At 36.6% G+C, this 49,596-nt stretch carries 52 protein-coding genes; 3 read left to right on the top strand and 49 right to left on the bottom strand.

Annotation, left to right across the window (positions count from 1 at the left end; translation table 11 throughout):
- Positions 1-27: 27 nt before the first annotated feature.
- The 21 genes from ACESM9_RS02630 to ACESM9_RS02730 form a co-directional block, all read right to left on the bottom strand.
- Positions 28-501 carry a (2Fe-2S)-binding protein gene (locus ACESM9_RS02630; RefSeq protein ID WP_372995004.1) on the bottom strand — a complete coding sequence of 158 codons (474 nt, stop codon included), beginning with the start codon at positions 499-501 and terminating at the stop codon, positions 28-30.
- A gap of 1 nt (position 502) precedes the next feature.
- A complete protein-coding gene (locus ACESM9_RS02635) occupies positions 503-1,390 on the bottom strand; it encodes an FAD binding domain-containing protein (protein ID WP_372995006.1) in 888 nt (295 codons plus the stop codon).
- On the bottom strand, positions 1,387-3,672 hold the full coding sequence (locus tag ACESM9_RS02640; protein WP_372995008.1) for a xanthine dehydrogenase family protein molybdopterin-binding subunit: 2,286 nt from the start codon (positions 3,670-3,672) through the stop codon (positions 1,387-1,389). Before ACESM9_RS02640 ends, ACESM9_RS02635 begins: the two co-directional genes overlap by 4 nt.
- 28 nt (positions 3,673-3,700) lie before the next feature.
- Positions 3,701-4,570: a UPF0280 family protein gene (locus ACESM9_RS02645; protein ID WP_372995010.1), complete on the bottom strand. Its 870-nt coding sequence runs from the start codon at positions 4,568-4,570 to the stop codon at positions 3,701-3,703.
- An 89-nt stretch (positions 4,571-4,659) separates the two neighbouring features.
- Complete coding sequence (locus ACESM9_RS02650) at positions 4,660-5,703, bottom strand: TAXI family TRAP transporter solute-binding subunit (RefSeq protein WP_372995012.1); 1,044 nt, start codon at positions 5,701-5,703, stop codon at positions 4,660-4,662.
- Positions 5,704-5,810: 107 nt separating this feature from the next.
- Positions 5,811-7,733, bottom strand: coding sequence for a TRAP transporter permease (locus tag ACESM9_RS02655; protein WP_372995014.1), 1,923 nt, complete (start codon positions 7,731-7,733; stop codon positions 5,811-5,813).
- Positions 7,734-7,764: 31 nt separating this feature from the next.
- Entirely contained in the window at positions 7,765-9,282 is a 1,518-nt protein-coding gene (locus ACESM9_RS02660) for a 4Fe-4S binding protein (protein ID WP_372995016.1), read from the bottom strand.
- Positions 9,283-9,300: 18 nt separating this feature from the next.
- Positions 9,301-10,551 (bottom strand): methylaspartate ammonia-lyase, encoded by a 1,251-nt coding sequence (locus ACESM9_RS02665; RefSeq protein WP_372995018.1) that lies wholly within the window; start codon positions 10,549-10,551, stop codon positions 9,301-9,303.
- A 61-nt stretch (positions 10,552-10,612) separates the two neighbouring features.
- The gene (locus ACESM9_RS02670) at positions 10,613-11,959 is read right to left on the bottom strand and encodes an amidohydrolase (RefSeq protein ID WP_372995020.1); all 1,347 of its coding nucleotides are present in this window, start codon (positions 11,957-11,959) and stop codon (positions 10,613-10,615) included.
- Between the two features lie 40 nt (positions 11,960-11,999).
- Entirely contained in the window at positions 12,000-12,860 is an 861-nt protein-coding gene (locus ACESM9_RS02675; RefSeq protein WP_372995022.1) for a fumarate hydratase, read from the bottom strand.
- A 13-nt stretch (positions 12,861-12,873) separates the two neighbouring features.
- A complete protein-coding gene (locus ACESM9_RS02680; RefSeq protein WP_372995024.1) occupies positions 12,874-13,380 on the bottom strand; it encodes a fumarate hydratase C-terminal domain-containing protein in 507 nt (168 codons plus the stop codon).
- Positions 13,381-13,716: 336 nt separating this feature from the next.
- Positions 13,717-15,657, bottom strand: a complete 1,941-nt coding sequence (locus tag ACESM9_RS02685) for a sigma 54-interacting transcriptional regulator (RefSeq protein ID WP_372995026.1) — start codon at positions 15,655-15,657, stop codon at positions 13,717-13,719.
- 160 nt (positions 15,658-15,817) lie between these two features.
- Positions 15,818-16,441 carry a bifunctional phosphoribosyl-AMP cyclohydrolase/phosphoribosyl-ATP diphosphatase HisIE gene (gene hisIE / locus ACESM9_RS02690; protein ID WP_372995028.1) on the bottom strand — a complete coding sequence of 208 codons (624 nt, stop codon included), beginning with the start codon at positions 16,439-16,441 and terminating at the stop codon, positions 15,818-15,820.
- Positions 16,442-16,516: 75 nt separating this feature from the next.
- Positions 16,517-17,275 carry an imidazole glycerol phosphate synthase subunit HisF gene (gene hisF, locus ACESM9_RS02695; RefSeq protein ID WP_372995030.1) on the bottom strand — a complete coding sequence of 253 codons (759 nt, stop codon included), beginning with the start codon at positions 17,273-17,275 and terminating at the stop codon, positions 16,517-16,519.
- On the bottom strand, positions 17,263-17,976 hold the full coding sequence (hisA, locus tag ACESM9_RS02700) for a 1-(5-phosphoribosyl)-5-[(5-phosphoribosylamino)methylideneamino]imidazole-4-carboxamide isomerase (RefSeq protein WP_372995032.1): 714 nt from the start codon (positions 17,974-17,976) through the stop codon (positions 17,263-17,265). Before hisA ends, hisF begins: the two co-directional genes overlap by 13 nt.
- Positions 17,977-18,555 (bottom strand): imidazoleglycerol-phosphate dehydratase HisB, encoded by a 579-nt coding sequence (gene hisB / locus ACESM9_RS02705; protein WP_372995034.1) that lies wholly within the window; start codon positions 18,553-18,555, stop codon positions 17,977-17,979.
- Positions 18,542-19,594: a histidinol-phosphate transaminase gene (gene hisC / locus ACESM9_RS02710; protein ID WP_372995036.1), complete on the bottom strand. Its 1,053-nt coding sequence runs from the start codon at positions 19,592-19,594 to the stop codon at positions 18,542-18,544. The genes hisB and hisC overlap by 14 nt, the downstream gene beginning before the upstream one ends.
- Entirely contained in the window at positions 19,594-20,886 is a 1,293-nt protein-coding gene (gene hisD, locus ACESM9_RS02715; protein WP_372995104.1) for a histidinol dehydrogenase, read from the bottom strand. The genes hisC and hisD overlap by 1 nt, the downstream gene beginning before the upstream one ends.
- On the bottom strand, positions 20,870-21,514 hold the full coding sequence (gene hisG / locus ACESM9_RS02720; protein ID WP_372995038.1) for an ATP phosphoribosyltransferase: 645 nt from the start codon (positions 21,512-21,514) through the stop codon (positions 20,870-20,872). Before hisG ends, hisD begins: the two co-directional genes overlap by 17 nt.
- The gene (locus ACESM9_RS02725; RefSeq protein ID WP_372995040.1) at positions 21,502-22,476 is read right to left on the bottom strand and encodes an ATP phosphoribosyltransferase regulatory subunit; all 975 of its coding nucleotides are present in this window, start codon (positions 22,474-22,476) and stop codon (positions 21,502-21,504) included. The genes hisG and ACESM9_RS02725 overlap by 13 nt, the downstream gene beginning before the upstream one ends.
- 356 nt (positions 22,477-22,832) lie before the next feature.
- Positions 22,833-23,258 carry a hypothetical protein gene (locus ACESM9_RS02730; protein WP_372995042.1) on the bottom strand — a complete coding sequence of 142 codons (426 nt, stop codon included), beginning with the start codon at positions 23,256-23,258 and terminating at the stop codon, positions 22,833-22,835.
- Positions 23,259-23,433: 175 nt separating this feature from the next.
- On the opposite strand from ACESM9_RS02730, the gene ACESM9_RS02735 reads away from it, so the two are divergent.
- Positions 23,434-24,021, top strand: coding sequence for an HDIG domain-containing metalloprotein (locus ACESM9_RS02735; protein ID WP_372995044.1), 588 nt, complete (start codon positions 23,434-23,436; stop codon positions 24,019-24,021).
- Between the two features lie 47 nt (positions 24,022-24,068).
- Here ACESM9_RS02735 and ACESM9_RS02740 read toward each other — a convergent pair whose 3' ends face one another.
- The 8 genes from ACESM9_RS02740 to ACESM9_RS02775 form a co-directional block, all read right to left on the bottom strand.
- The gene (locus ACESM9_RS02740; RefSeq protein ID WP_372995046.1) at positions 24,069-24,776 is read right to left on the bottom strand and encodes an ABC transporter ATP-binding protein; all 708 of its coding nucleotides are present in this window, start codon (positions 24,774-24,776) and stop codon (positions 24,069-24,071) included.
- Between the two features lie 3 nt (positions 24,777-24,779).
- Positions 24,780-25,544, bottom strand: coding sequence for an ABC transporter ATP-binding protein (locus ACESM9_RS02745; protein ID WP_372995048.1), 765 nt, complete (start codon positions 25,542-25,544; stop codon positions 24,780-24,782).
- Positions 25,541-26,443, bottom strand: coding sequence for a branched-chain amino acid ABC transporter permease (locus tag ACESM9_RS02750; protein ID WP_372995050.1), 903 nt, complete (start codon positions 26,441-26,443; stop codon positions 25,541-25,543). The genes ACESM9_RS02745 and ACESM9_RS02750 overlap by 4 nt, the downstream gene beginning before the upstream one ends.
- Positions 26,444-26,458: 15 nt before the next feature.
- Positions 26,459-27,337, bottom strand: coding sequence for a branched-chain amino acid ABC transporter permease (locus ACESM9_RS02755; RefSeq protein ID WP_372995052.1), 879 nt, complete (start codon positions 27,335-27,337; stop codon positions 26,459-26,461).
- 74 nt (positions 27,338-27,411) lie between these two features.
- Entirely contained in the window at positions 27,412-28,617 is a 1,206-nt protein-coding gene (locus tag ACESM9_RS02760; RefSeq protein ID WP_372995054.1) for an ABC transporter substrate-binding protein, read from the bottom strand.
- 101 nt (positions 28,618-28,718) lie between these two features.
- On the bottom strand, positions 28,719-29,558 hold the full coding sequence (locus tag ACESM9_RS02765; RefSeq protein ID WP_372995056.1) for a response regulator: 840 nt from the start codon (positions 29,556-29,558) through the stop codon (positions 28,719-28,721).
- Entirely contained in the window at positions 29,536-30,822 is a 1,287-nt protein-coding gene (locus tag ACESM9_RS02770; RefSeq protein ID WP_372995058.1) for a sensor histidine kinase, read from the bottom strand. The genes ACESM9_RS02765 and ACESM9_RS02770 overlap by 23 nt, the downstream gene beginning before the upstream one ends.
- 277 nt (positions 30,823-31,099) lie before the next feature.
- Complete coding sequence (locus ACESM9_RS02775; protein ID WP_372995060.1) at positions 31,100-32,056, bottom strand: threonine/serine dehydratase; 957 nt, start codon at positions 32,054-32,056, stop codon at positions 31,100-31,102.
- Between the two features lie 188 nt (positions 32,057-32,244).
- Between ACESM9_RS02775 and ACESM9_RS02780 the strand changes: the two genes are divergently transcribed.
- Positions 32,245-33,285 (top strand): AbrB family transcriptional regulator, encoded by a 1,041-nt coding sequence (locus tag ACESM9_RS02780; RefSeq protein ID WP_372995062.1) that lies wholly within the window; start codon positions 32,245-32,247, stop codon positions 33,283-33,285.
- Between the two features lie 33 nt (positions 33,286-33,318).
- On the opposite strand, the gene ACESM9_RS02785 is transcribed toward ACESM9_RS02780, so the two are convergent.
- The 18 genes from ACESM9_RS02785 to ACESM9_RS02870 all read right to left on the bottom strand — a co-directional run bounded on the left by ACESM9_RS02785 (position 33,319) and on the right by ACESM9_RS02870 (position 45,742).
- Positions 33,319-34,338 (bottom strand): hypothetical protein, encoded by a 1,020-nt coding sequence (locus ACESM9_RS02785; protein WP_372995064.1) that lies wholly within the window; start codon positions 34,336-34,338, stop codon positions 33,319-33,321.
- Positions 34,322-34,690, bottom strand: a complete 369-nt coding sequence (locus ACESM9_RS02790) for a PadR family transcriptional regulator (protein WP_372995066.1) — start codon at positions 34,688-34,690, stop codon at positions 34,322-34,324. Before ACESM9_RS02790 ends, ACESM9_RS02785 begins: the two co-directional genes overlap by 17 nt.
- Before the next feature lie 244 nt (positions 34,691-34,934).
- A complete protein-coding gene (locus ACESM9_RS02795; RefSeq protein WP_372995068.1) occupies positions 34,935-35,810 on the bottom strand; it encodes a hypothetical protein in 876 nt (291 codons plus the stop codon).
- 115 nt (positions 35,811-35,925) lie between these two features.
- A complete protein-coding gene (locus ACESM9_RS02800) occupies positions 35,926-37,098 on the bottom strand; it encodes an NADP-dependent malic enzyme (protein WP_372995070.1) in 1,173 nt (390 codons plus the stop codon).
- 11 nt (positions 37,099-37,109) lie between these two features.
- Positions 37,110-37,661: a Fe-S-containing hydro-lyase gene (locus ACESM9_RS02805; protein WP_372995072.1), complete on the bottom strand. Its 552-nt coding sequence runs from the start codon at positions 37,659-37,661 to the stop codon at positions 37,110-37,112.
- Positions 37,662-37,684: 23 nt separating this feature from the next.
- Positions 37,685-38,530 carry a fumarate hydratase gene (locus ACESM9_RS02810; protein ID WP_372995074.1) on the bottom strand — a complete coding sequence of 282 codons (846 nt, stop codon included), beginning with the start codon at positions 38,528-38,530 and terminating at the stop codon, positions 37,685-37,687.
- A gap of 149 nt (positions 38,531-38,679) precedes the next feature.
- Positions 38,680-39,189 carry a nitroreductase family protein gene (locus tag ACESM9_RS02815; protein ID WP_372995076.1) on the bottom strand — a complete coding sequence of 170 codons (510 nt, stop codon included), beginning with the start codon at positions 39,187-39,189 and terminating at the stop codon, positions 38,680-38,682.
- 122 nt (positions 39,190-39,311) lie between these two features.
- Positions 39,312-39,971 carry an ABC-2 transporter permease gene (locus ACESM9_RS02820; RefSeq protein ID WP_372995078.1) on the bottom strand — a complete coding sequence of 220 codons (660 nt, stop codon included), beginning with the start codon at positions 39,969-39,971 and terminating at the stop codon, positions 39,312-39,314.
- Positions 39,964-40,830 (bottom strand): ABC transporter ATP-binding protein, encoded by an 867-nt coding sequence (locus ACESM9_RS02825; protein ID WP_372995080.1) that lies wholly within the window; start codon positions 40,828-40,830, stop codon positions 39,964-39,966. The genes ACESM9_RS02820 and ACESM9_RS02825 overlap by 8 nt, the downstream gene beginning before the upstream one ends.
- 3 nt (positions 40,831-40,833) lie before the next feature.
- Entirely contained in the window at positions 40,834-41,208 is a 375-nt protein-coding gene (locus tag ACESM9_RS02830; protein ID WP_372995082.1) for a GntR family transcriptional regulator, read from the bottom strand.
- A gap of 168 nt (positions 41,209-41,376) precedes the next feature.
- On the bottom strand, positions 41,377-41,607 hold the full coding sequence (locus ACESM9_RS02835) for a glutaredoxin domain-containing protein (RefSeq protein ID WP_372995084.1): 231 nt from the start codon (positions 41,605-41,607) through the stop codon (positions 41,377-41,379).
- Positions 41,608-41,812: 205 nt separating this feature from the next.
- Positions 41,813-42,832, bottom strand: coding sequence for an NADPH dehydrogenase NamA (gene namA / locus ACESM9_RS02840; RefSeq protein WP_372995086.1), 1,020 nt, complete (start codon positions 42,830-42,832; stop codon positions 41,813-41,815).
- Positions 42,833-42,853: 21 nt separating this feature from the next.
- Positions 42,854-43,678: a carbon-nitrogen hydrolase family protein gene (locus tag ACESM9_RS02845; RefSeq protein WP_372995088.1), complete on the bottom strand. Its 825-nt coding sequence runs from the start codon at positions 43,676-43,678 to the stop codon at positions 42,854-42,856.
- Between the two features lie 145 nt (positions 43,679-43,823).
- Positions 43,824-44,063, bottom strand: a complete 240-nt coding sequence (locus ACESM9_RS02850) for a hypothetical protein (RefSeq protein ID WP_372995090.1) — start codon at positions 44,061-44,063, stop codon at positions 43,824-43,826.
- A gap of 20 nt (positions 44,064-44,083) precedes the next feature.
- The gene (locus ACESM9_RS02855) at positions 44,084-44,893 is read right to left on the bottom strand and encodes a hypothetical protein (protein ID WP_372995106.1); all 810 of its coding nucleotides are present in this window, start codon (positions 44,891-44,893) and stop codon (positions 44,084-44,086) included.
- Positions 44,890-45,090 carry a hypothetical protein gene (locus tag ACESM9_RS02860; RefSeq protein ID WP_372995092.1) on the bottom strand — a complete coding sequence of 67 codons (201 nt, stop codon included), beginning with the start codon at positions 45,088-45,090 and terminating at the stop codon, positions 44,890-44,892. Before ACESM9_RS02860 ends, ACESM9_RS02855 begins: the two co-directional genes overlap by 4 nt.
- Before the next feature lie 86 nt (positions 45,091-45,176).
- On the bottom strand, positions 45,177-45,464 hold the full coding sequence (locus ACESM9_RS02865) for a hypothetical protein (protein ID WP_372995094.1): 288 nt from the start codon (positions 45,462-45,464) through the stop codon (positions 45,177-45,179).
- A gap of 47 nt (positions 45,465-45,511) precedes the next feature.
- Positions 45,512-45,742 carry a DUF2164 domain-containing protein gene (locus tag ACESM9_RS02870; RefSeq protein WP_372995096.1) on the bottom strand — a complete coding sequence of 77 codons (231 nt, stop codon included), beginning with the start codon at positions 45,740-45,742 and terminating at the stop codon, positions 45,512-45,514.
- Positions 45,743-45,879: 137 nt separating this feature from the next.
- On the opposite strand from ACESM9_RS02870, the gene ACESM9_RS02875 reads away from it, so the two are divergent.
- Entirely contained in the window at positions 45,880-46,323 is a 444-nt protein-coding gene (locus ACESM9_RS02875) for a BON domain-containing protein (RefSeq protein ID WP_372995098.1), read from the top strand.
- A gap of 227 nt (positions 46,324-46,550) precedes the next feature.
- Here ACESM9_RS02875 and ACESM9_RS02880 read toward each other — a convergent pair whose 3' ends face one another.
- Both ACESM9_RS02880 and ACESM9_RS02885 read right to left on the bottom strand, forming a co-directional pair.
- Complete coding sequence (locus ACESM9_RS02880) at positions 46,551-47,819, bottom strand: TIGR02679 domain-containing protein (protein ID WP_372995100.1); 1,269 nt, start codon at positions 47,817-47,819, stop codon at positions 46,551-46,553.
- Between the two features lie 6 nt (positions 47,820-47,825).
- On the bottom strand, positions 47,826-49,596 hold a 1,771-nt coding region (locus ACESM9_RS02885), incomplete at its 5' end, for an SbcC/MukB-like Walker B domain-containing protein (protein ID WP_372995102.1).

Below are 49,596 nucleotides of genomic sequence, written 5' to 3' on the forward strand. Positions count from 1 at the left end.
ATGAAAGAATTCATTATATTTAGTTCGTTAGTTTTTCTTCTGTAGTTTAGCTGATGCTAATTTAACAGCTTCAATGAATTGTACATAACCAGTACATCTGCATAAATGTCCAGAAAGTTCTTGCTTAATCTCTTCTTCACTTGGCATTATATCCATATCCAATAGGGCTTTTGCTGACAGAACTACACCAGGAGTGCAAAAACCGCATTGAATTGCGCCAGCTTCTATAAAAGCTTCCTGTATTGGATGAAGTTCTCCATTATCTGATAATCCCTCTATGGTAACAACTTTTTTGCCCTGTACCTTAGCAGCAGGTACTATGCAGGAGTTTACCGGCTTCCCTTCAAGCAAAACTGTGCAAGCTCCGCATTCACCTTCTTCGCAACCTTTTTTTGTACCTGTAAGCATCAAATTTCTTCTCAGTACATTGGCTAATGTATCCCATGGGTTTATTTCAACTTTAGTCTCTTTACCATTTAAGTTAAAGCTTAAAGTCATCATATTATTGCACCTCCACATCCTGCAGTATATTTGTTACTGCAATATCAAGTGCTTTATTCACCAGGTCTTCTACTAATGCCTTTCTGTATTTGCTGGAACCTCTCAGTAAACTATCCCTTGGATTTGCTTCCTGTGATGCAAGTTTTGCAGCAGCTTTTGCTATATCTGATTCATTTATATCTTTACCTACCAGGTATTCTTCAGCGCTCTTAGGTCTGAAAGGAGTCTTCGCCACAGGCGCTATAGCAATTCTGGCATCTTTGATTTTACCATTTTCCACTTCCAACTTTACTGCTGCATTAGCCATAGGTAAAGCCAATGCTTCTCTAGCAGCAAATCTAGTCAATGCAGTACCATATTTTCTTTCAGGTTTTGTTACTATAATCCTTAAAAGAATCTCTTTTGTGCTATCTATCTTACTCTTGCCTACACCTTCATGAAGTTCTTCCAGCAATACTTCTTTTATACCATCCTGTGTCAATATTTCACATCTGGCTCCTAAAGCTATAAGAGGAATTACTGAGTCAGCAGCAGGCTGAGCGCTTACAATATTTCCTCCTACAGTTCCAATATTTCTTATCTGGGGAGAACCCACATATCTGCAACCATCTGATAAAGAAGAAAAGTTTTCCTGTATGTCTTTATTAGCGGCAATTTCTGCATGGGTTACGGCGGCTCCTATGATCAGCTTATCTCCTGTAAATGTAATATGTCTCAAATCATCTATCTCTGTTACATCTATGAGAGCCTTAGCTTGAACTTTTCCTTCCTTTAGCCAAAGCATCAGGTCTGTGCCCCCAGCAATTATTTTTGCTTCCCCGGAATATTGGCGGAGATAACCAATTGCTTCCTGTGTGGTCTTTGGTATTAAATAGTTCTCAACCTTCATTGCTTATCCCCCTTTTCATTGATAGCCCAGAATACATTTTCAGGCATTATAGGTAGATCCTTTATTCTTACTCCTACTGCATCTTCAATGGCATTTGCTATTGCAGGACCAGTTGGTATGAGTGTTGGCTCACCGATACCTTTGGCACCAAAAGGTCCTATTGGATCATTAGTTTCTACTATTACGCTTTCAATTTTAGGCATATCCTTTATTGTCATTAATATATAGTTCTTAAGACCATTTGTAAGAGGTTTGCCATTGTCGAACACCATATTCTCATATAATGTCCAACCTATACCTTGTGCAACACCGCCATTAATTTGGCCTTCTACGCCATTCTTATTTATAACTTTTCCCACATCATGGGCTGCAACTACTCTAAGAACCTTTACTTGTCCTGTTACTGTATCTACTTCTACTTCTACACCGTGTGCTCCATATGTGTAAGCGCTGGAATAATCTCCGTAGAAGTTGGCGTCTGTACCCTCAGTCGGTGGATCATATGTTATATAGGCAGTAAAGGGTATGGCTTCTCTTGTTCTTATTCCTAAGTTACATAACTCTTTCAGAGTTATACTAATGGTTTCATCTTCTGTAAATACTATGTTGCCATTCTTTATAATCAACTTGTCTTCTGGTTTATCTAACTTCTTGGAAGCAAACTCAATTACCTGTTTTCTTACTTTTTGTGCAGCTAGATATACTGCTTTTCCTCCGACAGTTGTTACTCTGCTTGAGTAAGTACCTAGTCCAAATGGACTTACATCGGTATCGAGAGGCATAACAGTTATATCTGATATATTTACTCCCAAAACTTCTGCAGCTATTTGAGCAAATACTGTTCTTGAACCCTGCCCCAGATCTGCTTCACCAGAAAAGACAAATACTTTTCCATCCTCATGTATACGTATCATTGCAGAAGAGCCGTCAAATTTGTCTCCTCCTCTGTTTCCCGAAACGTGAGTCATGCAGGCTACACCAATACCACGCTTTATTCGTCCATTTTGATCTTCTTTTGGCAATCTGTTTTCCTGAATATATTTATGTGCTTTATCAATACATTCTTTAAGACCACAGCTTTTTATTTTCCATCCATGTAGAGTCAAATCTCCCTGCTGTACTGCATTCTTCAGCTTAACTTCTACAGGATCAAGACCTACTTTTCTGCAGCAAGTATCTATAAAGGATTCCAAAGCGAAGTGCATTTGACTATTTCCATAACCTCTAAAACCACTTGTGGGTATAAGATTTGTATATACCAAGTAAGAATCTGTTTTTGTAGATTTAAATCTATACAAGCAATCTGTTCTCATTGACAGATTGAGCAATATTTTGGGAGCAGCCCAACTGTAGGCGCCATTATCAGCAATTACTGTAGCTTGCTTTGCTACAAGAGTACCATCCTTCATCATACCTAATTTTAACTTTATTCTAGGTGCTACTCTTGGTCTGGTAGTAAGCATTTCTTCTTCTCTTGTCAATACATACTTAACGGGTGCATTAGCCTTTTTAGCTAGTACTGCTACTATTGGGTGAAAATTTCTAATCCATATTTTTGCTCCAAAACCACCACCAACAAAGGGTGATTTCACTGTAATCATTGTTGGATCAATTCCTAGTGCTTTGGCTATCTCATTTCTTCCTTGGAATACAGATTGAAGACCAGTCCAAATTGTAAGCCTTCCATTTTCTTCCCATTTAGCTATAGCACCAAAAGGTTCCATATAACATCCAGATGCTCTGTGAGTACTAAACTCATCCTCAAACACATAATCACATTTAGCAAAGTCTTCCTCTACATTACCTCTTGAAAGGTGATATTCTTTTGCAATGTTATTTTTTACATTTTCATGAACCAAAGGTGCTCCAGGCTGCATTGCTTTTTCCGGGTCATCCACAACTGGCAATAGTTCATATTCAACTTTTATCAATTTTATAGCTTCTTCTGCGATTTCTTCAGTATCTGCTGCTACAGCTGCAACTTCATCTCCTACATATCTGACTTTATCTGTGGCTAGCATAGTTACATCAGTAATTTCCAAACCAAATCTGTTATTGGGACAATCCTTGGCGGTTAATACTGCTTTAACTCCCGGAAGTGCCTCAGCTGCTGATACATCTATGCTCAATATCCTGGCATGGGGATGTGGAGAACGTAAAATCTTAGCGTAGAGCATACCAGGCAAAGTCATATCGTCCAAATATTTAGCTTTTCCTGTTACTTTTTCCTTAGCATCTATAAATTCTTGTTTACATCCTATATATGAACAATCATTTTTCATGCATATACCTCCGTATATATAGTTTTGTTTAGTATATTGCACTGATAGTGAAATCTGTTGGTTCCTCGGGATAAACAGCCATATAATTTTTGAGAAATATTACAGCACCTAGTATCATTTTTTTATCATACAGTGCTTTTGCTCTCTTCAAACCATTCCTGACTGCAGTTTCCATATTACACTTTTCCATATCTCCTATGTGCTTGGTGACCAATTGACCTCTTATGTCTGTTGAATAATCCAATTCTTCTGCTAAACATCTTATTATGGAAGGGTCCTGGCAGTCTGTAGCATTTGCTATTGATGTAGCTGCAGCGTCTGCATAGCTCCCTGAAGCCGCCAACACTGTCACCGAGGAAGCAACTCCTTTTGTTAAACTCCTGCCTCCAAAACCACTGGTGCAGGCTCCTTTTATTCCACTATTTGCGTTAATTTTGATGACATGCGTTGGTCTGCTATTGGATAGATCACTTATTACCCCAATCCTCATGTGCTCTTCTGTATCTGGTATCTGATATGATATGTCCCCTCCATTATTGACTAACGCGTAATCTGCTCCTGCTTCAAATACCTTTGCTTTAACCATATCTGCAAAAGTCCCAGCTACCGAAGCCATTGGTGTAAAGTCTGGTTCTTCTAAAAGCTCTACAGATTCAATCATTTTTTTTAGAACTAATGGATATTCATGTCTATTGTCAAATGCTATGTCTTTAATATATTTCTTTGCTACATATAATTGGCTTGAAAGCTTATCTAGTAATTCTATTGCTTCATATGCTCCTGCTATAGCAGCATGAGTATATGGCTGGCCTTTAAGTCTTGCCTCAATAACCATGGTTATGGGTCCATGATCTACCAATACTTTTCCTTCTTTTATTACATTAAACTTGTTTTCCAAGACAAATCCAGATCCCTTCCAAATAGATTGAAATTAAGGGGCCTAAACCATCAGGTCAGGTAATAGAGCCCCAAATTTTATTATTCTTATTATAAAACTCCTTTTTCTTTGTAGTACTTCTCTGCACCTGGATGTAATGGCACAGGAGCAACTTCTGTCATCTTCTCAAGAGTAAGATCTCCCAATGATGCATGTATACCCTTGAAGTAGTCCATGTTTTCATCAATAGCTTTTACAATAGCATAAGCTTCTCCATCTGTAAGGTCAGTGCTTGCAAACAAAACAACTGTTGCAGCTACTGTTGGTACATCTTCATTAAGGAAGCTGTATTTCTCTTTAGAAATAGTTGTTTTATAAGTACCAAGCTCCGCATTTACCTTCTCAATAGCTTCATCTGTCATTGGAAGAAGATTGAGCTTTAAGTTTGTTGAAGCGTCAACTATGTGGCTGGAAGGAACCTGAATTACATTACTGTATGCTTCAAGTTTTCCATCTCTCATCAAGTCAATTGAATTACCCATTGACATGAAATCAACTGCTCCGCCCCATGATTTTAAATCTTCGTAGGTTATACCATTAGCTTCAAGACATTTCTTACCTACTATTTCCATGAAAGAATCTGCTGTATTAAAGTTTACTTTTAAGGGATATTTTTTGTTCTTCAAATCTTCAAAGCTTGTTATTCCAGTATCAGCTTTTATCAGGAAGTGTTCTGCTGCTTCTCCGTATAATACTGTAAGAGCTCTCAGATTTTCCATCTTTCTGTTAAAAGGAGCCTGTCCTTCTGAAGCCATCTTTATAAGACCAGTATGAGCTATACCTAATTGAACTTTTCCAGCTGAAACCAATGCAAGATTGGCAGCTTCTTGTCCAACTTCATAGGCAGTGTTGGAACCAGCATAGCTTCTTCTTATAACTTCTCCTACGCCTTCGCCGATAGCAGCCCAAGCTCCACCGATAGAGCCACCAACAATAGTAACATTTAGCTTGTCAGGTTCCTTAAACTCACCGCTTTGCTGTGAACCTTCGTTTGGTGCTTTCTCTTGACCTCCTCCTGAGCATGCAGTGATCAGGCTCATTACCATGATAATGGCAATAATCAAACTTGTGACTTTTGTGAATCTGTTTTTCATAAGATACCCCTTTCATAAATTGATTTTAATGCATAGTAAACATGCATTTCATTAAAGGCTTCAATGATTTTAAATGTTTTTTATTGAAGCCTTTATATAATAACAGCTTAACTAGCTAAACTGCTATTTTTTGATTTGGCTTTTACAGTTTGCATAACGAATATTACAGCAAATACACCTAGACCAATATAGTCAGTAATGGATTCTGGGTACATCATCATCAAACCAGCTATGAATAAAAGTACCCTTCCAACCATGCCCACCTTATTCTTAAGCCAACCTTCCATTCCTGCGCTTATAGATATAACTCCAAGAATGCTTGTAGCCATTACCCATACTGTGTCAAGTCCGAAGTTATTTACATCAAGCAATAGCGCTGGCTGGAATACAAACATGAATGGTACTATGAAGGATACTATACCCATCCAACAGGCATACCAGCCTATCTTAGATGCATTGGCTTCCGCTATACCAGCTGCTGCATATGCTGCAACTGCAACTGGTGGTGTGATAGCTGATAATGTTGAGAAGTAAACTACAAACAAATGTGCAGCCATTGGAGTTATTCCAAGTTCATATAATGAAGGTACTGCCAATGATACTGTAAGGGCATATGCTGCTGCAACAGGCATACCCATTCCCAGTATTGTGCATAATATTGCAGTTATCAACAATGCACCAAGTATGCTTCCTCCACCTATGCTTAGAACAAGGCTGGCAATCTTACCACCTAAGCCAGTTATCATCAATCCATTGATTACTATACCGGCAATAGCACAGGATAAAGATACTATAACTGCTTGAAGAGCTCCATCTTCCAAAGATTTTAGTATACTTTGCAAGGACATTCTTGTTTCTTTTCTGAAATAGCTGGCAGCAACTACTGTTATTATTCCAGCAACAGCTGCCAATGATGGAGTATAACCTTTCATAAGCATTGCTACTAAAACTACTAGAGGAAGGATAAATGGAAATCCTTCTTTTAATGTTTTTCCTACTGGGGGTAGTTCCTTTGGATCAACTCCTGTTAATCCCAATTTCTTTGCTCTGAAATGTACCATCATACCAAGTGCCAGATAATACAGTATACCAGGCAGCGCAGCGGCAACCGCTATTTCAAGATAAGGAATTCCTGCCATTTCAACCATTAAGAATGCCGCTGTTCCCATTATTGGAGGCAGTATTCCACCACCTGTTGAAGCAACAGCTGATACAGCACCAGCAAATAATGGATCATATCCAATCTTTTTCATCATTGGTATAGTGAAGGAACCAGTAGTAACAACATTAGCTGTGGGGCTTCCATTGATTGTTCCAAATAATGCACTGGCTACTACAGCAACTTTACCAGCACCACCTGTATATCTTCCAGCTACTGCCATTGAGAACTTATAGAAAAAGTCTCCAGCACCTGAGTTTGCAAAGAAAGATCCAAACAATACAAACAGAAATACATAAGTAGATGCAACTACAATAGGTGAAGTAAATATACCATTTGTAGTGAATACCAATTGATCCAGAACATCTATAGGCAATATCTGTCTATGTCCCAAATTTCCAGGAATTAAATGTCCAAACAACGCATATAGAAGAAATATTATACCTATAGATGGTAAAACCATGCCCATTGTTCTTTTTGTGGATTCTATAACAAACAGAACAAGGATTATACCTGCTATAACATCTAGCGTAGTTAATGGATCAACTTGAGGCCATCTAAGCAAATATCTAGGCACCTGAGTTGCGTAATATATGCCGGATAATGCTGCCAATATTGCCAGCACATAATCAAACTTAGGAACCTTGGTCCTGTCGCAGCCTTCATAGGGTGTATAAAGCATATATCCTAGCACTAGAATAAATGTTAAATGTATACAGTAATGAAGCAGTGGCTGAATGCTAGAGAATGTGCTCTGCCAAAGCTGATACAGCGACATTGCTATCGCTATGACACTGATTATTTTTTTATCCCTTCCTGTAAGTTTTCGCTTCTGTCCTTCTTTTTTGATGTTAGCTAAATATTTTAGCATTTACACATACACCTGCCTTCTTATATAGTTGTTATAGCCTAACCATCTGATAACGGTTTTCCTTTAGGACATCTTCCATTTTTCTAACAGCTTTAATGTGACCTCCAATTGCTGCATATTTTTCTTTTATTATGGTGTATTCAATTGGAGCCAACACTGCAGGTGATGCTGTATAATTAAACGGCTTTTCTACCATTTTCTCTACATCTGCCAAGAAGGTTATTCCTCCACCCGGCATAACATATGCTGGAGCGCCTGCTATTGTCAGAACAGCATCTCCTTTATGAACTGCTTGAGTCAATTTTATTGGGTCAACGGTTACTCCTGCTCTTGCACTGCCACCTACTCCTGCATAGTACATTGCAGACACACGACTGTCTTCACAATTGTTAGCTGCCATAGCTACAAACTCTTCTAATTCCTTTGTGAGAGGGATCTGCACCGGCTTACCTTCTTCACTCACTTCAAATAATGCTACTTTTCTCCATGTGGTTTCCGCTACCAATATTTTCATTCCAGGCTTTGCATAATTCATGTCAATGGATTTGATAGCTTCAATTGGTTCTTTGATATTTGTTCCGCCCCATCCATCACCATGTTCGAAGAAGTATCTACCCGGGGTTGCTAACCTTCCAACAGGTGTTACACCGCTATAAGGAAGTTGTTCTGCTCCTGCAGGATGTCTTGTAAACAAACCTGTAATATGATGGTCTAATATAATGGCTTCATCAACCAACTTGCCCAGATGTTTTGCAAATAGTCCGCAGCACGCACCGCCGCATCCCACTCTCATCTTGTCATCTTTTTCTCCATTGATTATGGGTGCCTCTCCCACTTGAATTTCCAAGGAAACACCATTATCAATTTTTAAATCTACTTTTTCCTTATTTCCTAATTGGGTCATCGTCTTAACAACTAACATTCCATCAGGACCTTTAACCCTGTTTACTCCACCGATGATGAGAATGTGTGATCCATATTGTTCAGTTGTTAGTATACCAACAACCTTTCCATCTCTTCTTACAAGAGCTCCTTCATCGCCTATATGGCAGTTTGTATCAATCTTCACCATCATGGAGCTATAGGATACGGGAGCTTCAGTAACTACAGTAACAACATCATAATCATTGATGTTTTCCTGAACAATGTAGGGAGCCGGATGGTAATCCGGATAGCTGGCTCCGGCTCCCACTGCTGTTACAAGAGGTTTGCTGATAGCTATTTTTTCCGTATCTACAGGTGTCTTTTCAGGTATTTGCAAGGGTCTGCTTCTAACCAATTCCCCATTGTCATTTATGAATCTTTTGCAAGCACCAAATAAACCATTGGGGATTTCACATTTAACACCACATTTTGTGCAAAGAAGCACTTCTTTTTGTGGCTTAGTTTCTGTTAGAGCATCGAATTTGCATAGCTTTATGCATGTTTTACAGTTTACGCATTCATCGCTGACCTGAGCTTTTTTGTCAATGACCTTGATTGCCTCAATAGGACAGTTTTTCTCGCATATTTTACAACCTTTGCATTTATCTAAATCTACCTGTATCATTTACCAATCTCCTCTTAGTTAAATTAAGCCTTCTTTCTTCGCTTTAAGAAGTGCAAGCAATCTTTGCTGTTCGTTGTTTACTATCATAACGCCTTCGTCAACACCCATTCCTGGCTTACCTGCCATTGCGAAAGGCTGAGTTGCAACTGCCAAGTTAACACAAACTAGTGCAGATTTGTCTGTCTCGTTGCAAGTACCACCTTGGTATGCCAATACTCCATTCTTTTTGCAATATAAAACTGCGTCAACTATGTTGTTAATTCCGCCAAGGTCGATAGTCTTTACCTGTATCATATCCGCACCCTTTGCGTCTACCCATTGTACGATTTCTTCATAGGTATTTGCGTACTCGTCTATTATCAATTTCAACTTTGAACCAGCTTCGTCCAATTTTCTTCGGAGATACTTCATTCCTTTTAACTGCTCATCATTGGATTTTAAGTCTATAGGCATTTCTATAAATACTTCATATGGTGCGCATGCTTTTTCTACTTCTATCAAATAATCTACAACCTTGTCCAAATCATTGTTAAATGCCTTGCCTATACATCCATATACATCGTATCTCATTACAGGCTTGTAGTTTGGATCGCCAATGTCTTGAATTCTGTTTTTAACCCATTTTACCCATTCTAAGAATATCTCACCGTTTTTGCCTAGCTTTTCTTCTACATTATTTATTAATCCGTGAGGCATCATGCCAACCTGCTTTAAGATCATCTTGTCAACATTTGTGTATCTCTCGTCACCTGATTGTGCATTGATTCTTACAGGTTTTAATTCCAACTCAAGTCCGTATTCGTTAGCTATAACTTCAGCCATTGTTAAATGCTGTTCTTTAGCTACTGTTTCCAATATTGCCTGAGTTACACCATATCTGATTGGTGCAGGTAATCTAACGCCGTTGAACAGTTTTCTGTCAAATTCTTCAGCAGTTTTTTTGAATTCTTTAATGTCTTTTCCTTCAAAATATGGAACTACTTCTTTATTGATGATATCTATTAATTTTTGAGCTGTGTTTGGCACTTCTCTTCCGCCACTTGCAGCATATTGAGCAACAGCACAATCTCCATATGCTATGTCACCATTTTCTAATACAAACATAACTGATACTGCTTGTCCAGGCTGTCTTACTGTTTTGAAACCAGGGGTCTTAGGTTCGCCTCTGTAAATAAAACCGTCTGATTTGGCTCCTTCTTTGATAGCTTCTTTGTCATCCATGTAGAAGCCGGTTAAACCTTCTGAGCATATTACTTTTTTTACTAACATGTTGTCTTCCTCCTCTTATTTTGGTTAGTTTATTAGTTGGATATATTTTTTATTATTTTAATTAGTTAATCCTCTTGCCATCTTTGGCAACCAATTTGCCATCTATATAGATTCTTTCAACCTTCGATACTTGTGGATAAGCAGTTACTAATATGTCAGCTGTATATCCTTTAGCCAGTAAACCTAAGTTCGGAGCGATTCTCGGCAATGCCTTTGTTACATTCGTTGTTCCCTGAGCTACTGCCTTAGGCAAGCTTACAAGATTTCTTTCAACACCATGCTCTATAGCTTCAAGCATTGAGTTAAAGCTTCCAGCTGCAAAGTCAGTTGAAATAATATCTATCAGGTCTTCTTCATAGAATGCAAATAGATTTTCTGGTGTTGCAACCAATCTCTTAGCTCCAAATGGATCATGTACTGCTGCGTCAATGATTACACCTGGGAACTGTTTTAGGAACTTGGTGTTTTCAATAGCTTCCTCTTTAGTGAATAAATAGTTTGAGTGACATGCTATGAAGTTCTTAACTCCCATCTTTGCTACTTCATGAACTATCTTCATTGATGTAGGAGCATTATGGCACATTAATGGTACATCCAAGTCTTTAGCTAGTTTTGCTGCTTCCATATATCCATCTAAAGCAACTTTTACTGAAGCAAGTGTAGTACGGTAAACTATATCTCTAGTCTGTTCAGGGGTCAGGAAGCTGTCCAGGTTGTGTTCTTTCAATGCTTTAGCTACTCTATCCCTGTCATAATATGATTCTTCTATATATCTTCCCAATACAGAAAGCTTCATAGCTCTTGCCTGGAGGTAATCTATATCTCTTCCTGTCTCATTTTTAACTGCTCTTGGTATATAAAGATAGTCCTGTCCTCCACCGCCTAATGTATGGCCTCCGCCAACTTCACCTATACATACAGCACCATCTTCCAGCATTTTTTCAACTGTCATTTTCTTGTGCTTTTCAGTCAATCCCTTACCATCGCAAAGCATTCCAGCTTGAAGATTTATTGGAGCATGAGTAGTAGCTGTTTTGATTCTGATTGGATGATGCTTCTGTGTTTCTTCCACTTCATCCATAGTTACAAATCCATCAACATTCATAACTGTTGTATGTCCCTGAAGCAGGTTTCTATCTAACAGCTCAAGAATTCTTTCCTTCCCGTAGTTTTCTGCTCCACTTGCAAATATAGGTCCAAATGTAACTCCATGTTGATGGTGGTTTATCATGCCTGGAAGTATTGCCTTCCCTGTACAGTCAATTACTTCTTCAGCATTCTGTTCTGCAGAAGGATCAAGTTTTTCTGTAACTTCCAATATTTTGTTGCCTTCTACTATTACATGACCTTTTTCTAATAATGTTTTGCCATCACCGGTAACAACTGTACCATTTTTGAATACTATCATTTGTATTGCCTCCTGTTATGATTTGTTATATTTAATATAATTAGCCCTCAAATACTACTGTTGCTCTTCTTGGGTCAAAGCAGCAACCTACTCTCAAAGAAACTACCCTAACACCGCTGGCTCTCTGAGGACCAACTTTTATAAATGTAGCTAATACTGAAGTTCTGCCGCCAAGTCCTAAAGCTCCATAACCTTCTTTATTTACAGCTTCAGTAATTTTCTTCTCCATGTCTGATTGAACCAGGAAGTTTCCGTTTTTCATAGCTTCTAGAGCAAGAGATGAGGCTTCAACATTGGTACGACCTATACCAAAGCCAAGAATACAAGGCTGGCAACCTAATTTCTCCACTCCATCCTTTGCCCATGCTATCATTTCTTCTAGTACAGTATCTACAGAGTGCTTGTGGAATACCCTCTGTGTCTTTCCTCTTATCTCTGGTCCACCGCCCAACATAAGAACGGTTAATTGTATCTTTTTCCCTGGAATATGTCTTATCTGAATAGGAGCCATGGCCAAATCTCCAGGGTCACTAGATAAGCCAGCAGACTGACTAATTCGTTGTTTATCATCACCTAATACAGCCATTGGTCTTCCAGGCAGTTGTCTTAGGCCTTTGGCTACTCCTTCTTCCACAGCTGCAAAGAAGCCTGCAGGCAATTCGCATTCGTCACCGATTTCCAAGAATACATGGGGTATTCCTGTATCGTCGCATAGTGGAAACAATTTGTTTTCAGCTATGTTTGCATTTTCCAATATATTATTTAGAACCCATTTTGCATGGGGATTATCTTCATTTTTAACTGCTCTTTCATAAGCTTCTATTTGATCTGGTCTAAACGTGGTGCTAGCCTTAACCAAGGTTTCCGCTGTTTTATTTACAACTTCATCGTATTTAATCATCTACTATCCCCCCCTACTTATCAAAAATTGATTTGCCATGTGCTATTGCTATTATTATGGGGAATTTTACTACACGAAGCATATGAAAAGCTTCCATCCCTTCTTCCGGAAAAGCTGCAATCTTTTTTTCCACTACAGTGGAGGTTAGCAAAGCAGTAACCGGTGGTGTAACAGCAAATACTGAATTATATTCTTTCAAAGCTTCTACTGTTTCTTTTGTCAATCTGCCCTTACCAATGTGAATCTTTACACCAGCTTTTGATAGAGCAGGTATGGAACTCTCGATATCCAGCTTGTTGCTTGAAGTAGGTCCTATTCCTGCTACACTTACAGCGGTGTGTAATATAGCAGTACCATTTAAATCAATACCTAGTTCATCTAATTTGTTGCTTTCAATTAGCTTTACAACTCTAGGTAAAGCAGCGTCTCTGCCCGTATATATAACTCCTGTAATTTCAAGAGTGTCATATGGCTTTAGCTCTTTGATTAGTGCATTGGAAATTGGTGTTGAAACTTGCACTATCTTTTACCCCTTTCATTGGCAGTTTACTCCTTGTTCATTTTTTTAACGTTCACTTTCATTTTTTGAACATCTGCCATTTGTTATTTAAATCAGTCTAGTTTAACAAAGCTGCTGTATATGCCGGCTTTTATTTATGTTGTCTTTATTAATGAAGTACTTCTGGCTATATATATTGCATAATCCGTGCCAAAGTAATAAAATTTAAAATGAAATACAATAATTCATTCTACATTATTCTACAATTTACATCATTATTCGACATTCAAAGTGTAAAATAAAACCGTGGAAAGGTTACCGCTTCCTATCCCACGGTTTCTTATCAACATAAATCAATTAAAAGCTATTGATTTTATCTATTTCCTTTAGTTTTGTCCATAGGCTCGTTCTACTTATACCTAGTTTTCTTGCCAATGTAACCTTATCATCAGAATATTTTTTGGCTAAGACATCTATAATTTCCAACTCCATATCCTTTAGGGTTCCTATATTAATACTGATTTTATCTTCAGTATCATTAACAGTCTGCATATCAGAATTAATCAAATCAAAATAGAGTTCTTCCAACAGTTTAAAATAGTCCTTAGTATCCTGAGAAAGTATAATAAATTTCTCTACAAAGTTTTCCAATTCTCTCACATTTCCATGCCATTGGTAGTTTTGAAGCTTTCTCATGAATATACTTGGTAGTTCTATACTTCTGTTGCCCAAATGTCTTTTGATAAAATGATTTATCAAAACAGGTATATCTTCCTTTCTATTTCTTAAAGAAGGAATCTGGAGATTTAATACATTGAGTCTGTGATACAAATCTTCTCTAAACTGGCCTTGTCTAATCCTATCAGGGAGATTTGCGTTGGTGGCAGCAATAATTCTAACATCTACAGGTATAGGCTTGTTCCCGCCGACTCGTATAATAACTCTTTCCTGAATAACTCTGAGAAGCTGGGCCTGAGCAGCTAATGTTATTTCAGATATTTCATCCAAAAATACAGTACCTCCTTGTGCCAATTCAAAGATACCGACTTTTCCACCCTTTTTGGCTCCTGTAAAGGCTCCTTCCTCATATCCGAACAGTTCGCTTTCTAAGAGGCTCTGAGGTAAAGCGGCACAATTTACAGCTACGAAGGGCCCATCTCTCCTTGGACTCTCATTATGTATTCCGTTAGCGATAACCTCTTTACCTGTACCGCTTTCTCCCGAAATCAGAATATTAGCATCAGTTTTACTATAACTTTTGGCCTTATTTATCAGATTAACAACTACTTCCGAGTTTCCAATATAGTCATCAAAAGTGTATCTAGCCTTTAATCCGGATTTATTTGCATAACTCCTTGCATTATTTGCTTCTAGTTCTTTGGTGCTCAATACATCATCGCCATAGGTAGCATATTGTATTTTAATAGCATAGCCTAGTATTTCTCCCCCACTCTGTAATGCAATCTCTTTTACAGACAAATCACTACCTTTACAATATGAAATATAATTTTTCTTTTCAGTTAGTAAAGGTTTGAAAAGTGGTATATCCTTGAAAGCTTCATCAACTTTCCTTCCAATAAAAAGGCTTGGATTTATTTTTAGATAAGTACATATATTATCACTCATATATTTAATTTCCCTGTTGTCATCTAAAAAAATCAACCCTAGAATTTCTTCTTGTGTTAGCACATCAAAAAATCTATTTACTTTTCTTAATTTATATACTACATCAATCATATTTTCCGCCTGAATAAAGGCATTGTAAATAGCTTCGCTTTGAGAGTTTACCATTATAGTCTTCATATCATAACTTTTACCTATCTCTATTGTATAAGCACCTATGCCAACAACAACTTCCATTCCATTATAATAGGCTTTTGATACCTTTTCCCTTAATTCAGATACATTTTCAAAATAATATATTTCAAAATCCTCTTTGCTGATATTAAGCACTTCTCTTATGAAATCAAGATCATTATATCTTAAGTCTCTGTCAAAAAGATACAAGGCTATCTTCCTGCCCAGCTTCTTTGCCTCATTAAGAGCTTTTATAATATCAAAGTTTGTGATTTCAATGTTTACCACTGGCGTCTTTACAGCTTTGTCTATCATTGCACCGGTTGCTCCACGGCTTATTATTATGTCAAATCCTCTTGCCTCGTACTCCTTAGCAACTTCAACGGCCCTATCCAAGACACAATTTGCTACTTCTACATGGTAGCCTTTCTTAATAGTAAATTCACGAGCAATTTTCTCAAGTTCAGGATAGGTAGAATATATAACTGCAATCTTATACATAGTATTAACTCCCTACATCCGTATTTGATAGTGTTTTACATATTCTTTATAACCTCCCAAAAATCCTTCTTTATTGTTAATGTTTTATCATAAACACTAGTTACCAAGTTATTTTTTGTTAATATTATATAAATTATGTTGTATTAGTTATATTATCCAATTATTTTCTTCTTTGGCTTAGCTCATCTTTTATGTCTTTTATAGAAATATTCTCATTGACCATCAGCACCAATAGATGATATACAAGATCGCTTATTTCGTATACTAATTCTTCCTTGTTCTTATTTTTCGCTCCTATTATAACTTCGCTGGTTTCTTCCCCAACCTTTTTTAGTATCTTGTCCAAACCTTTATCAAATAAGTAATTGGTATAAGAGCCTTCCTTGGGATTCCTCTTCCTTTCTCTCAAAAGACTATACAGTTCTTTCAGTACATCTGTTTCTTCATTTTCTGCAGGTATTACTTCATTAAAAAAACAAGAAATTTCACCTGTGTGGCAAGCAGCTCCAGTTTGCTCTACCACCAAAAGAATGCTGTCTTTATCACAGTCATAGTAGAAGCCTTGAAGTTTTTGTGTGTTACCTGACGTTGCTCCTTTTATCCACAGTTCTTTCCTACTCCTGCTATAGTAGCATACTTGCTTCTCCTCTAATGTTTTTCGAATGGATTCTTTGTTCATATATGCAAGCATCAGCACCTTTTTAGTGTTTACATCCTGCACTATTGCAGGCACCAGACCTCTATCATCAAATTTTATCTCTTCTATTATTTTATCTATATTCATTTTATCCTCCTGAAATTTTGGTTTGTATTGCCTTTGGTATCCCTCTATAGTCTGTAATGAGTCTCGAGTTGCGAGTTACGGAAGCATGGGTATTCCTCTATCCTTCAGATACTTTTTCAGTTCTTGTATCTTGATCTCTCCGAAGTGAAATACAGAAGCTGCCAGTACTGCATTTGCACCGCCATATTTTATGGCATCATAAAAGTCTTCTAATTTCCCTGCTCCTCCTGAGGCTACAACAGGTACATTTACTGCTTCCGTTATCCTCTTCAATAGCTCTATGTCATATCCTTTCTTCATGCCATCTTCGTCAATGCTGTTTAATACTATTTCTCCGGCACCCAGTTTTACAGCCTTTATTGCCCATTCAACAGGATTGAGATTCATTTTTTCTCTCCCACCCTTTACATAGACGCTCCAAGAGTTTTCAGATTCTCTCTTAGCATCTATTGCAAGAACTACTCGCTGACTTCCGAATTTTAAAGCAGCCTCCTTTATCAAGTCTGGATTTTTCAATGCTGCAGAGTTAACAGCCACTTTACTTGCACCACTATTTAATATATCTGAAAAATCGCTTAATTTAGCCACTCCACCACCTACGCAAAGAGGTATGTCTATATTGTTTGCTACTTTTCTTACACATTCCAATGTGGTTTGTCTTCCTTCATAGGAAGCATTGATATCGAATAAAGCAAGTTCATCTGCTCCGCGGTCACAATAATATTTGCCTAAGACTTCAGGGCTGTCTACATCCACTAAATTCTTAAACATTTTACCTTTTACCACTCTGCCGTTTTGCACATCCAAGCATGGTATTATTCTTATTTTATACATTTAATGACCTCCCCAAAATCCAATTTATTATCATAGAATGCCTTTCCGATTATTCCTCCATATATGTTCATGGAGTAAAGCTGTTTTATGTCATCCATGGAGCTTATACCTCCAGATGCAATTATATTTAAGCCCGTCTCTTTTATCAGAGTTTGATAGATTTGAAAATTCGGTCCCTCCAACATTCCATCCTTGGCTATATCGGTATAAACTATAGTTTTTATTCCTATGGCTTCAAGCTCCTTACATAATTCTAACGAATCAACATTGCTTATTACCTTCCACCCCCTGGTTGCTACTTTTCCATCCTTTGCATCTATGGATACCAGGATTCTTTCCTTATATTTAGATACCAATTTTTTCAACAGTTCCTTATTCTCTATTGCCATGGTACCTACTATCACCCTGTTTACTCCGAGGCTTAGCAATTCTTCAACTCTTTCTTCGCTTCTTATACCTCCACCTACCTGAACAGGAATATTAACTGTATCTACAATTTCTTCTATGGTCTTTTTATTTATAAATACTTCGCTCTTTGCGCCGTCCAGGTCCACCAGATGTAAAAATTCTGCTCCTTTTTTCTCCCATTCAACAGCCATATCAACAGGATTATCTGAATATACTTTAACTTTTTCAAAATCCCCCTGGGTCAGCCTCACACATTTATTATCCTTCATATCAATAGCCGGAAATATTATCAACTATAAAACCCCCTTTGATGACGAAACACTGTCATTTATTATCTGCACTGCTTCCCTCAATGCCCTACCGAAGGCCTTGAATACCGCTTCTATCTTGTGATGATCATTTTCCCCGTACAATACACTCAAATGCAGAGTAACCCTTGCCTCATTTACAAAAGCTCTAAAAAATTCTTTAAAGTCCTGACAATTAATATCTCCAAGTCTTTCAGACTTAAAATCCACATCGAAAACCAGGTAGGGACGATTGCTTATATCCAACACTACTCTGGATAAAGCTTCATCCATGGGTATATAGCAGGCACCATATCTCTTTATGCCCTTTTTATCGCCTAAAGCTTTAATAAAAGCCTGCCCTAAAGTTATACCTATATCCTCTGAGGTGTGATGTCCGTCTACATTAAGATCTCCATTGCACTTTATATTCAAATCCAAGGAACCATGGAAGGCTAACAGATTGAGCATGTGATCCAAAAAACCTATGCCTGTATCTACGCAGCTTTCTCCGCTTCCATCCAGATTTATATCTATCATTACATTTGTTTCGAGAGTATTTCTTTCTACCTTAAACTTTCTCATTTTTTAATATCTCCTTCAGTGTTTTTAGGAGCTCTTCGTTTTCACTTCTGTCTCCTACAGTGATTCTATAGTACTGTTTCATATCCCCGTAAAAACTTCTAATAAGTATCCCCTGTGCTGCCAGCCTTTCTCCCAGATCTTTTATATCAGATTTAATAAGCACGAAATTAGTATGGGATTTATACACTTTAAAAGGCAGCTTTTTCAATTCATCGCATAAAAATGTCCTTTCCCTTTTGACTTCTTCCACATAACCACGAATTTTATCTTTGTTTCTCAGTGCCAAAGCACCCACATATTGAGTTATAGCATTGAGGTTATAAGGAGCCCTTACACAGTTTATCACTTCAATGATATCATCACAGGCTATCATATATCCAAGCCTTATGGCTGCCAGACCCAATGCTTTGGAGAGGGTCCTTAGAACTATCAGATTTTTATATTTCGATACTTCCTGAACCATGGAGCCTTCTGCAAACTCCATATAGGCTTCATCCACCACTACTATAGAATCAGTCTGCTCCAGCAGCTTCTTAACATCTTTTTGTTCTATCAAATTTCCAGTAGGGTTGTTGGGGTTGCATAATAATATCAGCTTAGGTTTTATTTCTTTTGCTCTTTTTATCAAAAGGTCTATATCAACAGTAAAATCCTCATTGCTATCCACCCCTATGAATCTGGCAGAATGTATCTGACTGAATATTGAATACATGCTGAAGCTGGGTACAAAACTCATTATTGCCTCGCCCTTATCCACAAAGGTCTTTATAACCAGCTCTATGAGCTCGCTGGAGCCATTGCCAACCATTATATTTGCAGGATTCACATCAACATAAAACCCTAATTCTTCTCTGAGCTTCATTGCATCATTATCAGGATAAAAATTGATATAGAAATCCTCTCCGAATCTCAGACCTTCCGAAGTTATATCTTTAAATAAAATGTTCTTGCCTTCATTGGCATCCAACTTTATTCTGAATGGTACCTGATTTGTACTATAAGCCTTTAATCCTTTTATGCTGTCTTTCACTGATTGCATTACAACTCTGCCTCCTCAAATCTCACTCTTATAGAATTTGCATGGCCTGTTAAACCTTCTTCCTCGGCTATCCTCATAATTGAGTCCTTTGATCTTTCTAAAGCGTTTTTGCTATAGTAAATCAAAGATGTCTTCTTTATGAAATCATCTACACACAATGGTGAAGAAAATCTTGATGTGGAACTGGTAGGTAGGGTATGGTTGGGCCCTGCAAAGTAATCTCCTACAGGTTCAGGAGAAAATTCACCTAAAAATATTGCCCCGGCATTTTTCACTCCTTTATATATATTAAAGGGGTCTCTTGTAAGTATCTCCAGGTGCTCTGGCGCAATCTCATTTGCCACATCCAGTGACTCAGCCATACAACTGGTAACAATTATTGCACCGTAGTTTTCAAGAGCCTTCTTTACTATTTCTTTTCTCTCAATAGATTGGAGTTGGGACTCAATTTCCTTCATAACCTTGTATGCTAAAGGCTCCCAATCAGTAACCAGTATGGCAGCCGCCATTTCATCATGTTCTGTCTGAGAAATCATATCTGCAGCTATATACTTTGGATTTGCCCATTGATCCGCTATGATCAGAATTTCACTGGGTCCAGCTATCATATCTATACCAACATAACCAGCGACCTTCTTTTTTGCCATGGCCACATAAATATTACCGGGACCCGTTATTTTATCCACCTTTGGTATGCTTTCGGTGCCATAAGCAAGAGCTGCTATACCCTGAGCCCCTCCAACCTTATATATCTTGTCTACTCCTGCAATAGATGCTGCTGCAAGTATGGAAGGTTTGATACTGCCATCAGGACAAGGAGGGGTTATCATTATTATTTCTTTCACACCGGCTATCTTTGCAGGTATAGCATTCATCAGTACTGTTGACGGATAAGCCGCCCTTCCTCCAGGGATATATATTCCCACTCTTTCCAGTGGTCTTACCATTTGACCCAGTATTATGTCTTCTTCTTCGTAAAGTGAGTAGGAGGTTTTCAGTTGTTTTTTATGAAATTTTACTATATTTTCCTTAGCTTTAATTAGATCCTCCAATAAAGCCTTGCTTGTATTTTTTATAGCTTCATCCATTTCTTCCTTTGATACCAATAACTCCTCCAGCATAACTCTGTCATATTCTTTTGTATATTCCTTCAGAGCTTTGTCCTTATTCTGCCTCACATCATTTAAAATTCTATCTACTGTTCTATTAACTTCATCCATTTCCAATTTGTTTCTGTCAAGAAGCCTTTTGAAAAATTCCTTTCCATTTGAAATATCAATTATCCTCACAATACTTTCCCTCCAATTTTTTAATACTTTCAATCAGCTTGCTGATCCTGTCATACTTGAATCTATAGCTGACCCTGTTGCATATGAGCTTGGCACTGATGTTAAACATTTCCTCTAAAACCTCAAGTCCATTGGCCTTTAAGGTGTTCCCTGTCTCAACAAGATCTACTATTACATCCGAAAGCCCCACTAGTGGTGCCAGCTCTACAGAACCATTAAGCTTTATAAGCTTGATTTTCTGCCCTCTTTCATCAAAATATTTTTTTGCAATCCTGGGATATTTGGTAGCTACCCTCAACACCTCATCCTTTTTATAGATCTCCTTTTTCTTTATTCCTGCTACTGCAAACTTGCATCTGCCAAAGCCCAGATCAAGTATTTCATATACATCGTTGTCGCTTTCAAGAATAACATCCTTGCCTGCCACCCCAAGATCTGCAACACCGTTTTGTACATATGTGACCACATCAGACGGTTTCACATATATAAAGCTGATTTTTTTCTCCTCGTCCTTAAATATAAGCTTTCGTGAATCAGGAACTATTGATTCTCCAAAGCCTATGGTTTTCAATAATTTGTATGTTTCGTCTCCAAGTCTTCCCTTCGCAAGGGCTATATTTATAAAGTCCAACTTTGCTGTACCTCCTCGTACTTTATTTCTGTCAATTCATCAACATCTATGCAAAAACCTATTGCAGAAACCTTCTCTCCAAATACCTTTGTAAAGGAATCATATCTTCCTCCACTGATTATGTCCTTATATGAGCCTGGCAGATATCCTTTAAAAATCAGGCTATCATAGTAATCCAGCTCAGTGACCATAGACATATCCACTTGTACATTGCTCTTATATCCTTTTTCTTCTATGAGTTCATTAAGAACTTTAATTTCATCCAAGGCTTGCTTCATCTCATCATTAAGGTGATACAGCTTTGATTTTGCCTCCACAGTCTCAATATCACCCTGCAAATCTGTAATATTTGCTAATGTATCAAAAATGCTTTTTGGCACATTTAAAGTTCTTATATAACTTGTCAACTCATGCCTATTCTTACGATATATCAAATCTTTTATATGCTTTCTATCATTTTCTTCAATGTCTATTTCCTTTAATAGTCCATTGATGTACTTGCTATTTGACATTTCTAAAATAAATCTATGGTCGAAGCTGTTTAATACCTTTAATGCAAGCAAAATAACTTCCTTATCCGCTTTCAATGATTCCTCTCCCAGGTATTCTATTCCCATCTGCCGTATCTCCTTAACATTGGCTATCTCCTGATTTCTGTAAATGGATGAGTTGTAAAAGAGCTTCACTTTTAAACCCTCTTGCCATCTTGGTATCAGACTCTTTATTATGCTGGTTGTTATATCAGGTCTTAGAATTAATACTTCAGAACTTCCTCCTATCACCTTAACCATTGATTCTTTTCTGATCCTTTTATTCAGGTATGTAAACCTGTCAAAATCCTCAAATATGGAAGGTTCGATCTGGAAATAACCCTCATTCAAGAACATATCTTCTATCTTTTTTCTGATTTCATATCTTTTCCTGGAATAACCTATTTCGTCTTCAATTCTCAAATATTGCATTTATTACACCTTTCCTTTGCTGTTTCATTGTTGCATAAAAATAAAGAAGCCATATAGGTATACCTATATGGCTTCTTTATTTTTATCTCTTAACCATCATAGGTACAACCCCTAAATTCAAAACAGAACCAGGGATTGTACCTATGCATTATTATATGCTTAGGATACAAGCCCTCTTACTATGATGGTGATGATGCTTCTTATTAAAATTTACTGATATAAAAGTCAACATGGTTGACTCACCTTCCTTAATTTCGGAAAATATTATATTTAGTATACTACCATATAATTATTTTTGCAACACCTTTGTATAATTATTTATTATAAAAAAACCGGGGAATAAACCCCGGTAAACCTTATTGCTGTTTCTTCTTATAATCTTTTTGCCTATGATGAGGCATTGCTTTTCTTATTTCATCTGCCTGTTCTTGAGTGATTACCTGATCCTTAACCATCTTTTCCCATATATCCACTTTGTTTTTTCTATAATTCTTTATAAATTCCTTTCTTTGATCTTCAGTCATATCCTTCATTTGATCAAACATTTTTCTTTTTTCTTCTCTTTCAATCTTTAAATAATTATTTATCTTTTCCACATCTTCAGATTTGAGCACGCCTTTTTCAACTAAGCCTTCTAGTGCTTTATTAATTCTCTCTTCCTTAGGCGATGTTTTTCTATTTTCACAGGGAGGTTCAGCAAAACTTACAGTTCCAAGAGCAAATATGAAGGAAAGCACCAAAATAGTTATTACAAGATTAATAAGTTTTCTATTCTTTCCCATTTTATCTCTCCTTTCCAAGCATATTTGTCATATATGATGACAATTATATTATTAGCATTTTTATATATATTTTTGTGTTGTATGATATGGATATTTTGCTGGTTGACAAATTTTTCATTTAAGTTTACTATGAATTTTAATATAAGCAAAAAATAATAGGAAAGAAGGTCAGAAAATGAAAAACGATAAACCTACAAGAGCTGAAGCCTTCGAGCTCCTAAAAAAGTATAATAAAAGCGAAAGCTTAATAAGACATGCTCTTGCTGTCGAAGGTGTTATGAGACATTTCGCCGAAGTTCTTGAAGAACCAGATATAGAAAAATGGGCTGTCATAGGTTTGCTTCACGATTTGGATTATGAAATGTACCCTGATGAGCATTGCTCCAAAGTCAAGGAAATACTTGAGGAAGAAGGATATCCTGAGGATTACATAAATGCTATAGTCAGCCATGGCTGGGGAATATGCTCTGACATTGAGCCTACCCATAGAATGGAAAAGATTCTTTATGCAACAGATGAGTTGACAGGCCTTATTACTGCTGCGGCTCTTTTACGACCAAGCAAAAGTGTACTGGATCTTGAAGTAAAATCTGTTAAGAAAAAATGGGGCCAAAAAAGCTTTGCTGCTGGAGTAGACAGAAGTATTATTGAAAAAGGTGTTGAAATGTTGGGCATGGACCTTAGCTATGTAATAGATGAAACTATAAAAGGCATGAGAAAGGTAGCAGAGGAAATTGGGCTAAAAGGAAACATTGAGGGATAAAAGCATTTTCCCTCAATGTTTTTTACTGTATCATTATTTTTCTACGATTATACCTTTGCTCCTAAATATGCTTCCTGTACCAATGGATTTTCAGCTATTTCTTTAGCCGAGCCTTCCATTTTAATTTTGCCTTGTTCAAGTACATATGCTCTGTCGGCTATAGATAACGCCTTATATGCGTTTTGTTCTACCAATAATATGGTTTTGTCCATCTTTCTTATATCCAGTATGATATCAAATACTGTTTGAACCAGGAGTGGTGCAAGACCTAATGAAGGCTCATCCAAGAGCATTAATTCAGGATCGCTCATCAATCCTCTCCCCATAGCCAGCATCTGCTGTTCTCCACCACTTAGGGTACCTGCTATTTGCTTCTCTCTTTCCTTTAATCTTGGAAAAAGAGTATATACCTTCTCTAAATCTTCCTTAATCTTTTTAAAATCCTTTCTCAAATAGGCTCCCAGCATGAGATTGTCTGCAACAGTTAGATTTGCAAATACCAATCTTCCTTCAGGAACCTGACAGATCCCCAGCTTTACAACCTTATTAGGATTTATGGGTAGCTTTTCCCCTTTATAGTTTATAAACCCTTCTTTATACTTCAAAAACCCTGATATTGCATTTAAAAGGGTTGATTTGCCTGCTCCATTTGAACCAATTATAGTCACTATTTCACCCTTATCTATATCCAGGCTAACTCCCTTTAATGCATGAATTCCACCATAATATACATTTAGATTTTCAACTCTTAACATCCTCTACCCCTCCACTCCTAAATATGCTTCAACAACTTTTGGATTGTTCTGAATCTCCTGAGGGGTACCTTCAGCAAGTTTGCATCCGAAGTTAAGTACCATTATCTTTTCACATATTCCCATTATCAAATCCATATGATGGTCAATTATCAAAACACTTAAGTTAAATTTTGGCCGTATCTCCGCAATGAGAGTCATTAACTGAACTGTCTCGTCTGGGTTCATTCCAGCTGCAGGCTCATCGAGAAGCAATAGTTCAGGGTTTAAGGCCAGTGCTCTAGCTATTTCCAATCTTCTTTGCAATCCATAGGGAAGATTGTTTGCAATCAGGTCCTTTCTATCGTAAAGCCCCATAATTTCAAGCAGGTTATCAGCCTTTTCCTTCAGCTCTTTTTCCTGTTTCCTGCACTTTATTGTCCTTACTACTGATTCTAAAAGACTGTAATTGGCATTGGCATGACAAGCTGTTAAAACATTTTCGTAAACCGTCAGCTTCTTAAAAAGCCTTATATTCTGGAAAGTTCTTGTAATACCGCTTCCTGCAATCTTATAAGGCTCCATGTTGGTTATATCCTGACCTTTAAAGATTATTCTTCCATCAGTAACCTTATAGACACCGGTAATAAGATTGAATATAGTTGTCTTACCTGCTCCGTTTGGTCCAATTAATCCACTTATGCCATCCTTGGGGACTTCAAAGTCCACATTGCCAACAGCAGTAAGACCACCAAAGGTTTTTGTAAGATTTTTCAGTTCAAGAATATTCATACTGTCTTTCCTCCTTCCATTTGATTTGGAAGGCCTTTATTCTTATTTTTCATTCTCGCAAAAAGCTTCTTCATACTTGAGGGAGTAAACTCATATCCTCCCATCAATCCACTAGGTCTGGTTATCATGATTATGACTACAGATAGACCATAGATAACCAAACGCCATTCGGAGAAGGTTCTCAATATCTCAGGCAATGATGTTAGAACCAAAGCTCCTAGAACACTTCCTGATATGCTGCCTAAACCACCAAATATTACTATTATTGTTAACTCTGTAGATTTGACAAGACTGAACATCTTCGGCTGAAGAAAGGTCATATAATGGGCCATGAGGCCTCCTGCAATACCGGCATAAGCAGCACTAATCATCAAAGAAATAAGCTTATATTTGAAAACATTTATTCCTACTATCTGGGAAGCAAGTTCCTCTTCCCTTACAGCTATCATATTTCTTCCATGCTTTGATCTAACTATGTTCGCCAGAACAATAATGGCTACAATATTTATAATAACTACATTAAGCAATTGAGTATGATGAGGTATTCCAGGCCAACCCCTAGCTCCTCCAAAGTATTGGACATTATCTAAGATTAGTCTAATAGCTTCTCCAAAGCCTAGTGTGGCTATACAGAAATAGTCACCTTTCAGGTTTAGTGTAAGCTTACCAATAATGGAGCTTACAAGTGCTGCTATCAATCCGCCTATTAGAAGTGCAGGTATAAAAGGTAAGCCAAATTTAACTGTCATCATAGCTGATGTATAACCGCCTATAGCCATAAATCCAGCATGTCCAAAGGAAAACATTCCTGTAAATCCAGTCAATAAGGATAAGCCTAAAACAGACATCAGGTTTATTCCTGCCAAAGTTAATATACCAAAAATATAGTTTAAATCCATAATTATGCCTCCCTCCTAAGCCTTATCCTCTGTTACTTTACCCATCAATCCGCTAGGTCTGAATACCAAAACAGCGATGAGCAGAACAAAGGCAATTAGATCTCTGTACTGGGAGGAAAAATATCCTGATGTTATGGTTTCAATTATTCCTAATAAGATAGAGCCTATAACCGCCCCAGGTAAGCTTCCCAGACCTCCGAAAACTGCAGCAATAAATGATTTATTTGTTATTATCCCTATCTGAGGATAAACAGTATACTTCATACCGAATAATACTCCTGCAATTCCTGCAAAGAAACCACCAAGGGCAAACACAACTATTATTACTAAATCTGTATTAATACCCATCAAAGCACTAGCCTTGATATTATAGGCAGTTGCCTGAATAGCCTTCCCCATCTTTGTATGATCAATAAAAAATACTAATAGTGCCAAGCATATAGCAGAAATAATAAACATAGTCAGATCTAATCTTCCTACAGAAACGCTTCCAATCTGTATAGGAGTCCTGGATAATATCTCAGGATAAGTTCTAAAAGTAGGACCGATAGTTGCTATTACCATATTCTCTAAGAATATGGAGGTACCCATGGCAGAAATAATAAAATATAAGAACGGAGCTTTCCTTTCTCTCAATGGTTTATATGCTCCTCTTTCTATAATCACCGCCAGCAAGCAGGTAGTCAGGGCTGCAACAATAAAGGCAACCGGAAAAGGCAAACCTGCTGCTGTTAAGTAATAATAGCCAAAATAAGCTCCCAGCATTATAACACCGCCATGAGCAAAGTTACTGAAGTTCATAATGCTGTAAACAAGTGAATAACCAACTGCCATAAGTGCATAAACACTGCCTATCGACAGACCGTTAATTAGTTGCTGTAAAAACTGTGACATTCCTTCACCCCTTATTGTTTAAATAGCATAAAAGGAGAGATACTCTCCTTTTATGCACATATTTAAGTATAATTCTAGTCAAGCTGTGCAGAGTATTTCTGCTGGAATACGTACTTATCTCCTTCTATCTTAACTATTGCAGCTTCCTTTCCTTCTGGATTATGAGTATCCTTTCCTATCTTTATTCTGCCAGTAACACCTTGAACATCTGCGGTTTCAAGAGCCTCAGTTATCTTTACAGGATCGGCTGATCCTGCTCTTTCTATAGCATCTATCAATAATACAACTGCGTCATGAGCCAAATATCCGTTTAACTCTAACTCTTTACCATATTTATTTCTATATCTGGTCTTAAGGTCTTGAACTTCGGGATCATCATAATCTACATGGTTGACTATGTAAGTACCCTGTACCGCATCCTTAGCCATTGTAAATAGCTGCTCGGAAGGTAAACCATCTCCGCCCATAAGCGGTACTGTTATGCCCAGTTCTCTTGCCTGATTTGCTATAAGTGCTGCTTCTTTAAAGAATACTGGAAGGAACAGCACTTCAGGGCCTGCATCCTTTATTTTGCTTAACTGAGGTCTAAAATCAACATCACCGAATTTGAATGCTTCTTTGGCAACTACAGTTCCACCTTTAGCTTTAAAAAACTCTTCAAAGAATTCAGTGAGCCCTTGTGAATAGTCATCGGCTACATCATATAAAATTGCAGCCTTTGTGAATTTTAGTACATCATATGCATATCCAGCTGCAACAGCACCTTGATATGGGTCAATAAAGCATACTCTAAAGTTAAAGGGTTTTACCTTGCCATCCAATACTGTAACCTTTGGATTTGTAGCAACGGTTGCAATATCCGGTACCTTTGCCTCTTCCAATACCGGAGCTATGGGTATAGCATTACCGCTGGCATTAGGTCCTATGATAGCAACAACCTTATCCTGACCTGTAAGCCTTTTAGCAACATTAACTGCCTCTTGAGGATCACCTTTGGTGTCATAGCCTATAGCTTCAAGCTTTTTACCTCCTAATACTCCACCTTTTGCATTGATTTCTTCAAAAAGCATCTTTACTGTATCAAACTCACATTGTCCCCAAACTGCCTGGTCTCCTGTCAGTGAACCCATCCAACCTACTTTTATTACTTCATCTGCTGGGGCAGCAGTCTCTCCCCCGGCTTCAGAACCTGTCTCTGTGGCTGGTTTCGAGCATCCTGAAAAAGCTAATGTAAGAATCATCAAGCAAACCAATAATAATGCAAGTGATCTTTTATACATCTATACCCCTCCCTTTATTTATAAAAGCTCTTAGGCTTTTATTAACTATATGACGGAATATTCAAAAAACTTCAAAAAAACTCATAATATTTCAAAAATTTTTAATATTCTTTGTCTGATAATAAGATTAATCCCTCAATAAACTTTCCCATATTCACTTTTCCTCCGCTATTTCTCTTACCCCTAATGAAATCCATTTCGGCTTTAACATTCTCAAAATCAAACAGTGTATTTGAATACCTCTGAAAGCAATCATTTCCGTAGTCCTCGAGTCCTGTATTAGCAAGATTCTTTAGCCCTTCTTTCATGGCTCGTCTCATTCTTTGTCTAACCGTTTTTGAATTGTCTTTCAAATACTCACATATTTCATCCATTGAGCATTCATTAAAAGATTTCTCGATATTAATCAAATATGTACATATATTTATTATGTCATTAGTACCTTTTTCTCCCAGCATTCCCAGCATACTGAGAATATACTTTATCTCTTTTGTTCTATCTGGCTTTTCTATATTCTCTAGCCTGCTGTCTACATTATTAAAAACTTTTCTTATTTTATTCAGCATTTCCTCCAGCTTGATTTTTTCTGCAACCTTATTGACAACCTTTTCTACTTCAATTTTATTCAAAGGTTTGCTTATAAAGAACTCGATACCTGATTTGTAGGATTCTGTTATAAGCTCACTATCCGAAACCTGGGATACCATTATAAAATTTATGCTCGGCCTTAGCTGCTTAATCTCTCTTACCAAAGTATTGCCATCCAGTTTAGGCATTAGGAGATCTACCAGAACAATATCGGGATTGGCAGCCAAAATCTCTTTATGTGCCGTATCTCCATCATTGCTCGAACCAATTACATCTCCCAAATTATTATCCTCTATTATATTGCTTAGGATTTTCACTATATTTATATCATCATCCACTATATAATACTTCATCGTTCTCTCCCCTAAAAACACTTTTTGGAATAGTTATGGTAAAGCTTGTCCCCCTATTGACTTCGGAGCGGACACTTATACTTCCGTCAAAAATACTATTGGTCAAATCCTTTACCAGCGCAAGACCTAAACCTCTTCCGATATTCCCAGTACTTTCATCAAATTTAGTAGAAAAACCTGGGTTGAATATATAGTCAATGTTCCCCAGCTTAATTCCTTCGCCATTATCCGAGACTAGAAATATATAATCTTCTTCATTCTCACATACATTAAGCTTTATAAAACCTCTTTTTCTCCCCTCCAAAGCTTCTATAGAATTATTTATCAGATTTTTTAGGATAGACATGAGGTAGTAATGTTCTTCTACATAAAAATCAGTCTTTGTATTGAAACTTGCTTCAATATCCAATTTGTTTAGCCTTATAAAATCTTTTGTATCTATTTCCAAAATGCTTATTATATCTTTAATACTCATACTGGTTTCATCTGTTTTATCCTTTGATATTTCTTCCAAACCGCTGATTATCCTTAAATATCCTTTCTTAATCTCATGCACATCCTTTGATATATCCAATGATAGATGCTTTAACTCTTCCGGGTAATCATTTTCAGATATAAATTTATATGTATAATAGGATTTTTTCATAACATCTTCTATTTCTTTAATATTCTTGCTCATGAAATAAATCTCGCTTTTGAAGCTGGATGTGAGCATGACTAGCCTTCTGTATCTTTCTTCATGCTCTACCTTTGCCAGAAAGGCTCTATAATGCTTTATGGATATTACTACTCCCACAGCTATAAAGGCCCTGATTGCTGCAATGACCACCAGATTTCTTATTATATCCATACTCATACCCACAACTTTAGTCCTTACGCTCATTTCCACCATATTGGATAAAAAGTCACAGAAAAAAGCTGCTGTAGCAAATCTTGTAATATCTTCTTGGGCTGCCTTGTAATATATTAAGTAGTAAAAAATCCCATATGCAAAATAGAAAGAAACATCTGGTCCTACCATAATCCATGTAGTCATCAAATCTCTAATCTCTAAATATTCAATGACTCCCCTGAAAAAGGGGGATATTATACCTGTAGTTAAGCAAACTATTATTGGGTTAAGCTCTACATAATTATATAAGAATATAGGTAATAAAATTACAGAAAGCGTTATTATGAAGCCTGGGACATAGTGCCTTAGGTTAAACTGAGATGCCAAAGCAACACATGCTGCAATAAGAAGGGTATGTTTTACTTTATTCATAAATTCACCTTTACTTAATATCCGGAATAAAATCCATAGATACATTATGAATCAGGTTATATATGAATAATATAGCATATTAAAAAATAGAATTGAAGTGTTATGTTTTAATATTGTTAATTTTCAATCATTTATCTTATTGATCTTTTTATTCTCTTAAAGTTGCCTTTAATCTATCGGCGTTTAGTAAAATATCAATAGCATCTCCATCGCCGAAGCACTTGCAATACAAAGCCTCTGCCGCGGTCCACCTGACAGTTTATTTATCAATTATAGCTTATATAATTATAGACTTTAACAATGAAAAGTCCAAATTTCCTCCACTTATGACTATAGCTACATTCCTATTTGTAAACAATTCAGAATTAGCCATGACTGCTGCTACTCCCACTGCTCCTGCAGGTTCAGCTATCACCTTTTCTTTTTCAATTAAGAACAAGACAGCCTCTTTGATTTTTTCTTCTTCCACTAGAATTATATCATCTATGCATTGTCGAGACATCTTATAGGGTATCTCTCCTACTCCACCTACCAGGGCGTCGCATATAGAAGGCTCTGAAGGGAAGTCTATGTAGCAAACCCGGTCTTCCATAGCTCTTTTCATAGCCGGACAAGCCACAGGCTGAACACCTATAATCTTTATAGAGGGCTTAAGGTGTTTGGCAGCTACAGAAATACCGGTTATAAGCCCCCCACCACCGATAGGTACTATTATTGTATCTATATCAGGATTTGCTTCTAATATTTCCATGGCAATAGTACCCTGACCTGCTATAACATCTACATCTGAACAAGGATCTACAAAAGTGAGTTTCTCTTTCTCCAATGCTTTCAATGCTGCAGCATGTGCCTCATCGTAATTTTGGCCTACAGCTACAACCTCTGCTCCGAAATATTTAATCTTATCTAATTTTGATCCTGGAATAGTCTCAGGAACATAGATCTTAGCCTTGATTCCTCCCAGCATATTGGCTGCATAGCTTACTCCTGCTCCATGATTTCCAGAGGATACGGCCAAAACTCCTTTGGCTAAATCATCCTCTGCCAAACTTGTCAATTTGCTTAATGCTCCTCTTATTTTAAATCCCTTCAGTTTTTGCTGGCACTCAAGTTTTAGAAATACAGAGGTGTCTGTTTCTCTACGGCTCAAATATATTGAATAATCCAGTGGAGTGTTGTATATATACTTCTCTATTCTCTCCCTAGATTTTTTGATATCATCAAAATATATCATCTTTTCAACTCCTCAGAACTTTAATACCTTATATAATTATATCACTATATCTTATTAATTTTACTATATTGCTCTTTAGAATTTACATTATGTATTTCTCATATTCACATAAACAGTTTATTTGAAACATACATAAAAATATAGTAATATTGTTTATGGATTCAATTTTCTGAAGGTGTGTATAATAAATGACTAATCTTGTATTAACATTTGCTATTGGATTATTATGTGGATATGTGTTTTATAAAATTAAAGTTCCTGGAGGCATGATGGTAGGCGCAATTGTAGGAGTTGCGCTATTTAATATTTTTTTTGATATGGCTTATATGCCAAGTTATGCTAAATATACAGCACAAATATTAGCAGGAGCTTATATTGGGTGCTCAGTGCAAAAAGAGGATATAAGAAGAATTAAAAAGCTTATTAAGCCATCATTGGTTCTGGTGCTCGGTATGTTAATAACGAATATATTCATAGGTTTTATTGTATATTTAATAAGCCCTCTAGATCTTATTACAGCTTTAATGAGTTGTGTGCCCGGCGGCATGACTGAAATTCCAATAATAAGCGCTGACATGGGAGCTGATATGCCAAAGGTAGCAGTTCTCCAATTTATTAGAATGCTTTCATGTATAGGGCTATTACCAAGCATAATTTCCCACATTGGTAATAAGAACTATGATACGGAAAATAAGACTGTGGTTTTATCTCAAGAAAGAAAGAAAAGTGTAGATATAAAAAAATTTATATTTACAATAGCTATAGCCGTATCAGGCGGGATGGTTGGTAAAATATTGGCCATTCCTGCTGGTATACTATTATTTTCTATGATAGGTACAATTTATATAAATATATTCCTGAATAAATCCTATATGCCTCTATGGGCAAAGAGGCTGGCTCAGGTCTTATCTGGAGCTTTCATAGGCTGCAGCATAGATTATAAGAATGTTTTGGAGTTAAAATATATTATTATACCTTCTATAATCATAGTGCTTGGATATTTCATTAATTGTTTTGTGGTTGGCAAAATCCTGAATAAAGCATTCAAAATACCTATAAAAGAATCTATGTTGGCAGCTACACCTGCAGGAGCAACAGACATGGCTCTTATATCATCGGATATTGGGGTGTATAGCACCGATCTTGTTGTTCTGCAGATAGTTCGTTTAATAACCGTTATATCAATTTTCCCTCAAGTTATCTATTTTATTAGCCGTTGGTTTAATTAAAAAAGGAGATTGAAAAATCCCCTTTTTTGCTCTTTAATGAGACTTAATTGAATAATAAATATGCTTAGCTGCTTCGAAAACTGTAAACAATAAGATAACAGCTATGAATATTCTAAAGGATACGGTTCCTATTCCACCTAACTTCATTAAAAATTCCATTTCGGTTCCTACTGCAGCATCTTTAATAGAAGGATTCAATATAGCAGGATTACCTGTCATCATAAGTACAATAATTAACACACCCAGATCTATAACTATTTCAGATAAACGCAAAACTGTATTCCATTTACCAACCTTAAGCTTATATATGTTTAGCAATACTGCTCCAATCCAGAGTATGTTCATGTATTTCATATATCCAGCCAATACATCAAGGTTAAATATTGGTGTTACTGATGTTATTCCTTCGGATACATTATACATGGCTATTATATGAGGAAACCTATTGAAAATAATCAGGGCTATAATTGTAAAACATATGGCTGCTATAGTATCAGGCATTTTTATGACTTCATAAGATACAGGAACAGGTTCCAAATTTCTAGGACTCCAATTCTTATTCAGATCAATACCTTTAATGCCTTCTTCTTTCCCAAAACGCTGAATAAGCGCAAATATGATAGTTACAGAACCCACAGCGCTTACGGCTGCGGATATTAAATTCATAGGCAGTTTAAACAGTTGTTCTATAAAAGGGCCCTGACTGCTTAGTATATCAATTGTTGTGGCAATGGAAATACCTAAAGCTACTGCTCCCAGAACTATATAGAGTAAAAGACAATATAGCTCATATAGTTCAGGGCCGATAAGGTATCTGTTGTTTGGTTTGTATTTTGCTGCAACTTCATCAGGAGACCCAAAGGACTCTAATATAGCAAATACATCCTCTTCTGTGGCTTCGTAATCTTCTCCTTTTTGTAATTTCTGATTTGCTATTCTTTCATCTAAATCATCAAGTATGATAGATTTCAATTCTTTCTTTATGTCTTCCCTCTGCAGTCTTGGTAGTTTTTGTCCCACAGCATATAAATAACGGTCAATCCAATCTTTCATTATCCCCATCTCCATTCTTAGTTTCGAGAAGCTTTGTGATTGTATTATTCATGTCAGTCCATTCCTCTATAAGGCTATTCAACACTCTTCTTCCCTTTTCATTCAACACATAGTATCTTCTTGGTCTAGATTCATCCAAGGACCAATTGCTGTCCAGCAAACCTTGCTTTTCCAATCTTCGAAGCAAAGGATATAAAGTGCTTTGATCTATTATCATTCCTCTTTCCGTCAGGCTTTGCACTAAAGAATAGCCGTATTGTTCTTTTTCCAACTGGCTCAATACACACAAAACCAAAGTGCCTCTCCTTAGTTCCATGGTAAGATTTGATACAATCTCTTCCAAGTTAGACATTTTCATCACTTCCTTGTAATTTTATTATACTGTACGTCACACACTATTGTCAATATAATAATATTAACTATTTTCAAATATTTTTCTAAAGTCAGCTTGTATAGAAAAGATGCATAAAAAACTCCCTTGGAAGTATTCAACATCCAAGAGAGTTTTTTATTTCAGTATTTATTATATCCAAATCGTGGATTGGATATGGGGAAAGCATCAGCCCCTGCAAATTCCTTTTCCTTGCGCCTATTTATTATTTATATTCCTGTATTTGAAGCCAGTATTCTGCTATATTGGCTTCACTGTCTTTTATCTCCCCATTTATATAAAACGAATATTTATCTCCTCTTTGACCATTAAACTCAAAATCAGTGGAACCTATGCTTTTATAATCTATCTGTATATCATTCCAACTAGCTTCATAACCAGCTATAATATCCTTTGGAGACATGTTTGATAATAATGTTAAATTATAATATATCTCATATTCGGTTTCTTGATAACTGCTTTCAGTTACCTTGTCACCTTTCAAAATTGGGAATATGCCCACGGGATATCCATCTGGCAAAGCAGCTGACTCTCCTGATGTAAGGAACTCTTTGAGTTTATCTCGTTCTGCCACTTCAGAGTAGTTAACATCTATCATAACACTGCTGCTTTTATCATCTACTGCTACCGCTGTAATAGCAATCCTATAACCATCTTTATTGCCGCTCATTATGATACCATTATCTAATTGAGTTTGGTTTAAGTCTTCCACATCTTTGAAAACCTCTTGATAAAACTTTCCTAACTCGTCATATTTCTTTGCTGTTGTATAAATTATGCCAACAGCAGAATCCTCTTTATTATCATTTACATTTATTATGTTTGCATCATCCATGAGAGGAACTACGTGTTCTGGAAAGCTATCAGGCAAAGTAAGGTTTGTTCCTATTTGACCTATGTCCAAATCGATATCAACTGAAGAACCGGTCTCTTCAGCGATTTTTTCCTCAACTTCTTTTTCTATTTCTTTCAAATCTTTGTTAACATCCTTTATCTCAGATTCTTTTGCTCCTCCTCCGCATCCTCCGAGGATTAGTACTACAACTAAACAAGATGCTAAAATACGCAATATTTTTTTCACAATATCACTCCCACCAAAAAATTCATAGTTTGTTACATTATATAAGAAACTATGAATTTGCACTTTCAAATTATTGTTCTTCATTATCAATAAATTGCATAAAATGAGAGAATTTTTACCTTGCTACACCAGTATCTATAGCAGCCTGTGCAACAGCCCTGGCAACTGCAGGTGCAACTCTTTTATCAAAAGGTTTTGGTATTATATAATCTTCATTGAGCTCATCATCAGATATGAGCTCTGCCAACGCACGGGCTGCTGCCAGTTTCATATCCTCATTGATGCAGCTTGCCCTCACATCAAATGCACCTCTGAATATACCGGGAAAAGCCAGAACATTGTTTACCTGATTAGGATAATCGGATCTTCCCGTTCCTACTATTCTGGCTCCTGCTTCTTTCGCCTGCTCAGGATCAATCTCGGGCACGGGATTTGCCATTGCAAATATTATGGCATCCTTGTTCATGGCTCTCACCATATCTTGTGTCACTATATTTGCTGATGATACTCCTATGAATACATCTGCACCAACCAATGCATCAGCTAAAGTTCCCTCTTTTTTAGCTTTGTTGGTCACCACTGCCATTTCTTCTTTCACCCAGTTCATTCCATTTTTTCTTCCTTTATAAACTATCCCTGTCCTATCACAAAGAAACATATCTCTGACTCCCACATTTAGTATTATCTTGGCTATTGCTATACCTGCAGCCCCTGAACCATTTATTACTACCACCAGATCCTCCATTTTCTTCTTAGTTATCCTCAGAGCATTAAATAAGGCTGCCAGCACTATTATTGCAGTACCATGCTGGTCATCATGAAACACAGGTATGGATAGCTTCTCTTTGAGTTTTCTTTCTATCTCAAAGCATCTGGGTGCCGATATATCTTCAAGATTGATTCCTCCAAAGGATGGTTCTATCTGCATTACCAGCTTTACTATTTCATCAGGATCTGTAGTATTAACACATATAGGAAAAGCATCAACCCCTGCAAACTCCTTGAATAATACTGATTTCCCTTCCATTACAGGTAAAGCAGCATGAGGTCCTATGTCTCCCAAACCCAATACTGCTGTGCCATCAGATACCACTGCCACCATATTGCCTTTAAATGTATAATCGTATACAGCATCTTTATCCTTATGTATCTCCTTGCAGGGCTCTGCTACCCCCGGTGTATATGCCAGACTCAAGCTCTTACTGTCTTGTACGGCAACCTTGCTTACTGTTTCCAGCTTGCCTTTGTTATCCTTATGAAGTTTTAGTGCTTCTTCTCTGATTGACATAGTATTATCACCTATCCTATTCTATACTTTTCTCTGCCTATTTTATATAAATCATTACCTTTATTATCTATAACCACAGTAACAGGAAAATTTTCTACTCTCAATCTATATATGGCTTCAGGTCCTAAATCATGGAAAGCTATGACTTCCGCTTCTCTTATAGCTTCAGCCAACAGCGCGCCTGCTCCTCCTATGGCTGCAAAATATACTCCATTGTTTTTGATGATAGAATCCACTACTTTTTTGCTTCTCAATCCTTTACCTATCATTCCCTTCAAACCACTGTCCATCAGTATGTCAGCATAGGCATCCATCCTTCCGCTGGTGGTAGGTCCCGCAGATCCTATAACCTGGCCCGGTTTAGCAGGACATGGACCTACATAATATATGATCTGACCTTTAATATCCATTGGAAGCTCTTGCCCATTCTGTATCATACCAACCAATCTTTTATGGGCAGCATCACGGCCTGTATATATTATGCCATTTAACAATACTCTATCGCCGGCACATAAATCATTTATTGCGTCATCGGTTAAAGGTGTGTTTACTATCTTAGTCATATTGCTCTACCTCCAGTATAATACTAAATTATTGTTTCTTTGTGCCTTGCTGCATGGCATTGGATGTTTATGGCCACCGGCATACTGGCTATATGAGCAGGAAAGGTTTCTATATGGACAGCCAATGCTGTGATTCTTCCACCGAAGCCCTGTGGTCCGATACCTAATTTATTTATCTCTTTCAGTAGTTCCTTTTCAAACTTGGCAACTACCGGATTAGGATTATATTCGCCTATTGTTCGGAGCAATGCCTTTTTAGCTATCAAGGTAGTCATTTCTATGGTTCCACCTATTCCTATTCCAACAATTATGGGAGGACATGGATTTGAACCTGCCTTATCCACAGTTTCCAGCACAAATTTCTTAATCCCTTCCACTCCATCAGATGGCTTAAGCATTGCCAAAGCACTCATATTTTCGCTTCCTCCGCCCTTGGGAGCTAATGTGATTTTTATCTTATCTCCCTTTACAATGGTGGTATGAATTATTGCAGGAGTATTATCCCCAGTATTTTTCCGCTCCATAAATGGATCATCCACACAGGATTTTCTAAGATATCCATTTATATATCCTCGCCTTACACCTTCATTTATAGCTTCATATAGATCTCCACCAACAACTCTTACATCCTGACCAAGTTCTAGAAATACAACTGCAAGTCCCGTATCTTGGCATATTGGCATGAGTTTTTTTCTTGCTATTTCCTCATTACTTAAAATATCTATAATTATTTCCTTACCAAGAGGTGATTCTTCTTTCTCTACAGCATCTTCCAATGCTTTTTTTACATCCTGCGGAAGATAATAATTTGCTTCTATGCATAATCTCTCTATTTCCTTAGTAATAATGCCCACATCAATTTCTCTCATAAGCTAACTCCTCTTAAATAAATAGTATAAATCCTTCTAACCTATGTATTATTATACATCATTTTTTTATAGAGTAGATGATTATAATAAATATCATTAAAAAACCCTTCAAAGTCTATAACAAACTATGAAGGGTTTTGAACTCACTTCTATCTATGTATTTTATTGTAAAGCAACTTTTCTTCATCATGAGGTTCTTTTTCTTCATCGGGATAACCGATGGCAATGATGCATTCTACTTTAGCGCTTTCTGAAATTCCTACCACTTCTTTTACATAGTCTTCAGTTGAAGTACTTTCATTATACTGCCTTTCCCTTACCTGTACCCAGCATGTTCCCAGACCCAATGAGTGGGCAGTAAGCTGCATTATTACTGCTGCTATGGAGGCATCTTCTATCCATACATCATAGGGCTCACCATCAATTGTAACTACAATGGCCAATGCTGCGCCTTCCAGCAACTGGGAGCCTCTTACCCTGCATTTTGATAGTTTGCTTAGCTTTTCTTTATCCTCTACAACATAGAATTCCCATAATCTTCTATTACTCGATGAAGGAGCCATTAAAGCAGCTTTTAGTATAGCATCTACTTTTTCCTGTTCTACTTTTTTGTCCTGATATTTTCTTATACTTCTTCTTGTTTTCAATAACTCTAACATAGTATCTCTCCTTTCATGATTTTCTCTCTATATAATATTCTAATATATGGCAACCATGATGTCCAGTTTTACCCATAAAGATACACCATATCATTTTTGATACAGTGTATCTTTAAACTAAGTTAAAATTCTCTTCTATTATAAAACCATGCAGATAGTGAGAAGGACAGAAGCATATACAATACAATGATCACTATGAAAACCAGTACAATTGTAATATTACTTTGGGTATTGAAAAAGCTAATAATATCCTTTACCCATAGGCTATCATGCTTTGATTTCAAAGCCTGTGTCATAAGGGATGAACCAAAGAAAAACAGGAAGAACAATACGAAGTTAGCAACTCTCATTTTCATATAGCCTAATTTATAGTATATTGGAAACCATATTCCTGTCATCAAACATACAGCTGCCAAGCTGCCTATTAGGATTTCTAAAGATAAAGGATATGTCTTTAGTGGTATGTTCAGCAAATTAATTATTGTGATCATTGCCTTATATGAGAGTATTCCCATTACAGCATATATAAGCACCGAAAGATATTTTGCAGCTACAATACTCATTCTTTTAATAGGTAAGCTATTAAGCAGCAAATCCGACTTGTTTTTTTCCTCATAGGCACAGGCTGTCATAGACAACATATACGTAACAGCTACCAAACCCATGGGAAACATGGCTTCACCCATCCCCTGAAATGCTACTAAAACAAAGGCCAAATATGCAATACCGAATATAAACTGTTTCTTTTGTATCAAAACATCCTTAATAATAAGATTAAACATTTCTGCACCTCCTGGTATAATAAAGCATTACATCCTCAAGAGACGGTTTTTCTATAATTATCTTATCCTTATAGGCTTTTCTTGTTTGATTTTTATCTTTAACCAATGCCTCAAAACCAAATTGATTTTCCCTGATATCGATGAAATCCTTGGAATTTACATTGTTAAGTAACTCCTTACCGCCTCTTACCAACCCATAGTTGTTTATAAGCTCATCCTTCTCCAGGCTTAATACTATTTCTCCATCATTGATTAAAGTCACATAATCTGCAATCTTTTCAAGGTCTGAGGTTATATGAGTTGAGAAAAATACTGCCTTGTTTTCATCCTGAATAATCTGAGAAAGTATCTCTAATAGCTCTCTTCTTACCAAAGGATCCAATCCGGAAGTAGGTTCATCCATGATCAACAAGTCTGCATTATGTGATAAGGCTACAGCCAAAGAAAATTTCATTTTCATGCCCTTTGACAAATCCTTTATCTTCTTTTTTAAAGGCAATCTAAACTCTCCTATATACTTATTGAAAGCACTATCATCCCATGTTTTATAAAAAGATGCCACAATCCTCTTCATCTCTGATATTGTGAGTTCTTCATAATAGTTGTTTTCATCATATACAAATCCTATCTTTTGCTTTACGTCTAACTCATACTTAACATTATCCAAGCCGAATACTTTGATAACTCCCGCATCTTTTTTCATAAGATTCATGATAAGTTTTATTGTAGTGGTCTTGCCTGCACCATTGGGTCCTATAAAACCCATTATATAGCCCTTTTCCAAGGTAATATCAATACCCTTGAGACTAAAATCTTTGAAGCTTTTTTTCAATCCTTTAATTTCTAGTATGGACTCCATACTTTATACCTCCTCATACAAAAGTCTCAGTATTTGTTGAAGCTCTTCCAGGGACATATTTATAGTCTTTGCTGCAGATATAGCTTCAGCCATCTTATCTTCCACAATTCGAATTCTGGCCTCTTTAAGCAGTTCCTTGTTCTGGGGTTTTACATAGGAACCTTTACCTGGTATGCTTACGATATATCCATCTCGTTCCAATTCTTCATAGGCTCTTTTTGTGGTTATTACACTTATCTGTAATTCCTTAGCCAGGTTTCGTATGGAAGGTAGCAGCTCAGACTCTGATAATTCGCCATTTATTATAAGATTTTTCATCTGATCAGTAATTTGCTCATAAATTGGCTTATCGCTCTGATTGGAAATTATTATATTCACAATCTCTTACCTCCAATAAACATTAAGTATAAATACTATACTGTATATACTGTTCATATACAGTATAGTGTTTATATTATTTATTGTCAAGATTTTTTAAAAAAAATACACCGCTAAATGTCATCTATATCTGACATTCAGGGTGCTATCTAAGGTTTCACTGCTTTTTTATCTTCTTAATAGAGAATCAATTCTGGCTTGATCAAAGCCTATTATTATATTACCATCGATATCTATCACAGGCACTCCGCTTTGACCTGACTTTCTAATCATCTCTATGGCACCTGCTCTATCTGCTGCTACATTTACATCTCTGTATCTAACCTCTTTATACTGTAAGTATTCTTTAGCCTTATGACACCATGGACATGTGGGAGTGGAATAGACTGTAACATTCATTTATATACCTCCTTTGACTTGTTAATAGTAATACTCATTTTGCACCTCTATAATATTTGTTTGTTACTTATACCCGGTATAGGTATATTATAATATATATTTTCTATTGATGCAATAGTTTATGTTAATATTTTATTGTTTTTTATTAATTTTGGACAAAAAAATCTCCTCAACAACCAATCTGATTTTTGAGGAGATTAATATATTATTTTGCTCTTTCATATTGCTTTGGCCAAATTATTTCATCTCTTACTTCTTTTGCAGCATTTAGAGGGAAGTAGGGATTCCTTAATAATTCTCTTCCCATGTATACCATATCAGCTCTTTCGTTCTGCAATATTTCTTCTGCCATAACCGCTTCTGTAATGAGTCCACCGGCTATAACAGGCAACCCGGTGATTTTCTTTACGGTCTCTGCAAACTTTATCTGATATCCGGGGTAGACTTTCATTTTTACAGGAACTACAGCCCCAGAACTTACATTAACCATATCTACACCCTCAGATTTAACCATATTTATAATTTCAGCCAAGTCTGTATCGTGGTTTCCTCCTTCAGCATAGTCTTCTGCGGAAACCCTTACCCCAAGAGGCTTTTCTGCAGGCCATACTTCTCTTACTGCATGTATGACTTCTTTTAAGAATCTTGCTCTGTTTTTTAAGGATCCTCCATATTCATCGGTTCTTTTATTTGATAAAGGTGACAAAAACTGATTTATCAAGTATCCATGAGCTCCGTGAATCTCTATCATATCAAAGCCTGCTTTATAAGCTCTCAAAGCCGCATTTCTAAATAAATTCACAGTATTTTTGATATCATCCTTAGTCATTTCAACAGGTGTTTTATAGCTCTCATCAAAGGCTATAACACTGGGAGCTATTATTACTTCTTCGTTTGCGGCACATTTTCTCCCTGCATGGTTTATCTGAATCCCAATCTTGGCTCCATGCCTTTTGACTTCTTCAACAATTTTGGATAGTCCTTCTACATGTGAATCATCCCATAACCCTAGGTCATTGTCTGAAAGTCTCCCTTTAGGTTCAACGGCAGTGGCTTCAACTATAATCAAACCAACTCCGCCTATTGCTCTTGTGGCATAATGTATGAAGTGCCATGAATTTGCTTTGCCTTCGTTATCAGAGCTGTACATGCACATAGGAGGCATAACAATCCTGTTTCTAATCTCCATATCCTTTATCTTTAAACTGGTAAAAAGCTTGGACATAATCTCACTCCTTTACCTCATCTATTTCTTATACATATCATAAATGTCAGTCCTTCTATGTTTCAATAAAGGCAGTTCCTTTCTCACCTTCTGGACCATATCCAGATCCACTTCACCATAAAGGATGCACTCCTTCTCGTCGGCTTCCTTTATTATTTCTCCCCATGGATTGACTATGCATGAGTGGCCATAAGCATGATAGGTAAAATCCATATCTCTGGATGGTGATGCTGCAATAAAATATACCTGATTATCCAAAGCTCTTGCTCTAACTGTTATATGCCAATGAGCCGGACCGGTGGTCATATTGAAGGCTGCCGGAACTATAATAATTTCTGCTCCTGCCAATGCCATAAGCCTCATGAGCTCAGGAAAGCGCATGTCATAACATATAGCAACTCCTACCTTACAAAACTCTGTATCAAATACAGTTACATCATTACCATACTCCAATGTATCCGATTCCTTGAACCTTACGCCACCCTTTACATCAATATCAAATAGGTGCATCTTTCTATGTCTTCCTAAAAGCTTACCCTCTCTATCAAAGGAATATGAAGTATTATATATTGACCCTTTGTCTTCTTCCGGGATTGAACCACCTATTATATATATCCCCAGTTCCTTCGCCAGATCAGACAACATATTGGTAGTCTCCCCTGAATAGGTTTCTGCAAATATGGGAAAATACTTGTTCTCGTAGGGACAGTTGAACATTTCGGGCAGTATTACAAAATCGCATCCATTTGCGGCAGCCTCTCTGATCATAGACTCAGCTCTCTTAAGATTTCTTCCTTTATCCAGGTCAACATGCATTTGACATATGCCAATTTTTATCTTCCCCATAATACCACTCCCTTATTATTATAAATTTTCATTGTCTAGCATAGTGCTAAAAATTCGCCACCATAAACGATATGTTTATACAATATTATACTAAATGCTGCTGATATTCATATGGTTTTTTTCAGTATTTCACCTATTGTGTTGATTATTTTTTTAATATTTTATTATATATGGATTTCAATGAAAACAGAGTTCCTTTAATGTGGGTAGAGGCAGCTTCAAACAGGAAAGGCAGCCTGCTGAACTGGTTTTGGCTATCTTGCATAAGATAAGTCCAGGTTGATGAGGGGCCCTTTAACTCAACTGCGTCAATGAAAATTCCTTTTTTACTTACTTCCGCATTGCTAAAAATATTCACTATCTCTTCATCTATTTCCTGCAGCATATTGTCAAAGGCTGGTATGACTATTCTACGCTATCCGTGCCCACAAGAATAGGCTGACCTGTCTTATTAACCTTAATTATCTCCTCTACTAGCGCTTTATTTTTTGATTCCTTGTCTGCAAACACCCTATCTTCATGATCAACTCTTATACATGGCTTGTTGGTAGGTATGACCACAACATCAAGCCCATAGAACTCTCCCAATTCCCCGGCTGATCTTCTTCCAGTTCCAGTCATACCTGACAACCTTGGATATAGGTTTAAGAAATGCTGAAGTGTTATAGAACCCAATATCTTTCCTTTAGATAAGTCAACTATCCCTTCCTTTGCTTCAACAGCTTGCTGCAGATTATCAGGCCAATGCCTTTTATCCGCTATTCGCCCAGTAAATTCGTCAATTATCTCAATGCGCCCGTTTCTAACAATATAATCTCGATCCTTCTTCAACAGTTTTTCTGCATGGAGGGCACAGTTGATTCTGGCGAGCCTTTCAAGATTATCTGGATCATAAAGATTGCCGCATCTCATAATCTCTTCAACTTTTGCGAGCCCAGACTCCGTCAGAAAAATATTTCTCCCATGTTCATCTATTTCATAATCAACACCATCTATTAGCATATTAACTATAGAGTTATAGTATTCTATTTTTTCCATATTGACTTCTACATTTCCGGCAATCACAAGAGGTATGCGAGCCTCATCAATCAGTATGGAATCTGCTTCATCCACTATTGCATAATAAAATGGTCTATGAACCAGCTTACCCTTGTCCATACACAAAAAATCCCTCAGATAATCAAAACCTGATTCTTTAGCTGTAAGATAGGTTATGTCTGAGGCATAGGCTCTCCATGTCGGATTCTAGATTTGATCTTGCATGTTATATCTTTTAGTTCTTCATCTTTTAAATTAGTAAAATTATATTTATTAACTTCCTGTAAAATCTTCTCATAAAGCTTAAGATCGTACTCCACAGGATTATACCAATCCTTGATATAATCACTGAAATGGCTTCGTTTATTAAACATTGTAATCCCTCCTGAAAATAATCAACTAATCGTACTGAATTTCAAGTACGATTGATAAGCTGCCTAATAAATACAGGCTTATTTGATCAATTTTCAGGATGGGAATCTGCAAGTTTTAAGGCATTGAAAATAATAAGCATAAGGATGCTGAATAGATATATTATGTCGAATGAAATTATAAAATGGTTTGAATATGTGAAAAGGCTGTAAGTCCACGTATAAGTGTGATTTTCAATAAGCGACGTGTAAGATAATATTGCCTGAGTGTTTGCAATAAGCAAAAATGCACATGCCAATAAAGCACCATTTATATTAGAATGGCCTTTTATGGATTTTGTGAGCAGTAAAGCTGTTCCTATAATCATAATAGCCAATATAATTGATACATATTGCCATGTGCTGCTACACTCCTTGATTTACATCAATATTTTTGAATCTCCAGTAAATCATCTATTCTTTGGGAAAAATATTTATATGAATCATATACGCCCTGATTATAAAATTCAGGAGCAAGTTTCTCAATGATAAAATCCAAAAACAGCATTGCTGCTAAATCTCCCAGCTCTTCATCTCTTTCTTTCCTGAAATAATCCTTTATCAGTGATACCATAGTCTCTTGTTTTTCTTTGCTTATTTCAATCTTTTTATTCATTACAATTCTCCTCGTATAATATCTACTTTTATCATATCTCTTATTTGCCCCTTTGAAAATAGCTTATTGATACATTAAGCATCTATTTTTGTGGAACCATATTTAAAGATACTATAATGATAATCGGAGGAATTGATATGAATAGAGATGCAGAAATCGTTGAATGCATAAAAAAAGAACTGGAGGATAAAATGCAGCTAAGTGCCATGGACATAAATGTTGATTGCAGAGAAGGCAATGTGATTCTATATGGGGTTGCAGATGTTCTGGCTGAAAAGATATTTGCAGAAGAAATTGCAAAAAAAGTAGATGGAGTTAGGTCTATAGAGAATGACATAACCATCAGCATGGATAGCAGCAATATAACAGACAGCCATATAAGAAATGAAATAGAAAACAAGCTGTACATGAGTGAGAAACAAGAAGGTCTATCCAATGTAGGAGTTGATGTAAAAAGCGGCACCGCTGTATTGATGGGACATGTGGAAGATGATTTGGATAAGAAGAAAGCTGTAGAGCTTGCCTCTTCAGCCAGAGGTGTGGCGAATATAGTGGATAATATTAAGATGGAAGATAAGTGACTATGTAAAAACTCGGTAATGTAAAATAATTTGTACTTTTATGAAAACAATGCTCTTTTCTGGCAAGAATCTAAAAAACATTTAAGCCAGAAAGGAGTTTGTTTTCATTCCAGTAAAAAGATTATAAAATTACTGTTTTATAATAACATTCCATAACAGTCTGTACCCACTTATATCTCTTAATTATTGATAAGTTCATAATAAACAACATTATCCACTATTATCCATCATCTTGTTCCAATGGATTCTATAAACTCTACTATCTCAGAAATAACCTTCTCCTGATAACCTGCAAATCCTCTTATTTCAATCTCTCTTGCCAAAATCTTTAAATCAGGATTTTGGATATTGTCCAGGCTCTTCAACCTTTTTTCTTCAATCTTTTTATTGGATAAAGCCATCTTATAGCGTTTAATATCCATACAGCATAGCTTAATTCTGTTAAACTTACTTAATAATCTTTCTGCAATAAGAAGTCCCTCAGGATCAAAATCACCTGAATAATATATGGAACACTCCGATTTATTGAGAAGCTTAAGCACTATAAGCACAGCTAACTTAGGCTGTCCATTTACGCATATACATGGCAATTCAGGATCATATTCTGTCAATGCAGAAAAAACCGATGGGTTTTCCACCGCCATTAAATAGCCTCTCGGGCTTATTATTCTATCAACTTTATTCAGATTATATAAAGTCACAGCCATCGGTTCTTTTTGGATCAGAGCTGCACTCCATATACTGTTTTCTATTTCCCCATTATAAGCCAACAAACCATTTACCAATACCTGATTTGAAACCTCGTCTATCAGTATACCGCTATCATATAGCAGTTCTGATCTTTCTTCTGCATTTGAAGGATATGTGCATTTATTTATATAAGAAAGAGCTTTAATCAACAGCCTGCCTGCATCATTACCATAATCGAAATAGTGAGGATCCGTTGTTATATTTGCAGCAAACACGGGAAGTCTTAACCTATGTTCCTTTGGTAAGCTAATCAATGCTTTGCAGACATTAAAAAGTTCTTTTTTCAATTTTATCTTATCATTCATCCTGACGTATATCATCTTGTATTCCTGGGGATTTTTTATAATATCTTGTATAAAATCTGCAGCTATGGTTCCACTAAAGTCATCAATCAATCCCTGAAACAAATTCTGCCTTTCCTTATTTTCAATATCAGCAGCTTCTTTCTGGGTTAATGCTTTTTTATTCAGTATTGCTTCTAAAATATCTATAAGATCAAAATCCTCAAATTTGGTATCTTTTAGCTTTTTCTCAAAATCCCTGAGGCTGATCTTTATTCTATCCTGCCCCGAAAAATCCTGTCTGAGAAATCTTGACAACACATCCCTCTCTTCTGGCAAAGGATCATCTATATAAATATTACCTCCAAGCCTGCTTAGGGAATAATATTTCTCATATATACCTTCAAGAGCTCTTCTAAAGCCCTTTTGCCTAAAATACGCCAGGCATTCTTCATAGATATCCATATTGCATCAACCTATTCCTTCCATTATTCTCTGCTTGCCGTTCCATTTATATTTAACTTTCAGCACAGTGCCACTGTTTTTACTTCGCACCAACTCATATATGGTAAGAGCAGGTATGGTAGCATAATCTCCCCATAAGGCCTGTGAATTCATAATGAAATTGAAGTCCAGACTCTGTATCAATCCAAACATGTTCTCTATATTGTTTTCATCCACACCTGCAAATGCTTCGTCCATTGATATGATCTTAGGCGCATCAGGTCTTGCGTTGTCATATTTGGCATATATGGCAGCAAAAAGAGGTACATACATGGACATGGCCTTTTCTCCTCCGCTGAATATATCATAAGCATGATTGGACAATTCCTTCCTGCTTTCTCCTGTCTTCTGGTAAAAGAGCCTGAATTGATACCATTGCCTATAATCCAATATTTCCCTCATGATGACATGCAATGCCGAATAACTGCTGCCATCGTCTCTGTATTTTCTGGCTCTGTTTATTCTTGCCATAAAATGGGCAGTAATTCTGCGCCTTTCGCTGTCTTTTATTACAGCAGGATCTACTTGCAAAAGCTTTACCAGCTCTTTAGTATTCAGTTCGTCTTCATCTTCGGCGTTTTTGGGTTCCCAACTTATTTGAAAAGTGAGACCGCTGGAGGTATCCATATCCTTCATTATTTTATTCATGTTGTCTATCCACTTCTGTGCCTTTCTTATCTTAGCAATAATTTTGCTGCTTATACTGTTTGCCAGTATATCTTCAAAGAGTCTTCTTTCTTCATCCTTTATCAAAACCTCATATTCATCCATCCTGAGCTTCAATATCTCCATCAACTGATATAAGGTCTTAAGGCTGCCTTCTGCCCTGAAGGATAGCACCAGCCTGGATCCTCCGGTAACATACTGTTTAAGTTCTAAATTGGGATAAAAATCTGTCAATGCTGCCTGATTGGTATTTAGTTGAGCATTTAATCTGGTAATGATCTCTTCCTTTTTATCCAACTGGCCTTTAAACAATTCATCATATTCCTTCACTTTTTCTTGGCAAAGGCTTTCTAAATCTATATCTAACAAATCTCCCAAAAACCCAAAGCTCAATTCTTCTTCTACGGATGCTGATGATTCCAATGCCTTGTCATTAAGCTCTTCCACGTGCTGCCTCATATTTCTTAATTCCATTTTATTTTTTTCATTTTCTCCATATTGTGTTTCCTTCAGCTTATTCTTTTCTTTCTTCTCATTGGGAATTCTCTTCAGTCTTTCCACGCATTCCATTATCTCTTTTTCAATGCTTTCTATATCCTTATCCTTAAGCAATTCCTCAATCTGTTTGATTCTCTCCTCTTTATTCTTTAATCTGCCCGTTTCATCTTTAATCTCATAGTAAATATCCTCTATCTCATTTTCCAAAGATTCTTTGGAGTTTTCCTTATGGTGCAAAAGTTCCTTCTTATTTCTTCTTTGATATAGATATTTTTCCATGTCATACAGGATATCAATATATTCATTAATATTGTTCAATGCTTCCCTGTAAACATCCAATCTTTGATTAAGCTCAATACCTGTAGTAAGACTAGTTATTTCCTCCCTAAGCTTCAGCATATTTCTCTTTATGCTGTTTATCTCCAGTTCCAGATTGTTTATTTCTCTGATAATATCCTTTTCTTTATCTTCGTATTCCTCCAGAAGCTCATAAGCTGCATCCAGATCATCAAATCTGGGAAAACTATTATATTCTGATTTCAGCGCAATAATTTTTGCTTCCATCATTTGTTTC

It is taken from the genome of Lutispora sp. (assembly GCF_041687175.1).
GTDB lineage: Bacteria > Bacillota > Clostridia > Lutisporales > Lutisporaceae > Lutispora.

Bases quoted from the DNA above. Each gene is read 5' to 3' on its own strand.
- hisC (WP_372995036.1), bottom strand. From the start codon at position 19,594: ATGCAATCAGTGAAAGACAGCATAAAAGGATTAAAGGCTTATAGTACA.
- hisF (WP_372995030.1), bottom strand. From the start codon at position 17,275: ATGTATAAAATAAGAATAATACCATGCTTGGATGTGCAAAACGGCAGA.
- ACESM9_RS02675 (WP_372995022.1), bottom strand. From the start codon at position 12,860: ATGATTAAATACGATGAAGTTGTAAATAAAACAGCGGAAACCTTGGTT.
- ACESM9_RS02860 (WP_372995092.1), bottom strand. From the start codon at position 45,090: ATGTTTAATAAACGAAGCCATTTCAGTGATTATATCAAGGATTGGTAT.
- hisB (WP_372995034.1), bottom strand. From the start codon at position 18,555: ATGAGAAAGTTTAAGGTAGAAAGAAATACTCTCGAAACAAATGTAATG.
- ACESM9_RS02750 (WP_372995050.1), bottom strand. From the start codon at position 26,443: ATGGATTTAAACTATATTTTTGGTATATTAACTTTGGCAGGAATAAAC.
- ACESM9_RS02785 (WP_372995064.1), bottom strand. From the start codon at position 34,338: ATGAAAGATTGGATTGACCGTTATTTATATGCTGTGGGACAAAAACTA.
- ACESM9_RS02635 (WP_372995006.1), bottom strand. From the start codon at position 1,390: ATGAAGGTTGAGAACTATTTAATACCAAAGACCACACAGGAAGCAATT.
- ACESM9_RS02880 (WP_372995100.1), bottom strand. From the start codon at position 47,819: ATGGATATCTATGAAGAATGCCTGGCGTATTTTAGGCAAAAGGGCTTT.
- ACESM9_RS02640 (WP_372995008.1), bottom strand. From the start codon at position 3,672: ATGAAAAATGATTGTTCATATATAGGATGTAAACAAGAATTTATAGAT.
- ACESM9_RS02875 (WP_372995098.1), top strand. From the start codon at position 45,880: ATGAATAGAGATGCAGAAATCGTTGAATGCATAAAAAAAGAACTGGAG.
- ACESM9_RS02845 (WP_372995088.1), bottom strand. From the start codon at position 43,678: ATGGGGAAGATAAAAATTGGCATATGTCAAATGCATGTTGACCTGGAT.
- ACESM9_RS02630 (WP_372995004.1), bottom strand. From the start codon at position 501: ATGATGACTTTAAGCTTTAACTTAAATGGTAAAGAGACTAAAGTTGAA.
- ACESM9_RS02790 (WP_372995066.1), bottom strand. From the start codon at position 34,690: ATGTCTAACTTGGAAGAGATTGTATCAAATCTTACCATGGAACTAAGG.
- ACESM9_RS02765 (WP_372995056.1), bottom strand. From the start codon at position 29,558: ATGAAGTATTATATAGTGGATGATGATATAAATATAGTGAAAATCCTA.
- namA (WP_372995086.1), bottom strand. From the start codon at position 42,832: ATGTCCAAGCTTTTTACCAGTTTAAAGATAAAGGATATGGAGATTAGA.
- ACESM9_RS02660 (WP_372995016.1), bottom strand. From the start codon at position 9,282: ATGATACAGGTAGATTTAGATAAATGCAAAGGTTGTAAAATATGCGAG.
- ACESM9_RS02655 (WP_372995014.1), bottom strand. From the start codon at position 7,733: ATGCTAAAATATTTAGCTAACATCAAAAAAGAAGGACAGAAGCGAAAA.
- ACESM9_RS02735 (WP_372995044.1), top strand. From the start codon at position 23,434: ATGAAAAACGATAAACCTACAAGAGCTGAAGCCTTCGAGCTCCTAAAA.
- ACESM9_RS02745 (WP_372995048.1), bottom strand. From the start codon at position 25,544: ATGAATATTCTTGAACTGAAAAATCTTACAAAAACCTTTGGTGGTCTT.
- ACESM9_RS02725 (WP_372995040.1), bottom strand. From the start codon at position 22,476: ATGCAATATTTGAGAATTGAAGACGAAATAGGTTATTCCAGGAAAAGA.
- ACESM9_RS02815 (WP_372995076.1), bottom strand. From the start codon at position 39,189: ATGTTAGAGTTATTGAAAACAAGAAGAAGTATAAGAAAATATCAGGAC.
- ACESM9_RS02685 (WP_372995026.1), bottom strand. From the start codon at position 15,657: ATGTATAAGATTGCAGTTATATATTCTACCTATCCTGAACTTGAGAAA.
- ACESM9_RS02775 (WP_372995060.1), bottom strand. From the start codon at position 32,056: ATGATATATTTTGATGATATCAAAAAATCTAGGGAGAGAATAGAGAAG.
- ACESM9_RS02760 (WP_372995054.1), bottom strand. From the start codon at position 28,617: ATGTATAAAAGATCACTTGCATTATTATTGGTTTGCTTGATGATTCTT.
- ACESM9_RS02825 (WP_372995080.1), bottom strand. From the start codon at position 40,830: ATGGAGTCCATACTAGAAATTAAAGGATTGAAAAAAAGCTTCAAAGAT.
- ACESM9_RS02770 (WP_372995058.1), bottom strand. From the start codon at position 30,822: ATGAATAAAGTAAAACATACCCTTCTTATTGCAGCATGTGTTGCTTTG.
- ACESM9_RS02670 (WP_372995020.1), bottom strand. From the start codon at position 11,959: ATGATAGTATTCAAAAATGGTACAGTTGTTACCGGTGATGGCAAAACA.
- ACESM9_RS02820 (WP_372995078.1), bottom strand. From the start codon at position 39,971: ATGTTTAATCTTATTATTAAGGATGTTTTGATACAAAAGAAACAGTTT.
- ACESM9_RS02740 (WP_372995046.1), bottom strand. From the start codon at position 24,776: ATGTTAAGAGTTGAAAATCTAAATGTATATTATGGTGGAATTCATGCA.
- ACESM9_RS02850 (WP_372995090.1), bottom strand. From the start codon at position 44,063: ATGCTGCAGGAAATAGATGAAGAGATAGTGAATATTTTTAGCAATGCG.
- ACESM9_RS02870 (WP_372995096.1), bottom strand. From the start codon at position 45,742: ATGAATAAAAAGATTGAAATAAGCAAAGAAAAACAAGAGACTATGGTA.
- ACESM9_RS02755 (WP_372995052.1), bottom strand. From the start codon at position 27,337: ATGTCACAGTTTTTACAGCAACTAATTAACGGTCTGTCGATAGGCAGT.
- ACESM9_RS02805 (WP_372995072.1), bottom strand. From the start codon at position 37,661: ATGACTAAGATAGTAAACACACCTTTAACCGATGACGCAATAAATGAT.
- ACESM9_RS02665 (WP_372995018.1), bottom strand. From the start codon at position 10,551: ATGTTAGTAAAAAAAGTAATATGCTCAGAAGGTTTAACCGGCTTCTAC.
- ACESM9_RS02650 (WP_372995012.1), bottom strand. From the start codon at position 5,703: ATGAAAAACAGATTCACAAAAGTCACAAGTTTGATTATTGCCATTATC.
- ACESM9_RS02730 (WP_372995042.1), bottom strand. From the start codon at position 23,258: ATGGGAAAGAATAGAAAACTTATTAATCTTGTAATAACTATTTTGGTG.
- ACESM9_RS02810 (WP_372995074.1), bottom strand. From the start codon at position 38,530: ATGAGAGAAATTGATGTGGGCATTATTACTAAGGAAATAGAGAGATTA.
- hisIE (WP_372995028.1), bottom strand. From the start codon at position 16,441: ATGAATATAGATAAAATAATAGAAGAGATAAAATTTGATGATAGAGGT.
- ACESM9_RS02800 (WP_372995070.1), bottom strand. From the start codon at position 37,098: ATGTCAATCAGAGAAGAAGCACTAAAACTTCATAAGGATAACAAAGGC.
- ACESM9_RS02780 (WP_372995062.1), top strand. From the start codon at position 32,245: ATGACTAATCTTGTATTAACATTTGCTATTGGATTATTATGTGGATAT.
- ACESM9_RS02835 (WP_372995084.1), bottom strand. From the start codon at position 41,607: ATGAATGTTACAGTCTATTCCACTCCCACATGTCCATGGTGTCATAAG.